Source organism: Pseudomonas sp. JAI115 (assembly GCF_014200835.1).
GTDB classification, from domain to species: Bacteria; Pseudomonadota; Gammaproteobacteria; order Pseudomonadales; family Pseudomonadaceae; genus Aquipseudomonas; species Aquipseudomonas putida_A.
On record NZ_JACHCY010000003.1, the window covers coordinates 57672 to 115342 of the forward strand.

Consider the following 57671-nt stretch of genomic DNA (forward strand, 5'->3'; position numbering starts at 1 on the left):
CTGTCAGAACATAGAGTTGGCGCCACGTTTTAAAGCGGTTTGCACAATGTAAACCCCTTATTTTTCAGCATTTTTTATAGAGGCACGGGATTACATGGAAATCGGTCTGCGCGAGTGGCTGATCGTCATCGGCATCATTGTGATAGCCGGTATTCTTTTCGATGGCTGGCGCCGTATGCGCGGCGGCAAGGGAAAACTGAAATTCCGTCTTGACCGAAGTCTGTCCAACCTGCCGGACGAGGACACCAGTGCTGAGCTGTTGGGCCCGGCCCGCGTGCTAGATACGCATAAAGAGCCGCAACTGGACGAACACGATCTGCCGTCGGTGAGCATGCCGGCCCGCGAAGCACGCGAGCCTCGCGAATCCGGTTCGAAACGTGGCAAGCGCGGCAGCAATGGTCCGGCCCAGGGCGACCTGAACCTCGATCTGGATCTGGACGGCGGCCCGAGCTTCAGCAGCCGTGATGATGACTTCGTCGACGACAGCAAGCCTGCGCCAGCCGTGGCCGACAAGGATCAGCCGCAAGCCGAAGAAGTCCTGGTGATCAGCGTGATCTGCCGCGACGCCGCCGGCTTCAAAGGCCCGGCCCTGCTGCAGAACATTCTGGAAAGCGGTCTGCGTTTTGGCGAGATGGATATTTTCCACCGTCACGAAAGCATGGCCGGCAACGGTGAAGTGCTGTTCTCCATGGCCAACGCGGTCAAGCCGGGCATTTTCGATCTGGACGACATCGACCATTTCAGCACCCCGGCGGTGAGCTTCTTCCTCGGCCTGCCAGGCCCGCGTCATCCGAAGCAGGCCTTCGACGTGATGGTGGCGGCAGCACGCAAGCTGTCGCAGGAACTGAACGGCGAGCTGAAAGACGACCAGCGCAGTGTGTTGACCGCACAGACTATCGAGCACTACCGTCAGCGCATCGTCGAATTCGAACGCCGCGCCCTGACCCAGAAGCGCTAAGGCCAAGATCAAAAGATCGCAGCCTTCGGCAGCTCCTACAGAGGAACGCGATCCCTGTAGGAGCTGTCGAGTGCAACGAGGCTGCGATCTTTGAATGATGAAACTGGAGCAGCCTCGGCTGCTCTTTTGCTTTATGAGAGAACACCCATGACCGCCGCCAAAAACCGCATTCTAGAGCTGCGCGCTGAACTCGATCAGCACAACTACCGTTATCACGTTCTCGACGAGCCGAGCATTCCGGACGCCGAGTACGACCGGTTGTTCCACGAGCTCAAGGCGCTGGAAGCGGCCAATCCGGAATTGATCACCAGTGACTCGCCTACCCAGCGTGTCGGCAGTGTGGCGCTGACCGCGTTCACCCAGGTGCGTCACGAAGTACCGATGCTCAGCCTCGGCAACGCCTTCGAAGAAAACGACATGCGCGAGTTCGACCGTCGGGTGACCGAGGGTCTGGATCTGCCGGCCGGCGATCTGTTCGGTGGCGGTGCGGCGGTGGAATACAGCTGCGAGCCGAAACTCGATGGCCTGGCGGTCAGCCTGCTGTATCAGGACGGCGTGCTGGTGCGCGGCGCCACCCGTGGCGACGGCACCACCGGTGAAGACATCAGCGTCAACGTGCGCACCGTGCGCAACATCCCGTTGAAGCTGCACGGCTCAGGCTGGCCGGCGACCCTCGAAGTGCGCGGGGAAGTGTTCATGTCCAAGGCCGGTTTCGAGCGCCTCAACGCCTCGCAACTGGAAGTCGGCGGCAAGACCTTCGCCAACCCGCGCAACGCCGCTGCCGGCAGCCTGCGTCAGCTGGATTCGAAGATCACCGCCAACCGCCCGCTGGAATTCTGCTGCTACGGTATCGGTCAGGTCTCCCACGATATCTCCGACACCCACATCGGCAACCTCAAGCAATTGCAGAAGTGGGGCATGCCGATCAGCCACGAGCTGAAACTGGCCAAAGGCATCGGCGAGTGCCTGGATTACTACCGCGACATCGGTGAGCGACGTCACGCGCTGGCCTACGAAATCGACGGCGTGGTGTTCAAGGTCAACAGCATCGCCGATCAGCGTGAGCTGGGCTTCCGTGCCCGCGAACCGCGCTGGGCGATCGCGCACAAATTCCCCGCCATGGAAGAACTCACCGAACTGCTCGACGTGGAATTCCAGGTTGGCCGTACCGGCGCCGTCACTCCGGTGGCACGACTGAAACCGGTCAAGGTCGCCGGCGTCACCGTCGCCAACGCGACCCTGCACAACATGGATGAAGTGGCGCGCCTGGGCCTGATGATCGGCGACACGGTGATCATCCGTCGCGCCGGTGACGTGATCCCGCAGGTGGTGCAAGTGGTCACTGAGCGCCGTCCCGAGAGTGCTCGTCCTGTAGCGATTCCAGAGAATTGTCCGGTCTGCGGCTCCCATGTCGAGCGCACGCAACTGGTCAAGCGCAGCAAAGGCAAGGAAACCATCAGTGAAGGTGCGGTGTACCGCTGCGTCGGCCGTCTGGCCTGCGGTGCGCAACTGAAGCAGGCGATCATTCATTTCGTCTCGCGCCGGGCGATGGACATCGAGGGCCTTGGCGACAAGAGCGTCGAGCAACTGGTCGATGAAGGTCTGGTCAGCTCGCCGGCCGATCTGTACGCGCTGAAGTTCGACGACATTGTCGATCTGGAGGGCTTTGCCGAGGTCTCCAGCAACAAGCTGCTGGCGGCGATTGAAGACAGCAAGCAACCGGGACTGGCGCGGTTCATTTATGCGCTGGGCATTCCCGATGTCGGCGAGGAGACGGCCAAGGTGTTGGCGCGCTCGCTCGGTTCGCTGGAGCGCGTGCAGCAGGCGTTGCCGCAAGTGCTGACCTACCTGCCGGACATCGGCCTGGAAGTGGCCCACGAGATTCACAGCTTCTTCGAGGATGCACACAACCAGCAGGTGATCACCGAGTTGTTGGGGCATGGCCTGCAGATTCAGGATCAGGGTGAACTCGGCGCCGAATTTGCCGCCAGCACCACCCTCGGTGGTCTGCTCGACAAGCTGCACATTCCCTTTGTCGGCCCGGGCGGCGCGCAGAAACTGGCGGACAGGTTCGGTTCGCTGGAGGCGGTGATGAATGCCGACTGGCTGGACATGCGTCAGGCGCTGCCGGAGAAGCAGGCCAATTCGGTGCGCGAGTTTTTTGCTGTGCCCGAGCATCGGCAGATCGCCGAGGCCGCCGAGAAACAGCTGCGGGATTTCGGCATGCACTGGCTGAGCGAGAAGAAAGTCGTTGAGGGCCTGCCGCTGTCCGGCGAAACCTGGGTGCTTACCGGCAAGGTCGAGTTGATGAGCCGCGATGTGGCCAAAGAACACCTGGAAAGCCTCGGCGCCAAGGTTGCTGGCTCGGTCTCGGCGAAAACGCATTGTGTGGTCGCAGGGCCGGGGGCCGGATCGAAACTGACCAAGGCCAATGAGCTGGGGGTGAAGGTGATGGATGAAGAGGCGTTTATCGCTTTCCTCAAAACCCACGGTATCTCGGCCTGATACCGTTTAGTTCGGCAGTCTGCTTTTGTGGCGAGGGAGCTTGCTCCCGCTCGGCGACGAAGTCGTCGTAAAACCACCATCCTCGGTATTTCAGGATAAATGAGGCGCATGGTTTTGGGGCTGCTTCGCAACCCAGCGGGAGCAAGCTCCCTCGCCACATCAACAGTGTCACTCAGCAGCTGCGCTGTATTCGGGAACATTGTTGACTGCAGGATGATCTAGTCTTGGCAAGCCCCAGGGAGAGATCGCCATGTACCGCTTTTTCGAGCAGCTCAGTTCTCGCATCGTCGCGCCGTTCATGGGCGAATCTTCACGCAACAGCAAAATCTGGCCGTGCCGCTGCGGCCAGTCGCTGTTCTTTCGCAACAGTCAGTGTCTGGCTTGCAGCGCCATGTTGGGCTATCAGCCTGAAGAAAGTCGCCTGACCTCGTTGCAACCCGGGCCACAGGACGGCAGCTGGACACTCGATGCCGATCCCGACGCCGGGCTGTTTCGTCGCTGCGCCAACCTCGACACGCCCGCCGCGTGCAACTGGCTGCTGCCGGATAACGGCCACGACAGCCTGTGCATCGCCTGCAGCCTCAACCGCACCATCCCCGACCTCTCAGTGCCGGAAAACCCCGAACGCTGGCGCAAAGTCGAAATCGCCAAGCGCCGGCTGGTGGCGCAACTGATCACCCTCGGCCTGCCGGTCATCCCGAAAACCGTGGATGAGGCCACCGGTCTGGCCTTCGACTTCATCGGCGTCGACCTCGAAGGCAACGCGCCAATGACCGGCCACGCCAACGGTCTGATCACCCTCGATATCAAAGAAGCCGACGACGCCCATCGCGAGCAGGTGCGGGCGGCAATGCATGAACCCTATCGCACGCTGCTCGGGCATTTCCGGCATGAGGTCGGGCATTATTATTGGGATCGTCTGATCGCCAATGGGCCGTGGCTTGAACCTTTCCGCACCCTGTTCGGCGACGAGCGCGCCAGTTACGCCGAAGCGCTCGACCGTCACTACCAGCAAGGCGCACCGCTGGACTGGCCGCAACACTACGTCAGCGCCTACGCGACCATGCACCCATGGGAAGATTGGGCCGAAACCTGGGCGCATTACCTGCACATGATGGATGCGGTGGATACCGCGCTGGGTTTCGGCATGAGCGCGCGGGAAATGGACTTCGACTACCAGCCGTTCCCGTCCAGCACGCTGTACGACCCGGAGCACCCCGGCGGCGCGGCGTTCCTGTCGTTCGTCAATGCGTGGATCGAACTGGCGGGCATGCTCAACGAGCTGTCACGCAGCATGGGGCAGCCGGATTTCTACCCGTTCGTGCTGCCGGCGGCGGCGATTGCCAAGTTGCACTTCATCCATCTGGTGATCCAGCAGGCGGGCGGCAAGGCGGACGAGGTGTTGCAGGCGCAATAGCAAGTGCTTGAAGCCCTTCATATTTTTAATCTGAAACCAACGGTTGTAACTTCGCTTCAGATAGGTACAATGGCGCGGCTCGCCGACAGGTGAGTGTCGTTATGGTGACCCCATCGGTCCCCCCGCAACGATTACCCGTGAACCTGGTCAGAGCCGGAAGGCAGCAGCCACAGCGGGAACATTGTGTGCCGGGGTGTGGCTGGTGGGGTTACCACCTTAACGAACGAAGAACGCTTCAACAGAACTGCATGGGTTTCGCCCACTGCGGTTTTTTTATGCCCGCGATTTGGGCTTTCACGCCAGCCCCTGTGGGAGCGAGCCTGCTCGCGAAGGCTGCCCCCGATGCCTGTTCAGTCACCAAGGTTGAACAGTGGCATACTCCACCGTCTTGCTGCGCGCGTCGTTGACAAGTTCGCGCCCTGGCTACGAGGTTGTATGCACCCGGAACATCACGATTTATCCACTGCCGTGTACTTGCCCGTGACGGATGAGACCTGCGCCAGCCTGTTGCAGCCCGATGGCGCAAAAACCCTCGGCGAGTTGACGGATGCGCAGATGGCCGCCGTGCTGGTCATCCAGAATCTGGCTCAGGCCACCGAAAAGGATCTCACCGCCGCAGCGGCGGAGAAGGTGCTGGCGCGCCTGATCGCCTGGGCGGTCGATGGCGGGGCAGGGCTGCTGTCCGAGGCGCAACGGCTGTTCGACCCGCGCCAGTTGTACTTCGGCCTGAACGCCATCAGGGGGTTGAACCTGCGATTGCTGTTGGCCGAAGAGGTGGCGGCGCAGGATTACCTGCTGCCCGATGGCAAGTGGGATGACGAGTTCAAGACGCGCCACCACGCGATCAACAATCCGTTCAGCCAGCAGATGATCAGCCCCGCGCACCGCGAGCGCTGGCTCAGCGCCGCGCAGGACAAACTGGTCAGAACCTTCCGCGCCAACCTCGATGAAGACCTGCACGTGCAAGGCTATGCCGGGATCGGCAAAAGCCACTTGGTCGGTGCCTTGACCGAGTGCCTGGACCCCGGGAAAACCCTGTTGCTGGCACGCACCCCGGAAAAACTCGCGACCCTGTGCCAGCGCATGGGCGTTGCCAGTGAACGCAAGCCAGGCATCACCTTTGAGGCGTTCGCGCGCGGGCTGATTTATGGGCGCAAGCCACAGCCGGCAAGCGCCGCCGGCCGAGTCGCGAGTAAACAGAGTCTGGCGCAGGAGCTGAACATCCTCGGCTTTCGCGAGCATGACGCGCAACGCACCCTGAACGTCTGCCTGGAAACCCTCGAGCGCTATTGCCACTCCCGGGACTACAGCCTGTCGGCGCATCATCTGCCGTATTTCAAACTGTCCTTGTCCGGCCTTGAGTCCAAAGTGTTGCTGGAGTATTCGAGCCGCGTCTGGACTTACCTTGAGGCCAACCCGGCGTGGGGCCGGCAGAGCGGCTTTGAAGCCTTGTTGCTGATCAAGCGTGCAAGCCTTGCGGGCTGCGTGGTGCCGCCGCGTTATACCCACGTGCTGATCGACGAGAGTCAGGATATTCCCGCTTCGCTGCTGCAGATAATCGAGCGTGGCCGACAGGTGCTGATCACGCTGGGCGATGAGTACCAGCACGCCGAGCGCGATCTGGTGAAGAGAAAGCGTGAGGTGCGCCAGAGCGATATCACCTACTCGGTACGCTCGGGTCGTAACGTCGAGCGTCTGGTCAATCCGCTGATTTCCCGGCACTCGGAAAAGAGCAAGGTGCCGTTCGAAGGCGCGCGTGAGGCGGACGTCGGCATCGAGTTTTATCCACAGGGCTTTGTCCCGCCGGAAGGTTGCGTGGTGCTGACGGCGTCCCCTTGGGACACCATGAAGTGGGCCATGCAGCTGCACGATGCCAATTGCCTGTTCAGCTTTGCCGACATGAAAGCCCAGCGCGACCTCGAGCACTTCATGATCACCGCCATCGAACTGTTCAGGGTCGACTTCTACAGTGCCGAACACAGCGAGAAGGGCCCGCATCGCTATTTCAGCGATCTGCCCAAGTGGCAGCAGGTGCGCGATGCCAACCAGTTCGACGAGGCGTTTCTGTGGGTCGAGGCCGAACTGGAGAAGGGCTTCAAGGTCGCTGACCTGACCCGGCTCAATCGGATGATCGGCAGCCCCGGCAAAAGCTGCCTGCTGATGCTGGCGCAAGAGGCGGGCGGCATGGAGTTCGACCGCGTTCTGCTGACGCCCGAGCTGCTGACCAACGTGCAGTTCAAGGACGCCTACGCGTTCGATCAGCGGATCTGCGCCGTGTACATCGCCATCTCCCGCGCCCGGCAGCAGCTTTATCTGCCGTACGACGTGGTCGAGTGGATCGAATTTCACGACTACCAGAAATTCCGTGAGTCGCACGGCTACTGAATAATTCTCTGTCGGAAATGTCCCCTGTGGGAGCGGGCTTGCTCGCGAAGGCGGTGTGCCAGTTAACGAATCAGGTGACTGACACAACGCCTTCGCGAGCAAGCCCGCTCCCACAATGGGTTATGGGGTGGCTTCAGCGGACCCGGTATACAACCGGATGATGTCATCAATCTCCCCCGACATTTTCATCCGCAACAACGTGCGCAGGATCCGCTGCACTGGCACCTGAGGGTCATTCCTCACGTAGCAGCCGACATGCTGCTCCTGCAGCACCGCGACGCCGTGCAGTTGCTGCCCGGGCAGCAGGCGCTGATTGAACCAGTCCAGTGTCCATTGATTGCTCACCGCATAGCGGTAGCGGCCGGCCAGGAGTTTTTCCAGCACTTGTTCCTGATTACGCGCGTCCTCGCGTTGCAGGCGATCGGCGTCGAACAGCGGTTGCAGGGTCGGATAGGTATAGCCGAGCACGGTGCCGATCGATTGGCGGGGTAGGTCGGCAGGGTCGACGCGGGGCGGCTGAGCATCGCGGCTGATCAGCAAATCGCGCTGGAACAGCAGCGGAAGGCTCCAGATATAGTCCCCGGACTGATTCGGCAGCCACGATTGTGCGGCATAGCAGCGCACGTCGACTTCGCCGTGCTCCATGGCGTTCTGCACCCGGGCGCGCGGCAGGACGTGGAATTCGGCCGGCACGCCGACCTGCGTCGCAAGGCTGAGCATGATGTCGTGGAGGATGCCCTGGGTCGGGCGGCCGTGGTCGATCTGCACCATCGGCATCGCCCAGCTGTCGGCCACGACGAAGCGCAGCGGCGGTTCGGCCGCGCTCACGCTCAGACTGATCCCCAACAAAGCTCCCAAGGCCCAACGCATAAATGCTCCGATGAGTCCCGATCACGAGCGAAATTTCCCCGCCAACAGCAGCTTAGCCAGATTAGACGAGCACACCGGATGCAATTTTGCCCTTGCTCCGCTAGCATTAGCCGCTTCAGCTTCCTTCGTTGCGACGGTTTTCGATGAGTTATCAGGTTCTTGCACGTAAATGGCGTCCGCGCTCGTTCCGCGAAATGGTCGGCCAGACCCATGTGCTCAAGGCTCTGATCAATGCCTTGGACAGCCAGCGGCTGCACCACGCGTACCTGTTCACCGGTACCCGCGGGGTCGGTAAGACCACCATTGCGCGGATCATTGCCAAATGCCTGAACTGTGAAACAGGTATCACTTCCAGCCCTTGCGGCGAGTGTTCGGTGTGCCGCGAGATCGATGAAGGGCGCTTCGTCGACCTGATCGAGATCGACGCCGCGAGCCGGACCAAGGTCGAAGACACCCGCGAGCTGCTCGACAACGTGCAGTACGCGCCGAGCCGCGGGCGCTTCAAGGTCTACCTGATCGACGAAGTGCACATGCTCTCCAGCCATTCCTTCAATGCGCTGCTGAAAACCCTCGAAGAGCCGCCGCCGTACGTCAAGTTCATCCTGGCGACCACCGACCCGCAGAAACTTCCGGCAACGATTTTGTCGCGTTGCCTGCAGTTCTCGCTGAAGAACATGACGCCCGAGCGTGTGGTCGAGCATCTGACCCACGTGCTCGGCGCCGAAAACGTGCCGTTCGAAGACGACGCGCTGTGGTTGCTGGGCCGCGCCGCCGATGGTTCGATGCGTGACGCCATGAGCCTGACCGACCAGGCCATCGCCTTCGGTGAAGGCAAGGTATTGGCCGCCGATGTGCGAGCGATGCTCGGCACGCTGGATCACGGCCAGGTCTTCGACGTGCTGCATGCATTGATCGAAGGCGACGCCAAGGCGTTGCTCGAAGCCGTGCGCCACCTGGCCGAGCAAGGCCCGGACTGGAACGGCGTGCTCTCGGAAATTCTCAACGTGCTGCACCGCGTCGCCATCGCCCAGGCCTTGCCTGAAGGTGTCGACAACGGTCATGGCGACCGTGACCGCGTATTGGCATTGGCTCAGGCGCTGCCGGCCGAAGACGTGCAGTTCTATTACCAGATGGGCCTGATCGGTCGCCGCGACTTGCCGCTGGCGCCGGATCCCCGTGGTGGCTTTGAAATGGTCCTGCTGCGGATGCTGGCCTTCCGGCCGGCGGATACGGCGGACGCCCCGAGGCAACCGCTAAAGCCAGTGGGGATCAGCCAGGCCACAGTTGATTCCGCAAATTCAGTGGCTGCCGCGCCCAAGCCTGCGCCGGTAGTCGCTGCGGCTGTTGCGCCTGCACCGGTGGTTGCGCCAGCGCCGGCTCCAGCGCCTGTGGTGGTGGCTGCGCCGGCGCCCGCGCCAGAAGCAGAACCTGAACCGGTCGTCGCCGAAGCGCTGGTCGACCTGCCGTGGAACGATCCGGTCGAACCCGAGCCGGAACCCGAGCCAGTGCAGCAACCAGCCGTCGAGCCGGTACTGGAAACCGCCAGCGAGCAGCCCGAGTTGCCGCCGATGCCGCTGCCGACCCCGGACAGCGTGGTGCCGGATGCACCGGAGTGGGCCGCTGCGCCGATTCCCGAGCCGTCGGTTGCCGACGTCGATGCCGCCACTCCAGGCATGGACCTCGACGACGAGCCGCCGCTGGACGAAGACTACATCGAGCCGGACATGGATTCGGCCTACAGCTACCTCGACGATCTGGCCAGCGAACACACCGCCGAGCCAGCCCCGGAACCCGAGCCGGAGCCAGCCGCCGCGCCGGCCACCGGTCTGGCGTTGCAATGGCTGGAGCTGTTCCCGCAATTGCCGATCTCCGGCATGACCGGCAGCATCGCCGCCAATTGCACGCTGATCGCGGTTGATGGCGACCATTGGCTGATGCACCTGGACCCGGCGCATAGCGCGCTGTTCAACGCCACGCAGCAGCGGCGCCTGAACGATGCGTTGAACCAGTTCCACGGTCGCACGCTGACCCTGACCATCGAACTGATCAAGCCCGAGCAGGAAACCCCGGCGCAGGCCGCGTCCCGTCGCCGGGCCAACCGTCAGCGCGAGGCGGAGGAATCGATCCACGGTGATCCGTTCATCCAGCAGATGGTCCAGCAGTTCGGTGCGGTCGTGCGACACGATACTATTGAACCTGTCGACGCCTTGGTCGCCCAAGGCTAATAACTGAGGGCGTTCGGCGTTAAGTGCCGGGCGCTGTTTTGATCCAAGTACTTTTGAGGTGATTCCCATGATGAAAGGTGGCATGGCCGGCCTGATGAAGCAGGCACAGCAGATGCAGGAAAAAATGGCCAAGATGCAGGAAGAACTGGCCAACGCCGAAGTCACCGGCAAGGCCGGTGGCGATATGGTCACCGTGGTAATGACCGGTCGTCACGACGTGAAAAGTGTCAGCATCGACCCATGCCTGGTTGAAGGCCTGAGCGAAGACGACAAGGAAATGCTCGAAGCCGTGGTCGCCGCCGCCGTCAACGACGCCGTGCGCAAGATCGAAGCCAACAGCCAGGAAAAAATGGGCAGCATGACCGCCGGCATGAACCTGCCAGCAGGTATGAAACTGCCATTCTGATTCGCCTTTGCGGGTTGGATGAGCTACACAAAATGCCAGGCATCGCGCCTGGCATTTTTGTTTCTGGCTCCTGGAGGTGCGGTGTCTTTGATGCCGCCTTCGCGAGCAGGCTCGCTCCCACATTTGGAATGCATTTCCCTGTGGGAGCGAGCCTGCTCGCGAATGAACTCACCTCGGTACAACTGAATAAACATCGAACGCCCCAATGCCACAAAGGTCTGCTCCCTATACCCCCGAATTCATCATTCACAGGAGACGCTGACATGTCCGACCCTCTGACCCTTAATCAACGCTTTGTCCTCGCCTCGCGCCCTGTCGGTGCGCCGACTCCGGAAAACTTCCGTCTGGAGCGCGAAGCGTTGCCGGATCTCGAAGACGGCCAGGTGCTGCTGAAAACCCTGTACCTGTCGCTGGACCCGTACATGCGCGGGCGCATGAGCGATGCACCGTCCTACGCCGCGCCGGTACAAATCGGCGAAGTGATGACCGGTGGCGCTGTCAGCCGTGTCGAGAATTCCCGTCATCCGAAATTCCACCAGGGCGATCTGGTGGTCGGCCTCACTGGCTGGCAGAGCCACAGCATCTGCGACGGCCGTAACATCATGCCGATTCCGTCCGGTCTGCCGAGCCCGTCGATGGCGCTCGGCGTGTTGGGCATGCCGGGGATGACCGCGTACATGGGGCTGATCGACATCGGTCAGCCGAAAGAAGGCGAGACCCTGGTGGTGGCTGCAGCGTCCGGTGCGGTCGGTTCAGTGGTCGGTCAGGTGGCGAAGATCAAGGGCCTGCGCGCCGTGGGTGTGGCCGGTGGAGCCGACAAATGCAAATACGTGGTCGAGGAACTGGGGTTTGATGCCTGCATCGATCACAAGGCGCCGGACTTTGCCGAACAACTGGCCAAGGCCTGCCCGAACGGCATCGACATCTATTACGAAAACGTTGGCGGGCATGTGTTCGATGCCGTGGTGCCGCTGCTCAATCCCAAGGCGCGAATCCCGCTGTGCGGGCTGATTGCCGGTTACAACGCCACGGAAGTGCCGCAAGGCCCGGATCGTCTGCCAATGCTGCAGCGTACGTTGCTGACCAAGCGCGTGCGGATGCAGGGCTTCATCGTGTTTGATGACTACGGCGACCGTCAGCCGGAATTCATCAGCCACATGGTGCCGTGGGTGCGCGACGGCAAGGTCAAATTCCGTGAAGACGTCGTGGAAGGCCTGGAGCAGGCGCCCGAGGCGTTTATCGGTCTGTTGGAGGGGCGCAACTTCGGCAAACTGGTGGTGAAGGTCGCCCAGGACTGAGCATTTGACGCTGGCCAGAGGCGCAGGTATAAACCGCGTCTCGTTGTTTTGTCGGACTTTTTACCCATGAGCTTCAGCCCTTTGATTCGCCAACTGATCGACGCCCTGCGCACTTTGCCGGGCGTGGGTCAGAAAACCGCCCAGCGCATGGCGTTGCAGTTGCTCGAGCGTGATCGCAGCGGCGGCACGCGCCTGGCCCAGGCCCTGAGCCAGGCCATGGAAGGGGTGGGTCACTGCCGTCAGTGCCGCACGCTGACCGAAGACGATCTGTGCCCGCAATGCGCCGACACGCGCCGCGACGACACGCTGCTGTGCGTGGTGGAAGGGCCGATGGACGTGTATGCGGTGGAGCAGACCGGTTTCCGTGGGCGTTACTTCGTGCTCAAAGGCCACCTGTCGCCGCTCGACGGTCTGGGGCCGGAAGCTATCGGTATTCCGCAGTTGATGGCGCGCATTGAAGAGGCGGGCACGTTTACCGAAGTCATCCTCGCCACCAACCCGACGGTGGAAGGTGAAGCTACTGCGCATTACATCGCTCAACTTCTGGCCAACAAAGGCCTGATCGCCTCGCGGATTGCCCATGGCGTGCCGCTGGGTGGGGAGCTGGAGTTGGTGGATGGCGGGACACTGGCGCATTCGTTTGCCGGGCGTAAGCCGATTTCCCTCTGACAGGTGTGTTGCCTGAACTGGCCCCATCGCTGGCAAGCCAGCTCCCACAGTGACTTCGGTCGTTCACAAATGTTGTGCACACCAAAAAAACCTGTGGGAGCTGGCTTGCCAGCGATGGGCGCACCTCGGTGTGACTGATACACACAAACATATTGAAAACCAAGCAAGCGCTCGGTTAACGTCGGCCAACCCTTCGATGGAGTTCGCCGATGCCTGCTTTCCAGGATTACTTCGACCCCAGCCACCAAATGGTCCGCGACAGCGTCAGACGTTTCGTCGAGCGCGAGATCCTGCCGGACATCGATGCGTGGGAAGAAGCCGAAAGCTTTCCCCGTGAGCTGTACCTGAAGGCCGGGGCAGCGGGGATTCTCGGTATCGGTTATCCCGAAGCGCTGGGCGGCAGCCACGAAGGTGATGTGTTCGCCAAGGTCGCCGCCAGCGAAGAACTGATGCGCTGCGGCTCCGGTGGTCTGGTCGCGGGCCTCGGTTCGCTGGATATCGGTCTGCCACCGATCGTCAAATGGGCCCGGCCCGAGGTGCGCGAGCGCGTCGTGCCGCAAGTGCTCAGCGGCGAGAAGATCTGCGCGTTGGCGATTACCGAACCCGGCGGCGGTTCCGACGTCGCCAACCTGCAAACCCGCGCCGTGCGTGACGGCGAATTCTACCGGGTCAGCGGCAGCAAAACCTTTATCACCAGCGGCGTGCGTGCCGATTTCTACACCGTCGCGGTGCGCACCGGAGCGCCGGGTTTCGGCGGCATCAGCCTGCTGTTGATCGAGAAGGGCACCCCAGGCTTCACCGTAGGCCGCCAGCTGAAGAAAATGGGCTGGTGGGCCTCGGACACCGCTGAGCTGTTCTTCGACGATTGCAGGGTGCCCGTGGGCAATCTGATCGGCGCCGAGAACATGGGCTTCGCCTGCATCATGGGCAATTTCCAGAGTGAACGGCTGGCGCTGGCGCTGATGGCCAACATGACCTCGCAGCTCGCGCTCGAAGAGGCGCTGAAGTGGGCGCGCGAGCGTGAGGCGTTTGGTAAACCGATCGGCAAGTTCCAGGTGATCAAGCATCGGCTGGCCGAAATGGCCACCGCACTGGAAGTATCGCGCGAGTTCACCTACCGCCAGGCGGCGAAGATGGCGGCGGGGCAGAGCGTGATCAAGGAGATTTCCATGGCCAAGAACGTTGCCACGGACACCTCGGATCGAATCACCAGCGAAGCGGTGCAGATTCTTGGCGGCCTGGGTTACATGCGCGAGAGTCTGGTGGAGCGGCTGTATCGGGATAACCGCATTCTGTCGATTGGCGGCGGGACGCGGGAGGTGATGAACGAGATCATCAGCAAGCAGATGGGACTTTAGGTTTGCGGCGAGGCTGCCGGCCCCTTCGCGAGCAAGCCCGCTCCCACAGGAGAATGCATTCCAAATGTGGGAGCGAGCCTGCTCGCGAAAGCGGTCTGACAGGCGCTACTTACTTATCAGTCAGGGCAAACTGCGTCAGGCAGAAGGTAGGGATGCCCATATCTTCCAGACGCTGCGAACCCCCCAGCTCCGGCAGATCGATAATCGCCGCCGCCTCATGCACCCGCGCGCCCATGCGGCGGATCAGGTTGGCGGCTGCGATCAGCGTGCCACCGGTGGCAATCAGGTCATCGAACATCACCACCGAATCGCCTTCGCACAGGCTGTCGGCGTGGACTTCGAGGAACGCTTCGCCGTACTCGGTCGCGTAACCTTCGGCCAGCACGTCCGCCGGCAGTTTTCCCTGCTTGCGGAACAGCACCAGCGGCTTGTTCAGTTGGTAGGCCAGGACCGAACCGATCAGGAAACCGCGCGCATCCATCGCGCCGATGTGGGTGAAGTCGGCTTCCACATAACGGTGGGCGAAGCTGTCCATCACCAGGCGCAGGGCCTTGGGCGACTGGAACAGCGGGGTGATGTCGCGAAAGATCACGCCCGGTTTCGGGAAGTCGATCACGGGGCGGATCAGGGATTTGATGTCGAAGGAGTCGAAGACCATCGTCGAGGTGTCCTGGCAGGGCTGCAAACGGCGCAGTATACCCGCGGCTGAAACGCTTCGCTCAACCGCGGATCGAGATCAGCCTTCGAGCGAGCCGCCGGCCAGGGCGCAGAGCTGGATCGGGTCGAGGATGTGGATCTCTTTGCCCTCGGCGGCGATCAGTTCGTTCTGCTGGAAGCGGGTGAACACCCGTGACACGGTTTCCACCGCCAGGCCCAGGTAATTGCCGATCTCATTGCGCGACATGCTCAGGCGGAACTGGTTGGCCGAGAACCCGCGAGCACGGAAGCGGGCCGACAGATTGACCAGGAACGTGGCGATGCGCTCGTCGGCGGTTTTTTTCGACAACAGCAGCATCATTTGCTGGTCGTCACGGATTTCGCGGCTCATCACCCGCATCAACTGACGGCGCAGTTGCGGCAGTTGCAGGGCCAGTTCATCAAGGCGTTCGAAAGGAATTTCACAGACCGAGGTGGTCTCCAGCGCCTGGGCCGACACCGGGTGTTTCTCGGTGTCCATGCCGGACAGGCCGACCAGCTCGCTCGGCAGGTGGAAACCGGTCAGTTGTTCTTCGCCGCTGTCGCTCAGGCTGAAGGTCTTCAGGGCGCCGGAGCGTACTGCATAAACGGAATCGAAGGTGTCGCCCTGACGGAACAGGAACTCACCCTTTTTCAACGGGCGGCCACGTTTAACGATTTCGTCCAGCGCATCCATGTCTTCCAGATTCAGAGAAAGTGGCAGGCAGAGAGGAGCCAGGCTGCAATCCTTGCAATGGGCCTGGTTGTGAGCGCGCAGTTTGACTGGCTCGGACATTTCTTAAATCCTTGTGGGAAAACACACATAAGCCGTAAGGGTAACCCACGGGAGGACATTCAGGCCAGTCTGTGGCGAGTTTGTCCCGCGGGCGTAAAGCCGCAGGGCAAGTGGCCGATAAACAGGTATCAACACGCATGCAAGGAACCGCTCGATGGCCGCCATTGACACGCTGAACCCCGGTAACAGTGGCGTTGCGTCTGTGCCGAGCACCGCCAGGACAGACACCGACAGCGAGCAGAATGCCGCCTCTGCGCCGTTGGCAACCCCGACCTTGGTCGAGGGCGTCAAAGTGTCGCTGTCCGGCGCCTCCATCGAAAAATCCTTCAGCGTCGGTGGGGAGAACAGCGACATTGAAGACAGCGGCTTGCCCGAGAACGTCCAGCAGTTGCTGAAGATGATCCGCAAACTGCAAAAAGAGATCGCCGAGAAGAAAGCCCGGATGGCGGCGGTCATGTCCGACAGAACACTGACCAACGAAGCCAAGGTCAATATGCTCGCCGCGCTGCGCGGTGCCATCGCCGCCCTGAATACCGGGCTGATCAGCGCCAATCTGGCCCTGTCCAAAGTCATGGATCAGTCCGGCCTCACCTCCGAGCAGAACCTCAAACTCGGCTCACTGCTGACGAAAAACTAGATCACCCGCGAGAAGCGCTGGCGGTTCTGCTGTTCCAGATACGCGTCGAACACCATGCACACCGAACGCACCAGCAGGCGCCCGGCCGGCAACACTTCGATCCGCTCGCGTTCCAGATTGATCAGCCCATCGTTGGCCATGCCTTGCAGTTGCGGCCACAGCGCACCGAAGTAACCCTGAAAATCGATGTTGAACGCCTGCTCGATTTCGGCGAATTCCAGGCTGAAATTGCAGATCAGTTGCTGGATCACCGCGCGGCGCAGGCGATCGTCGGCATTGCACACCAGGCCACGGCTGGTTGCCAGTTGCGCGGCGGCGAGGGTGTTCTGGTACTGGTTCAGATCGCTGTTGTTCTGGCAGTAGAGATCGCCGATCTGGCTGATCGCCGACACCCCAAGACCAATCAGGTCGCAATGACCGTGGGTGGTGTAGCCCTGAAAGTTGCGCTGCAGGGTCTGCTCTTCCTGGGCAATCGCCAGCTCATCGTCGGGCAGGGCGAAGTGATCCATGCCGATGTAACGGTAGCCGGCGGCAGTCAGTTGTTCGATGGTGCGCTGAAGCATTTCGAGTTTCTGCGCAGGGCTCGGCAGCTCGTGGCTGTTGATCCGCCGCTGCGGCATGAAGCGCTCCGGCAGGTGTGCATAGTTGAACACCGAGAGTCGATCCGGTTGCAGGCTGATGACTTCCTCGACGGTGCGCGCAAAGTTCTCCGGGGTCTGCTTCGGCAGGCCGTAGATCAGGTCGATGTTGATCGAGCGAAATTGCAGGGTGCGCGCGGCGTCGATCACCGCGCGGGTTTCTTCCAGGCTTTGCAGGCGATTGACCGCCCGTTGCACCGCCGGATCGAGGTCTTGCAGGCCGATGCTGACCCGGTTGAAGCCGAGTTCGCGCAACAGACCCATGGTCGACCAGTCGGCCTCGCGCGGGTCGATCTCGATGCCGTAGTCGCCGGAATCGTCATCCAGCAGATTGAAGTGTTTGCGCAGGTGTGCCATCAACTGGCGCAGTTCGTCGTGGCTGAGAAAGGTCGGGGTGCCGCCGCCGAAGTGCAGTTGCTCGACTTTCTGCGCCGGTTCCAAGTGGCAGGCGATCAACTGGATTTCCTGCTCCAGCCGTTGCAGATACGGCTGCGCTCGCCCGCGATCCTTGGTGATGACCTTGTTGCAGGCGCAGTAGTAGCAAATGTTCGCGCAGAACGGCACGTGCACATACAGCGACAAGGGGCGCAACGCCTTGCGGCTGTCGCGCAGGGCGTGGAACAGGTCGAAGGTGCCGACCTGGCTGTTGAATTGCACGGCCGTCGGATACGAGGTGTAGCGCGGCCCCGCCAGGTCGTAGCGGCGGATCAGATCAGTGTCCCAACGAATGGCGTCGAGCATGCGGGCATTCCCCCGGATAGGCTGGCAGTGTGGCGAGTCTAGGGGAGGGCGCGGCGGGGCATCTTGATTTGTATCAACGGGGAGGATTCGTATAAGTCACGCGGCCCCATCGCGAGCAGGCTCGCTCCCACAGGAGATTTGTGGCGTACACAAAACCTGTGGGAGCGAGCCTGCTCGCGAAGGCCGCGCCGCCGGTCAGTGGCCCATCAGCCAGTGCTGGTGCGGCCCCGGCAGGGTCCAGATGCCGAACAGGATCACCAGCAGACCGCCGGCCATGCGCACGCTGCGTTTGCGCAGCAGCGCCGTGACCCGCTCGGCGGCGAGGCCGGTGGCCAGCAACACCGGCCAGGTACCGAGCCCGAAGGCGAGCATCAGCAACGCGCTGTCGAGTGCATTGCCTTGGCTGGCCGACCACAGCAATGTGCTGTAAACCAGCCCGCACGGCAGCCAGCCCCATAGCGCGCCGAGCAATAACGCACGGGGCAGTGTCGACACCGGCAGCAAGCGATTGGCCACCGGCTGAATGTAACGCCACAAACCACGACCCAGGCTTTCGATGCGGGTCAGGCCGCTCCACCAGCCGGCCAGATACAGGCCCATGGCGATCAGCAGCAAGCCGGCGAGAATTCGCATGACCATCGCCGCCGGGCTGTTCGCCACCGCCCAACCGGCAAGGCCGATCAGCAAACCGGCGGTCGCGTAACTGAGTATCCGTCCGAGGTTGTACGCCATCAGCAGACGAAAGCGCCGACTGCGCTGTTCCTTGGGAATCGCCAGGGTCAGCGCGCCCATCAGGCCGCCGCACATGCCCAGGCAATGCCCGCCACCGAGCAGGCCGAGGATCAGCGCGGAAACCAGCAGCGGCGCCAGCTCAAGCATGGGGTGGCGCCTTGTCCTGCGGTTTGTCGGCTTTGGCTTCGTCCACGGCGGCGGTGTGGTTCGGGTCCTGATCATCGAACAGGATGCTGTGGGCCGGACCATCGAGGTCGTCGTACTGCCCGCTGTCCACCGCCCAGAAGAAGATATACACGGCGATGGCCACGATCAGCAGGGCGGCCGGGATCATCACGTAAAGAGCTGGCATCGGTACTCCTGGCCCGCGCGCTCAGGCCGGCAACGGGCGGGTTTCTGAACGGGTGCCGGCGACCGGCGCGCTCGGCAGGCGAGTCAGGCGCAGGGCGTTGAGCACCACGGTCAACGAACTGATCGACATGCCGACCGCAGCCCACACCGGGGTGATCCAGCCGAGGGCGGCGAACGGCAACATGAGGCCATTGTACAGCGCCGCCCACAGCAGGTTCTCGATGATTACCCGACGGGTTCTGCGCGCTAAGGTAAAGGCTTGCACCAGCGCGTCGAGGCGGTTGGACAGCAGCACCGCGTCGGCGCTGGTTTTCGCCAGATCGGTGGCCGACCCCATGGCCACGCTGATGTCGGCAGCAGCCAGCACCGGCACGTCGTTCACACCATCGCCGAGCATCAAGACCTTGCGTCCTTCTTGATGAAGCTGTTGCAGCACCTGCAATTTGTCGTCCGGACGCAGACCGCCTCGGGCCTCGTCGATACCCAGTTCGGCGGCGACGCTGGCGACCATCGGCGAGCTGTCGCCGGACAACAGCAGCGTGCGCCAGCCACGGGCCTTGCAGGCGGCGAGCAGGGCGGGCGCATCGTCGCGCAGGCGGTCGTCGAGAACGAACCACGCCAGCGCTGCCGAGTCATCGCCGAGCAGCAGCCACTGACCCGGTTCATCCGGCATCGCCGGCAGCGGCGAACCGCTGAGGGCGCAGACAAATTCTGCCTGACCGATGCGCAAACGCTGTGTGCCAACCAGCCCTTCGAGGCCGAGTCCCGGCGTGCTGTGCACTTCTTCAGCCGCCAGTGGCGCACGACCGAAGGCGCGGGCAATCGGGTGTTCCGAACGATTTTCCAATGCGGCGGCAAGGCTCAGGCACTGGTCGCTGTTCAGCGTGCCCAGTGGACGGATCGAACGCAAAACCAGCCGCCCCTCGGTGAGGGTGCCGGTCTTGTCGAAGATCACCGTGTCGATCTGGTTCAGGCCTTCCAGCACATGGCCGCGCGTCAGCAACAGACCGAGTTTGTGCAGGGTGCCAGTGGCGGCGGTCAACGCCGTCGGGGTTGCCAGCGACAGCGCGCAAGGGCAGGTCGCGACCAGCATCGCCAGCACGATCCAGAACGCCCGCGACGAGTCCAGCTGCCACCACAACAGGCCGATCGCTGCGGCCGCAATCAGCGACAACAGCAGGAACCATTGCGCGGCGCGGTCGGCGATTTCTGCCAGTCGCGGCTTCTCGGCCTGGGCGCGATCGAGCAGGCGGACAATGGCCGACAGGCGCGTGTCCTGACCCAGTGCCAGTACCTCGACGGTGAGTGCGCCTTCGACATTCAGCGTGCCAGCGGTGACCGCATCGCCCAGCGTGCGCGGTTGCGGCAGGTATTCGCCGGTCAGCAGCGATTCGTCGATGCTCGACTGGCCATCGAGGATCTTGCCGTCCGCCGGCAGGATCGAACCCGGTTGCACCAGCACCCGGTCACCCAGGCGCAATTCGCTGAGCAGGATGCGTTCGCTCTGGCCGTCGGCGTCGAGGCGCAGGCACGAGGCCGGCAACAGGTTCACAAGCTGCGCGGTGGCCGCGGCGGTGCGCTCGCGGGCGCGGCGTTCCAGATAGCGCCCGGCGAGCAGGAACAGCGCGAACATCCCGACCGCATCGAAATACAGCTCACCGACGCCGGTGATCGAGGTCCAGATCCCGGCAATGTAGGCGCCGCCGATCGCCAGTGACACCGAGACGTCCATGGTCAGGTGGCGGGTGCGCAGATCGCGCATGGCGCCCTTGAAGAACGGCGCGCAGCTGTAGAACACGATCGGTGTGGTCAGGAACAGCGCAACCCAGCGCAGGATCGTATGCAGCTCGGGGCTGAGGTCGATATTTAATTCCGGCCAGGTCGCCATGGTTGCCATCATTGCCTGAAACCACAGCAGCCCGGCGACACCGAGCTGACGCAACGCGAGACGGTTTTCGCTGGCCAGTTGCTCGCTGGCGCGGTCGGCCTGATAGGGGTGGGCGGCGTAACCGATGTGGCGCAGCTCGGCGAGGATCTGGCTCAGCGGCAATTGCCCGTCGGCCCATTGCACATGCAAGCGATGGTTGGACAGGTTCAGCCGCGCTTCGGCCACTGCCGGCAGGCTGCGCAGGTGTTTCTCGATCAGCCAGCCGCAGGCGGCGCAACTGATGCCTTCCATCAACAGGGTGGTTTCGGCGAGTTCGCCCGCGTGACGGACGAAGGGTTGTTGCACGTCGGCGCGGTCGTACAGCGCCAGTTCATCGGTCAATTGCACCGGCAGTGCTTCGGGGTTGGCCGAGGCTTCGCTGCGATGTTGGTAATAGCTTTCCAGACCACCGGCGACGATGGCTTCGGCCACGGCCTGACAGCCGGGGCAGCAGAACTCGCGGGACTCCCCGAGCACGACGGCGGTGAAGCGGCTGCCCGACGGGACGGGCAGAGAGCAGTGGTAGCAGGGGAGTGGGGTGGTCATGGCATCGTTGAGGGGGTAAGCCCTTGCATTGGGGTTGTCCGCTTGCCCTCACCCCAGCGCTCTCCCGGAGGGAGAGGGAGCCGATTGATGGAGGCCGGAAAAGAGGTGCATCCACGGATATCGTCACTGCCATACACAAGGCATGCGAGCGGCCGAAATCAGTCCCCTCTCCCTCCGGATGAGGGGCTTCTGCAGTTTATTTATCCAGGTCTTCGGCGCCCTGCAGCGGTTCGTCACCGAGCAGCAGATCCTTGTCGTGGCTGACCTGTTCCTCTTCGAACATGCGCCACACGTGGTCGTCCTGCGTGCCCAGCAATTCGACAAAACGCCGGCCTTCGACCTTGTCGCCCAACTGGCCGATGTAACGGCCGGTTTCGGTTTCGCTGCGGGTCAGGACGATCTTGCGATCCTTCTCCGGCTGGGTCGGCGAAATCAGGTTCAGTTCCAGGGTTTTCGGCTGGCTGTCGCCGCTCAGGCGCAGGTCAACTTCGCCGGTCAGGTCATCCAGATGCACGCTGGCGCGCATCTTCAGCTCCTGCGCCAGCAGCTCGCGATCCAGTGAGCGGTTGATGCCTTTGCCGGCCTCGTAGTAGTTGTCGTTGACCAGGTTGTCCGGGTTGTTCACCGCAATGGTCACCATCGACAGGGTCAAGGTCACCGAACAGGCCAGAATCCCGATGATGATCCATGGCCAAAGGTGCTTGTACCAAGGGCTGGCGGCGTTTGCTGCGGGCATGTTCAGTTCTCTCAACGGGTTTGTGGGCCGATGAATCGGCTCTTGGCTTCAACGTGGACGCTATCATCGTCGGCATCCTTGAGGATGAATTTCACCTCGTTGGTGCTCGACGGCAATTGTTCCGGTGCGCTCGACAACTCCACCGGCATGCTGAAGATTTCGCCGGCCGGCACCTTGATCTCGCGTTTGCCTTGCAGGCGCAGATCCGGCAGGCCGGCGGCTTCCAGCACGTAGGTGTGGTCGCGCTGATCCTTGTTCATTATCTTCAGGCTGTAGACGTTTTCGATCCGGCCCTCGGCGTTCTCGCGGTACAGCACGCGGTCCTTGCTGACGTCGAAACCGACCAGCGAGCGCATGAAGAACGCGGTCACCAGCAGGCTGATCATCGCCAGCAGCACCACCGCATAGCCAATCAGGCGTGGCCGCAGTTTATGGGTTTTCTGGCCGGACAGGTTGTGTTCGGTGGTGTAGCTGATGAGGCCGCGCGGGTAGTCCATCTTGTCCATGATCGCGTCGCAGGCGTCGATACACGCGGCGCAACCGATGCACTCGATCTGCAGGCCGTCACGGATGTCGATACCCGTCGGGCATACCTGAACACACATGGTGCAATCGATGCAGTCGCCCAGACCCATGGCCTTGTAGTCGACACCTTTCTTGCGCGGGCCACGGCTTTCGCCGCGACGCGGGTCGTAGGAAACAATCAGGGTGTCCTTGTCGAACATCACGCTCTGGAAACGTGCGTAGGGGCACATGTAGATGCACACCTGCTCGCGCAGCCAGCCGGCGTTGCCGTAGGTGGCGAGGGTGAAGAAACCGACCCAGAAATACGACCAGCCATCGGCCTGACCGGTGAAGAATTCGAACACCAGTTCGCGGATTGGCGAGAAGTAGCCGACGAAGGTCATGCCGGTGACGAAGCCGATCAGCAGCCACAATGAATGCTTGGCGAGCTTGCGCAGGAACTTGTTGCCGCTCATCGGCGCTTTATCGAGCTTGATCCGCTGGTTGCGGTCGCCTTCGGTGACTTTCTCGCACCACATGAAAATCCACGTCCATACGCTTTGCGGACAGGTATAGCCGCACCAGACGCGGCCAGCGTAAACGGTGATGAAGAACAGGCCGAACGCCGCGATGATCAGCAGCCCCGACAGCAGGATGAAGTCCTGCGGCCAGAAGGTCGCACCAAAGATGAAGAACTTGCGTTCCGGCAGGTTCCACCACACCGCCTGATGCCCGCCCCAGTTCAGCCACACCGTACCGAAATACAACAGGAACAGCGCGGCGCCGCCGATCATCCGCAGATTGCGGAACAGGCCGGTGAAAGCACGGGTGTAGATTTTTTCTCGAGAGGCGTAAAGATCGACGCTGTTGTTCGCGTTTTTGCTCGGTGGTGTGACGTCGTGTACCGGAATCTGGTTGCTCATCATTGCATCCCACGGCAGTGGACAAATGCCTCGGTCGATACGTGCCGACCGCGGTCAGAAAGGGGTGTGGCAGTGGCGCAATGATACGCCTGTCGCTCTAACTCAAGGGTGCGACCTTTGGTCGCGTTGGGGAAAAAGCATTATTGGTGTAGCGAATGCAGCAAAGCCTGATGCAGATCAATTGACTTGTTGAGTATGGACGGTTTTGGAGTGGCGGCTAATTCAATGTTCCCACGGGTTGATCAGGGCGACGCCGCTCGAGCGGAAATCACCGACATTGCGCGTGACCACTGTGAGTCCATGCACCAGGGCCGTGGCAGCTATCAATGCATCGCTTTCATTGGCCTGGTCGGGTACATGCAGGCTGGCACAACGCAGTGCCACCGCGGCATCAACCGGCAGGATTCGGGCTTCGAATGCCGGAATGACGTGACGCGTCAGCCAACTGCGCAACAGCTTTCCTTGAGCAGGATCACGCCGTTCCATTCGCAGTACTCCGGTTTCCAGTTCTTTCAAAGTAATGGCGGAAATGTACAGGCGCGGGGCGATGACGCCTTTGGCCCAACTGACCACATTGGCATTGGCCTGCGGCTTGCGAAGTTCGGAAATCACATTGGTGTCGAGTAAATACATCAGGACAGATCCACGGGACGATGAATGATGACTGCGCGCTCGGTTTCGAAATCGATGTCGGCAGCCTCCGGCATGACCAACAAATCGACAATGCTCGTGTTTGCGCCGCTCAGTTTCTGATATTCCTCAATGCTCAACAGGACATGAGAGGCCTTGCCACGGTCGGTGATGATCACTGGACCCAGACGCGCAGCCTTTTTGGCGCTGCTGGTGTCCTGATTGAATTCACGGCTGGAGATGGTGGTGATTGCCATCATGGTTGACCTCTCGCAATACAGATGTAGCAACGTTACTACTTAGCCTTGGGGGCGGCAATCGAGGAAGACAGGACTCAGCCGTCCGTTGGTCGGTCCGTGGCAGGCATCAGTCGAGCCAGCCTCGCACAAGGCGCAGACCGGCTCGGATTGATTCAGACGTGGCGTCAAGACTCAGGGAAGTCTGCCGCCGCCCAGGCTCTCGAGACTGCCGGTATTTCTGTGGGGCTTTGTGGTGCTTCTGGAGTCGGGTTGCAAAGGATTACCCAGTGTCACGGCAATCGATTCCACGGGGTGGTTCGATGGATCGATTGCCTCATCGTTGTCCGTGAGTTTCTGATCAACCGGGAGAGGGTTTTTGCTGTCATTCAACATAGCGGCTTCATCCTTGAAGTGGCTCCGATGAGGGTCAACGGGCTGTGGACGACCCTACAGAGCATAGCGAATCGAGTCCATCAGGCATGTGTCTCAAAGTATTAATTTCGAAGGCGATTTTAATATTCCAGAAATATCATTAGTTAATTAATGGGTTTTGTTTTCTTGTTTTTTTCGAATAGCTTAGTGGCTGTTCTGCAGCGTGCTAGTTGCATGTTCATGTTTTGAAATTTAACGGAATAATGGAGTGTTATGAAAATCAAGGAAGTTAAAAAGCTTTTCGCTTGTCTGTGTCTGGTGTCCCTGACTTCTCTCGCCAGTGCCAACGAAGGTATGCCGCAGCACATGGTATTTGCATCAGACCCGCAATACCCGTGGACAGAAAAGTCGGACAGTGGCGAGGATGAATCGAGCGCGGATTTCGAAAAACGCGCGAAATGGCTGGTGGAAACCCAGTTCGCGAGCATTGCCCAGTTCCGCACCGAGATGGGCGGGCAGGCTGCGGTGCCATTGATGATCAACGGTGACATGACCGCGTTTGGCCACGGCTGGCAGCGCTCTTTCATCGGTTCGATGCTGAAGAAACACTTTGGCGATCACGTGCTCTACGGATTGGGCAATCACGACTACCAGAACAACGTGAATGACTGTTTCAGTGAAAGTTGCGCAGCGGGCAGTATTGTTGATTACCGTGATCATCATGTCGGTAAAGTCGATGAATTTGATCTGGAAGTCACCGGCAGCTTTGTGAATAAACACTATCTGGGTAGTCTGGCTTATTCAAAGAATGTGGGTGAAGTGCATCTGGTGCAGTTGAACAATGAACCCACTTATGCGGTGAAGATTTCTCACGCGTTGAATCCGACCACATTCGATATCACGGCGTCGCTGGACTGGCTGGAAAATGATTTGCGAATAGCGCGAGCGCAGGGCTACGCGATCATTATCAACATGCACAAGCCCTATGAGTGGAAAGGCAGTTGGGATCAAGAGAAGCGCTTTCGCGAAATGATTGAAAAGTATCAGGTGACGGCGATGTTCGCCGGCCACTTCCACGACGAGGGTGGTAGCCAGACCTATATGGGGAGCGTGCCGATGTTTCTCAGCGGTTCAGCTTCTCAGCAGACGTACCTGACCGCCACTTTTTCCAAGGATCGCAAGCAATTGGAGGTGAGTCTGGTCGAGGACAATCAGTGGCGCAAACGTACGCCGGTGGCCACCGTGCCGGTGAAGTCGATCTGGGCCAGTAACCCATAAAAAATCCCCCGCCAGAGCACTGGCGGGGGATTCTTCATTACATCAAGCCCTGGCCTTATTGCGCCTCGGCCTCCGGCGCTTTTTCACCGTGGGACAGGCTGTACACGTACGCTGCCAGCAGGTGCACCTTGTCATTGCCTTGCAGTTGTTCCTGCGCCGGCATCTGGCCCTGACGGCCGTAACGGATGGTCTGCTGCAGTTGCGCGAAGCTCGAACCGTAGATGAACGCGGCCGGGTGGGTCAGGTCAGGCGCGCCCATCGCCGGGGTGCCTTTGCCTTCCGGACCGTGGCAGGCCACGCAGTTGGCGGCGAACAGTTTCTGGCCGTTGGCCGGGTCAGCCTTGGTGCCTTCCGGCAGTTTGCGGCCATCGAGCTGGGTCACCACGAAGGCTGCGACATCGGCTACGCCTTGTTCGCCAATGACTTCGGCCCAGGCCGGCATCACCGCGTGTCGACCGCCCATGATGGTGGTCTTGATGGTTTCCGGCTCGCCGCCCCAGCGCCAGTCGGCGTCGGTCAGGTTCGGGAAGCCATAGGCGCCCTTGGCGTCGGAACCGTGGCATACCGAACAGTTGGAGGCGAACAGACGGCCGCCCATCTTCAGTGCTTGCGGATCCTTGGCCACTTCCTCGATCGGCATCGCCGCGAACTTGGCGAAGATCGGACCGAACTTGGCGTCCGAGCGGGCCATTTCCTTTTCCCACTCATGCACGCCGGTCCAGCCGGTCTGGCCGTTGGCGAACGCGGTCTGCTTGTCGTTATCGAGGTAGTTGTAGCCCGGCAGCAGGCCTTTCCAGTTGCCCAGGCCCGGGTACAGCACCAGATAACCCAGGGCGAACACGATGGTGCCCACGAACAGCATGAACCACCATTTCGGCAGTGGGTTGTCGTACTCCTCGATCCCGTCGAAGGAGTGGCCGACCGTTTCGTCCGTCTGTTCGCTGCGCTGGCCCTTGCGGGTCGACAGCAGCAGCCAGGTCAGGGCGAAGATCGTACCGAGACTGAGGACTGTGACGTACAGACTCCAGAATGTAGTCATTCTTTGTTACTCCTAGAAGCTTGCTCGACGTGCTTGATGGCTTCGGGATCATCCGCAAAAGGCAGCAAGGTTGCGTCTTCAAACTCCGACTTGCGCTTGGGGCTGAATACCCACAACGCCAAACCGATGAAGGCCACCATCACGACGACGGTGCCCAGGCCGCGAATCATCCCGATATCCATGAAGAATCACCGTTTGCTTTTGATGATGGTGCCCAGGCCCTGAAGGTAGGCCACCAGCGCGTCCATTTCGGTTTTGCCCTTCACGGCATCTTTTGCACCGGCGATGTCTTCGTCGGTGTAAGGGACGCCGAGCGTGCGCAACACTTCCATTTTCTTGGCCGTGTCTTTGCCGTCGAGCTTGTTTTCCACGAGGAACGGGTAAGCCGGCATTTTCGACTCAGGTACCACGTTGCGCGGGTTGTACAGGTGCGCACGCTGCCAGTCATCGGAGTAACGACCGCCCACGCGAGCCAGATCCGGGCCGGTCCGTTTGGAACCCCACAGGAACGGGTGGTCCCAGACGCTTTCACCGGCGACCGAGTAGTGGCCGTAGCGTTCGGTTTCAGCGCGGAACGGACGGATCATCTGCGAGTGGCAGCCGACACAACCGTTGGCGATATAGACGTCGCGGCCTTCCAGTTCCAGTGCCGAACGCGGCTTCATGCCTTCGACCGGCTTGTTGGTGACGTCCTGGAAGAACAGCGGAACGATCTGGGTCAGGCCGCCAATGCTGACGGCGATGACCATGAAGAAGGCCAGCAGGCCAATGTTCTTCTCGACAGCTTCATGCTTCATCAGTGAGCTCCAACAACAGCGATCTGGGCGGCGGCTTCGGCTTCAGCCGCGTTCGAGGCGCGCACGGTGCGCCAGACGTTGTAAGCCATCAGGAACATGCCGCTGGCGAAGAAAGCACCGCCCAGGGCACGGACGATGTAGCCCGGGTGGCTGGCCTGCAGCGCTTCGACGAACGAGTAGGTGAGGGTGCCGTCATCGTTGATTGCACGCCACATCAGACCCTGAGTGATGCCGTTGACCCACATCGAGGCGATGTACAGCACGGTACCGATGGTTGCGAGCCAGAAGTGCGCGTTGATCAGGCCGACGCTGTGCATCTGCGCACGACCGAACAGTTTCGGGATCATGTGGTAGATCGCGCCGATCGAAATCATTGCCACCCAACCCAAAGCGCCGGCGTGGACGTGGCCGATGGTCCAGTCGGTGTAGTGCGAGAGCGAGTTGACGGTCTTGATCGCCATCATCGGACCTTCGAAGGTCGACATGCCGTAGAACGCCAGCGACACCACGAGGAAGCGCAGGATCGGGTCGGTGCGCAGCTTATGCCAGGCGCCCGAGAGGGTCATCATGCCGTTGATCATGCCGCCCCAGCTTGGCGCCAGCAGGATGATCGACATCGCCATGCCCAGCGACTGTGCCCAGTCCGGCAATGCGGTGTAGTGCAGGTGGTGCGGGCCGGCCCAGATGTACAAGGTGATCAGCGCCCAGAAGTGCACGATCGACAGGCGATAGGAGTAGATCGGACGTTCGGCCTGCTTCGGCACGAAGTAGTACATCATTCCGAGGAAGCCGGTGGTCAGGAAGAAGCCCACGGCGTTGTGGCCGTACCACCACTGGATCATCGCGTCGGTCGCGCCCGAGTAGGCGGAGTAGGACTTGAAGAAACTCACCGGCAGGGAGGCGTGGTTGACGATGTGCAGCATCGCGGTCACGACGATGAACGCGCCGTAGAACCAGTTACCGACATAGATGTGTTTGGTCTTGCGCTTGGTGATGGTGCCGAAGAACACCAGCCCGTAGGAGACCCAGACAATGGCCAGCAGAATGGCGAGCGGCCATTCCAGTTCGGCGTATTCCTTGGTGGTGGTGTAGCCCAGCGGCAAGGTAATGATGGCGCCGACGATGACCGCCTGCCAGCCCCAGAAGGTGAAGGCGGCAAGGCTGTCGGAGATCAGTCGCGTCTGGCAGGTTCGCTGCACGACATAGTAGGAAGTGGCAAACAGTGCACAACCACCGAAGGCGAAAATCACCAGGTTTGTGTGCAACGGGCGCAGGCGTCCAAAGCTCGTCCACGGCAGACCGAAGTTCAACTCCGGCCAGACCAGTTGCGAGGCGATGAAGACACCGAGCCCCATGCCAAGGATCCCCCAGACCACCGTCATGATGGCGAACTGGCGGACTACCTTATAGTTATAAGCAGTCGGACTGATTGCTGTGCTCATTCTAAGGTTCCACGGTTTGGGTGTTTTATTAGGATTAAAATCGGCCGCAAGTATGCAGAGAGCAGGGGGTCATTGCAACGCGCCATGACCTGGGTCAATGCTTTCCAACGCTGATTCTGCGGCCTTTCCATACGCCGCGTAAGGTCAAAATTGGCCTCGGACAAAATGTCGCAGCGGACGAAAAAAGCGAGGGGATCAGGTCGCTTGTAATGGGGTGTGTTCAAACGCTCAGTTCGGGTGACGGACGGTAAATGGCACGACAGCCGGTATCTACCGGCGTTTGCGGCCACATCAGTCAGCCGGTTCGCAGAACACAGCAGTCAGCGTTGACCTGGAACCAGCACAAGCCAGTCCGCATCGAGCAAGCGTAGACCCGAATCCGGGGAACCGAAAGGAGAGGGTGTGACGGGGTGCGACAATGCGTCGCAAAGGGGCGGGATGCTGCCGCACCGAGAATGGTGCGGCAGAGGTGTGTTCAATGATTACTATTTGTTGTCTTCAGTAATCAGTTTTTCTGTATTCAATCCATGGCTCAGGCTGTACACATAAGCGGCGAGCAATTGCACTTTATCATTGCCCAAGAGTTCGTTCTGTGCCGGCATGTGACCCTGGCGACCGTGGCGGATGGTCTGCTCAAGCTGCGTCAGACTCGTGCCATAAATAAATCCGGCCGGGTGCGTCAGATTCGGCGCACCCATGGCTTCAGTGCCGTGGCCGGTTGCCCCATGACAGGCTACGCAGGTGGTGCTGAACGCTTGCTGTCCGGCTTGCAGGTCAGCCTTGCTGTCGGCAGGCAGCGGCAGGCCGGCGAGTTCGTGACGCACATACGCCGCGACGTTCTTCACCCCGGCTTCGCCCAGCACTTCGCCCCAGGCCGGCATCGCCGCCATGCGGCCACCCATGATGGTGGTCTTGATGGTTTCGGCGTCGCCGCCCCAGCGCCAGTCCTTGTCGGCCAGGTTAGGGAAGCCGAAAGCGCCCTTGGCGTCGGAACCGTGGCACACCGAGCAGTTGGAGGCGAACAGTCGGCCACCCATTTTCAGCGCCTGCGGATCCTTCGCTACTTCCTCCACCGGCATGGCGGCGAATTTGGCGAAGATCGGCCCGAATTTGGCGTCGGCCTTGTTCATTTCCTTTTCCCATTCGTGCACGCCGGTCCAGCCGTCTTCGTAGCCGGGCAGGATGCCTTTCCAGTTGCCGAGGCCCGGATACAGGATCAGATAGCCCACGGAAAACACCAGCGTGCCGGCGAACAGCATGAACCACCACTGCGGCAGCGGGTTGTCGTACTCCTCGATGCCGTCGAAGCTGTGGCCCATGGTCTGGTCGACGCTGCCCTTGGTCTCGCCCCGGCGGGTGCCGATCAGCAGCCAGGTCAGGCCGATCAGGCTGCCGATGGTCAGTACGCAGATCCACGTACTCCAGAAGGTGGTCATGGCCGGGTACTCCTTGTTTCAGGTGCTTGGGTAATGTCGGGTTGCGGCTCGTCGGCGAACGGCAGCAGGCGCGCTTCGGCGAACTCCGGCGTGCGCTTGCGGTTGAACACCCAGATCGTCAGGCCGACGAAGGCGACGAACACCACGACGGTGCCGAGGCCGCGAATCAGGCCTGCACTCATTTCAATGATCATCGTGCTCACCTCTTGCTCTTGATCGCAGTGCCGAGCACTTGCAGGTAGGAGACGAGGGCGTCCATTTCGGTCTTGCCCTTGAGGCTGGCGACCGCGCCGCTGATGTCGTCGTCGGTGTACGGCACGCCGAGGGTGCGCATGGTCTTGAGCTTGGTTTCGGTGTGGCTGCTGTCGACCGCTTGCGTCACCAGCCACGGGTAGGCCGGCATTTTCGACTCCGGTACCACGTTGCGCGGGTTGTACAGGTGCGCGCGGTGCCAGTCGTCCGAGTAACGCGCGCCGACCCGGGCCAGGTCTGGCCCGGTACGCTTGGAACCCCAGAGGAACGGGTGATCCCAGACGCTTTCACCGGCCACCGAGTAGTGCCCGTAGCGTTCGGTTTCGGCGCGGAACGGCCGGATCATCTGCGAGTGGCAACCGACGCAGCCTTCGCGGATATAGATGTCGCGGCCTTCCAGTTGCAGCGCGGTGTAGGGCTTCATGCCCTCCACCGGTTTGTTGGTGACGTCCTGGAAGAACAGCGGGACGATCTGGGTCAGGCCGCCGATGCTCACGGCGAACACCATCAGCAGCATCAGCAGGCCGACGTTCTTTTCAATCGTTTCGTGTTTCATGGCGGACTCCTCAGGCCATCTGCGCGGCAGCAACGACGTCAGCAGGCTGCGAGGCCCGCACGGTGCGCCAGGTGTTGTAAGCCATCAGGAACATGCCGCTGAGGAAGATCGCCCCACCCACCAGACGCACGATGAAGCCTGGGTGGCTGGCCACCAGGGTTTCGACGAAGGAGTAGGTCAGCGTGCCGTCCTCGTTGACTGCGCGCCACATCAGGCCCTGGGCGATGCCGTTGACCCACATCGAGGCGATGTACAGCACGGTGCCGATGGTCGCGAGCCAGAAGTGCGCGTTGATCAGGCCGATGCTGTGCATCTGCTCTTTGCCGAAGACTTTCGGGATCATGTGGTACAGCGCGCCGATCGAGATCATCGCCACCCAGCCGAGTGCGCCGGCGTGCACGTGGCCGATGGTCCAGTCGGTGTAGTGGGAGAGGGCGTTGACCGTCTTGATCGCCATCATCGGACCTTCGAAGGTCGACATGCCGTAGAACGCCAGCGACACCACGAGGAAGCGCAGGATCGGGTCGCTGCGCAACTTATGCCAGGCGCCCGAGAGGGTCATCATGCCGTTGATCATGCCGCCCCAGCTCGGTGCCAGCAGAATCAGCGACATCACCATGCCCAGCGACTGCGCCCAGTCCGGCAGCGCGGTGTAGTGCAGGTGATGCGGGCCGGCCCAGATGTACAGGGTGATCAGCGCCCAGAAGTGCACGATCGACAGGCGATACGAATACACCGGACGTTCGGCCTGTTTCGGCACGAAGTAGTACATCATCCCGAGGAAACCGGCGGTGAGGAAAAAGCCTACGGCGTTGTGGCCGTACCACCATTGCACCATTGCGTCGGTCGCACCGGCGTACACCGAGTAGGACTTGGTAAAACTCACCGGCAACTCAAGGTTGTTGACGATGTGCAGAATCGCCACGGTGATGATGAACGCGCCGAAGAACCAGTTGCCGACGTAGATGTGCTTGGTCTTGCGCTGCATGATCGTGCCGAAGAACACGATGGCGTAGGCGACCCAGACGATGGTGATCAGAATGTCGATCGGCCATTCCAGCTCGGCGTATTCCTTGGAACTGGTGTAACCCAGCGGCAGGCTGATCGCCGCCAGCAGGATCACCAGTTGCCAGCCCCAGAAGCAGAACGCGGCGATTTTCGGCGCGAACAATTGCGTCTGGCAGGTACGCTGCACCGAGTAGAACGAACTGGCGAACAGCGCACAGCCACCGAAGGCGAAGATCACCGCGTTGGTGTGCAGCGGGCGCAGACGGCCGAAACTGGTCCAGGGCAAATTGAAGTTGAGTTCCGGCCAGACCAATTGAGCCGCGAGAAAAACCCCGAGCCCCATGCCGACGATGCCCCACACCACCGTCATAATGGCGAATTGGCGGACCACCTTGTAGTTGTAGGCGGTACTGATAGAAGTGTTCATGGTTCCCCATCCACGGTTCAGCCGAAGTGAGCGCGCGCAGAAAACGCCGCGAATCCTTCGCCTGGAGTTATAGGCAGACTAAAAGCGAGGCAAGCATGGACAAACAGCACAAGGCCAGTATTGACGGGGATCAATGGGCGCAGTGCGTGCGGGATCATGGGTGGTTGTGGGACGCCGCTGTCGGCGAGGCTTCGGCGACGCTCATCCTCGCCCATGGTGCCGGGGCGCCGATGGACAGTGAGTGGATGACGGATATGGCTGGGCGCCTTGCTGCATTGGGCGTGAACGTGTTGCGGTTCGAGTTTCCGTATATGGCGCAGCGGCGGGTGGATGGCAGTAAACGCCCGCCTAATCCGGCGCCGAAACTGCTTCAGTGCTGGCGCGAAGTGTTCGCTGAAGTGCGACGTCATGTCGCTGGGACTTTGGCCATCGGTGGTAAGTCCATGGGCGGGCGGATGGCCAGTCTTTTGGCTGACGAGTTGGGCGCCGATGCGCTTGTCTGTCTTGGATATCCGTTTTATGCGGTTGGGAAATCTGAGAAACCGCGGGTTGAGCATTTGGCTTCTTTGCGGACTCGGACGTTGATTGTTCAGGGGGAGCGGGATGCTCTCGGAAATCGGGACGCTGTCGAGGCTTATGATCTATCGCCGAGTATTGAGGTGTTTTGGTTGGCCTCTGGGGATCATGATTTGAAGCCGTTGAAGGTTTCCGGGTTTACGCATTCGGACCATTTGGCTTCGGCGGTGGAGAAGGTTGCCGGGTTTCTTCGTTGAGGTTTGGTTGGGGGGTATATCCGTTGCTGCGGTAACGGCGACTTAGGGTTTCGCCCTTACGGCGACTCACTTTTTTTACAAGCGCCTAAAAAAAGTAAGCAAAAAAACGCTTGCTCCTACGTTCGGCCCACTCGCTGGGGCTCGGGGTTCCTTCGCTCCGGGATCCATCCGGGCGCAGCGCCTACGGTTTGCTTCGCTGCACCTCCTCTCGCTGTGTTTGGCTTCGCCAAACGGTCGCTGCGCTCCCACCCCCGGATGAATCCCTCCGCTCAGCCTTCCGATGTCGCCTGTGGATCAAGATCAAAAGCGGTACTCGAGCTAACGCTCATCGTGTTGAGTGGTGAGGAGCAAGAGCGGTGCGCGTTCTGCTCTTGCTTTTGTGTGGGAACCCGCCTGCTGGCGATGGCGGCCTGACAGCCGACCAGTTCCTTGCTGATGCACCCGGCCCCACTGTGGGAGCGGGCTTGCTCGCGAAGGCGGCCTGACAGCCGACTATTCTCTTACTGACTGCACGCAATCCCTGTGGGAGCGAGCCTGCTCGCGAAGGCGGCCTGACAGCCGACTATTCTCTTACTGACTGCACGCAATCCCTGTGGGAGCGGGCTTGCTCGCGAAGGCGGCCTGACAGCCGACTATTCTCTTACTGACTGCACGCAATCCCTGTGGGAGCGGGCTTGCTCGTGAAGGCGGCCTGGCAGCCGACAAATTCCTTACTGAAGTACCCGGCCCTACTGTGGGAGCGAGCCTGCTCGCGAAAGCTGTCTTCCGCGCGCCATCCATTTCAAACAGGCAATAAAACCCCGGAGGCTTTCGCTAACCAGTTTTTCACGATCAAAGATCGCAGCCTGCGGCAGCTCCTACAAGAAGTCATTCTTTCAAATTACATTGAAGGGGTACTCTTCCGGAGTTGCTGCGAGCACCCCTGTCAGAGTTAGCCAGCATCCGACGGTCTCAGTCTCGTCATGGTGAAAGTCCCCTTGGGATTCAGGCGATAGCGATGACTTTTGAACACGGCCTCGAATGATCCCGTAGCGATATCCGTTTCAGCATCATATTTAACGCTGAGGATCGCCGAGTCGGCGTCCACCGAAGCCATTCCGATAAATCCCGGCGGCGCAGGGATCCAATGGCTGTGAACAAATGTCAGCCCGTTGTCGAAGTTATAGACGCCTGTGAGTGACTCATCGGATTGGTAGGGCAGAGTCATGGAGAATGAAAAATAGCTTTCATCGTCGAAATTTCCTGTTCCTCCACTGATGGACCAATACCGCTCGCCCAAGAACTCGTCCTGATAGAAAGATCTGAATTTCGCTGTTTTCCGTTTACCGCCCAATCTCCATTGAAACCTGTCATCACTGACGAGCGGTTTTTTCGGGAGAAACATAACGTGCGTGGTCATTGTTAAACCTGCCTTTTAGATTGAGAGGAGGTGTTACAACCGACTGCAATTACGGTTTTTCTTGATATGCGCTTGAACAGGTGTGCGTCTACTGTCAGATCTGACAGCTAGGCAACCAGACTTATATGTGCTGGTCAGCTAATAACGTTGCCGAGACTGCGTGAATATCCATTGCCGCGGTAACGGCCACTTAAGGTTTCGCCCTTACGACGACTCACTTTTTTGACAAATACCTCAAAAGTAAGCAAAAAAACGCTTGTTCCAACGTTCGGCCCGCTCGCTGGAGCTCGGGGTTCCTTCGCTCCGGGATCGATCCGGGGGGGCAGCGCCTACGGTTTGCTTCGCTGCACCTCCTCTCGATCGCCGAGGCTTGCGAATCGTTGTCGTTGGCCAAAGTCATGGCTGGCAATATCGCCAACTCAATCGGTGGCCCGGAGGGCAATCCGCTGCTGGCGCTGCAACAGCTGATCATGTTGAACGAGCTGTTGGTTAATCGATTGCTGGACAAACTGCGGTTGCCTCAATAATTCCGCTGGCCGTTATGGCCTCTTCGCGAGCAAGCTCGCTCCCACATTGGTTCTGCGTACACAGGACTAAATGTGGGAGCGAGCTTGCTCGCGAATGCGGTCTGCCAAGCACCATCACTTTCAGACTGGCAATAAAAAGCCCGGACGCTTTCGCTGTCCGGGCTTCCAGGTCAAAAGATCGCAGCCTTCGGCAGCTCCTACGGGTGATCGGTGAGCTGCCGCAGGCTGCGAACTTTTGATTTACCTTGTGGTGGATAGCCTGCCAGAGATCACATATTTATCGAATACTTTCTGCCCATCACGCGCGGCGTGCCGAACATCCAGGAATGTCAGTTCATCACGAACTTTCGGTTTGTGGGGTTTTCGCGTGGGGTATGGATTCATGCTGGCCGATCTGCGTGATTGAGTAGCGACCGGCAAACGATAGAACTTGGCTGCACCAAGCACCAGTCGGCGCATTCTGGCGCAGTTGTAGGCAGTGTCTGCGTTGCTTGAGTGAGATCGTCGTTGGTAGAGAAGGCCTCTTCGCGAGCAGGCTCGCTCCCACATTTGGAATGCATTTCCCTGTGGGAGTGAGCCTGCTCGCGAATGCGGTCTGCCAAGCACCATCATTTTCAGACTGGCAATAAAAAGCCCGGACGCTTTCGCTGCCCGGGCTTCCAGGTCAAAAGATCGCAGCCTGCGGCAGCTCCTACAGGTGATCGGTGTAGGAGCTGCCGAAAGCTGCGATCTTTTGCTTTTAGCGGTTAAACCGCTCCACCAACGAATACTGAGTATTCGCTGTCTTGGTCAGCTCTTCACTCAGCAACGCCGAGTTATGCGCCTGTTCCGAGGTCTGGTCCGCCAGTTCCGAAATGTTGCTGATGTTGCGGCTGATTTCTTCAGCCACGGCACTTTGCTCTTCCGTCGCTGCAGCGATCTGGGTGGTCATGTCGGTGATGTTGGCCACCGCTTCGCTGATGCCGACCAGTGCCTGATCCGCTTCCAGCACTCGTGCCACACCTTCTTCCGCCTGGCGATGGCCGGCTTCCATGGTTTGCACGGCGCTGCTCGCAGTCTGCTGCAGCTTGGCGATCAGGGCATGGATCTGGCCGGTGGATTCGCTGGTGCGTTGCGCCAGTTGGCGGACTTCGTCAGCAACCACGGCAAAACCACGGCCCATCTCGCCAGCACGGGCGGCTTCGATGGCGGCGTTGAGGGCGAGCAGGTTGGTCTGGTCGGCGATGCCTTTGATCACGTCGACCACGCCGCCGATTTCGTCGCTGTCCTTGGCCAGTTGGGTGACGGTCAGGCCGGTTTCGCCGACCACCACCGACAGGCGCTGGATGGCTTCGCGGGTTTCCCCGGCGATGTCACGGCCACGACCGGTCAGGCGATTGGCTTCCTGGGTGGCGTCAGCGGTGCGCTGTACGTGGCTCGCCACTTCCTGGGTGGTCGCAGCCATCTGGTTGACGGCGGTGGCGACCTGTTCGGTTTCCACGCGCTGACGTTCCAGACCGCTGGAGCTGTTGTGCGCCAGGGCGTCGGACTGTTTGGCCTGATCGGTCAGGTGCTCGGCGGTGTCCTGTAGACGGGTCAGGCAGGTTTTCAGGCGCGCTTCCTGGCTGAGGATCGACATTTCCAGACGCGCTTGCGCGCCACGGCTGTCGGTGTACATCTGCGCGATCAGTGGGTCGGAGGTGGTCTGTTCGGCCAGGCGCAGCAGGCGCTTGAGTCCGCGTTGCTGCCATTGCAGGCCCATCAGGCCCAGTGGTACCGACAAACCGGCCGCGAGGGCAAAGCCCCAGTGCGAGTTCAGCGTCGCGCCGATCACGAAGCTCAGCTGGCTGACCAGAATGAATGGCAGCCAGTCCTGTAGCACCGGCAGCCATTTGTCGCTGGAAGGGATCGCCGACTTGCCCTGGTTGATGCGTTGGTAGAGCGCTTCGGCACGGCGGATCTGTTCGGCGGTGGGTTTGATCCGCACCGACTCGTAACCGACCACCTGATTGCCGTCGAACACCGGTGTCACGTAGGCGTTCACCCAGTAGTGGTCACCGGATTTGCAGCGGTTCTTGACAATGCCCATCCATGGCAAGCCTTGTTTCAGTGTGCCCCACATGTGCGAAAACACCGCAGCCGGGACGTCGGGGTGACGAACCAGGTTGTGCGGCGCACGGATCAGCTCTTCACGCGAAAACCCGCTGATTTCGACGAAAGCGTCGTTGCAGTAGGTGATCACGCCTTTGGCGTCGGTTGTGGAAATCAACCGCTGCTGAGCCGGGAAAGTCCGTTCGCGTTGTGTAATGGGCTGGTTATTACGCATGGTTTTTCAATCCGCAAGGCTTTGAAAGGTTGTCGGCGCTGTCAGGAAATTATTGAAGTTTTTTTTCAGATATAAGTACGGCGTCGCAAATCCGCTCTTGCTTCAACTGGCCAGCATCGGATAGGTGAACAGCGCAAAATGCAGCAAGTTCAGCCCGAAGTGCGTGGCGATCGCCGCAGCAAGGCCACCGAAACGGTAGGCCAGACCATAGCCGACACCCGCCAGACCCGCCAGCAACACCCAGTGCCATCCCGCGCCCAGATGCGCCAGGGCAAAGATCAGCGACGCCAGCAGCAGAGCGAGGTTGTCGCCGTGCGGCAGGTGCTTGAAAAGTCGGCTCAAACCGCCCTGTATATAGCCGCGAAACAGCGCTTCCTCGACCAGCGTCACCAACAGCAAATTGTTCAGCAGCCACAGCCACGCCTGATCGGGCCACTTCGGCGCCCAAGCAATCATGCCGAACAACAGTGCGCCGCCCAGTGCCAGGACGGCGCTCAACGTCAGGGCGAGGACGCTGGCGTACACCGTCGGACGCAGCGAGCGTGCCGCGACAATCCACGGGCAGGCGAGCAACAGCCAGAAGCCGATCAAGGGTTTGTCCAGATTCAGGTACATCGCAAACGGCACGGCGTCGTCGGTGAAACGCAGCGGGGCGATGGCCCGGCCGTTGGCGAATCCCGGCAACCAGTGCAGCGCCAGCGACAGGGCGAGGAAGATGAACACGGCATGCCCCAACAGGCGCGCCACCGGCACCTGCTGTTGGCGCACGGCGAAACCGGTCACCAGCAATAGTCCCACGGAGATCAGCGCGAGCCAGCCGAGTTGGCCAACGCTCAACGCCAATCCATAACCGAGGCTGAGAAGTGCCAGATAGAGCCATGGCAACGCCTTCATCGAAAGTCCTTATGCAGAATTTTGTGGAAGGGCTTTCTACACGGGTGAGGGCGTGGGGACAAGTAAAGCTGTGGCGGGATGCGGGGACAGGTTCCCAACCTGAGGCTATCCACAAAACCCATTGTGGGAGCGGGCTTGCTCGCGAATGCGGTGTGTCAGGCGATAAAAATCTCGACGGATACACCGTATTCGCGAGCAAGCCCGCTCCCACAGTAGATCTGTGTGTGGCTGAGGAATTAGCGCAGATCGAGTTTCGCCGCCGCGCGCTCGGTGATTTCCGTGCGCAGTTTCAACGAAGGCGCTGCACGGTGCCGAGCCTCATCGACGACAGCACTCGGCGCCGTCTGCGGGCTGCCCGATTCAAACGGCGGTGCCGGCGCATATTCCAGTTGCAGCTGAATCAACTGCGCCGCCTCAACCCCCACCAGTTCGGCGGCCAGCACCAGCGCAAAGTCGATGCCGGCGGTAATGCCGCCACCGGTAAACAGATTGCCGTCGCGTACCACCCGGTCCTGCACCGCAATCGCGCCGAGTTTCGGCAGCAGTTCGTGATAGGCCCAGTGGGTGGTCGCGCGTTTGCCTTTCAACAGTCCCGCCGCGCCCAGCACCAGCGAACCGGTGCATACCGACGTCACATATCGGGCCTGTGCCGCCTGGCGTTTGATGAACCCCAGCGTTTGCTCATCTTCCATCAGCGGCCCGACCCCGGCGCCGCCGGGAATGCAGATCACATCCAGATCCGGGCAGTCCTCGAAGGTGGTGGTCGGTTTCAACAGCAGGCCGGTGCTCGCAGTGATCGGCACCAGATCTTTCCAGATCAGATGCACCTGCACGCCCGGCAGCGAGGCCAGTACGTCATAGGGACCGGTCAGGTCGAGTTGCTGCACCTGCGGAAACAACAGAAAACCGATTTGCAACGTCATGGGGTTTTTCTCCATTTGAAGGGTGGACGGCTTCACTGTAGGCGCGTAGGTTCTGGCGTATACGCCAATAACCCCACGAATTACGCCAAATGCCCAAAGCCATTCACGTACTCGCGTTCGCCAACATGCAGATCCTCGACGTCACCGGCCCTCTGCAAGTATTCGCCTCGGCCAACGACATCGCCCGCCAACGCGGCTTGCCGGTGCCGTATGCGCCGTCGGTGATTGCTCGCGAGGGCGGGGCGGTGATGTCCTCGGCGGGGCTGGCAGTACTGGCCGAACCGTTGCCGCAGCAGGCCAGCGATACCTTGATCATCGCCGGTGGCTGGGGCATTTATCCGGCGGCGGAGGATTTGGCGCTGGTGGATTGGGTACGCGAGCATGCGGCGAAATGCCGACGCGTGGCCTCGGTCTGCACCGGCGCTTTCCTGTTGGCGGCCAGCGGCTGGCTCGACGGACGTCGCGTGGTCACCCATTGGACCCGCTGCGAACAACTGGCCCAGCAGCACCCGAAGCTGCAGGTCGAAGCCAATCCGATCTTCATCAACGACGGCCCGGTCTGGACCTCGGCCGGCGTTACCGCCGGCATCGATCTGGCGTTGGCGATGGTCGAGGAAGATCTGGGCCGCGACATCGCCCTCGACGTCGCCCGCCATCTGGTGGTGTTCCTCAAACGCCCGGGTGGGCAATCGCAATTCAGCGTAACCCTGGCCCTGCAGAATCAGGGCAATCGCTTTGATGAACTGCACGCCTGGATCGCCGAAAACCTCACCTGCGACCTCGGCGTCCCGACCCTGGCCGAACAGGCCGGCATGAGCGAACGCAGCTTCGTCCGCCACTACCGCGCCGACACCGGCCAGACCCCGGCCCGCGCCATCGAACTGATCCGCGTCGAAACCGCCCGGCGCCTGCTCAGCGACACCGGGCTGCCGGTGAAACGGATTGCGGCCAACTGCGGGTTTGGCAGTGAAGAAACGTTGCGCCGCAGTTTTCTGCGCGCGATCGGGGTGACGCCGCAGGCGTATCGGGAGCGGTTTTCGGTCAGTGCCGTAGCAGATCCAGTAATGCCTTGAGGGTTTGCTGCGGTGCTTCTTCAGGAATGTTGTGCCCGATACCGGGCAGGACGCGCCTTTCGTACGGGCCGGTGAAGTGCGCAATGTCGTCATCTATTTCCGGCGCCGGGCCGACCCCGTCATCGGCACCGCACAGAGAAATAGTCGGCACGCTGATCGGCGGTTGTTTGATCAATGCGTCTTCCATCCATTGCAGCGCAGGATCGCCTGCGGCGTACATGAAGCGATGGCGGTAAGAATGAATCACCACGTCAACGAAGTCCGGGTTGTCGAAGGCCGCAGCGCTCAGCGGATAACGTTCGGCGTTGCGTGCCCAGGTCGGTGACCACAATTTCCACAGCAGCTCACAGAACGCCCGCCGATTTTGCGTCAGGCCCGCGACGCCGCGTGGCGTGTGGAAATAGTACTGGTACCAATAACGGTGCTCGGTCTCGGGATCCAGTGGTCGGGTCGAATTGGCGATGTCCTGCACGTTATAGCCATCCCCCGTCACCAACCCGCGCACCCGCTCGGGAAACAGCGCCGCAACGATGCACGCTGCCCGACCGCCCCAGTCGTAACCGCAAAGCGTGGCCTGTTCGATACCCAATGCATCCATCAACTCCAGCAAGTCCTGAGCGAGGGCTGCTTGCTGGCCGGAGCGCAGTGTTTCGGGGTGGTTGAAGCGAGTCGGCCCGTAACCGCGCAGGTACGGGACGATCACCCGATAACCGTGGGCGGCGAGGACCGGGGCGATTTCGTCGTACGCCCGAGGCGAGTAGGGGAAACCATGCAGCAATATGACCGCTTCGCCGCTGGACGGGCCGTGCTGTTCAAAGGCTACGGTCAAGTTCGGTGTCAATACGCATTGAATGTCAGACACGGCAGACTCCACAGCAATTGGGCGTCAGGCAACACTAGACCATTCCTTTGTGGCGAGGGAGCTTGCTCCCGCAGGCCTGCGCAGCAGGTCCATTGAAGTATGGGGTCGCTTCGCAACCCGCCGGGAGCAAGCTCCCTCGCCACAGGTGAAGCGTCACTTGCCGGGGTTGCTTCTCCTTAAGCCTCAGCTTCCGCCACCTGATTGAAATACTTCGTCCGATCCGGGGTAAACGTTACCCGCATCTTCGTCCGCGAGCAGGTCAGCGAGCGCTCTTCACCTAGGTCAATATCCAGGTCCTCGCCACGCAACCCTTGCCACTGCGCCAAGTATTTCAGCGAGCCGTATTTCTCGTTTTTCTTCAGACTGCGGCTCACGCCACCTTTCCAGCCGAGCACCGGCAGTTCGCCGGCGAGGCACTGATGGGCGAGGTCGGGGAAGCGGGTGGCGCGCTGGCGGCCGATTTCCCAGCACTTGATCAGGCCTTTGTCGGCGGCTTCCCAGAGTTGGCTGCGGGTGAGGCCGGTGCGCAGGGGCGTGGCGATGGGGCGGTGGACGTGCTGGGTCATTCTGGTTCCTTGAATTCGGGTTTTATTGGACAGCTCCGCTGTGCCCGTTGCGGTGGATGGTAGGGGGGGATGTAACAGCTGGCAACAGGGTATTTCAGGGTGTAAGTGCAGGTTGCGGGGGAGGGATTTGCCTGGGTGTTCTTTAGAAGAAGCAGGAACAAACTACCCAAACTGTGGTGAGGGGATTTATCCCCGATCGGCTGCGCAGCAGGCGCAAAGCCAAGCAACGCGGTGCTGTTGACGAAATGCACCGGAAAAATCAGGACTGCTGCGCAGCCGATCGGGGATAAATCCCCTCACCACAGGAGATCTGATTCTGTTTACTTCTGTGTAGGGGTTAGCCCGGCGAAGCGCGCTGATGCGGCATATTTCCTACAGACACTGGCGAAATTACGGCTGCCAAACACTCTTCTCCCCGCTCAACCGCCGATCAAGAAAACTCGCCGCACTGATCAGCGCCAGATGCGTCAGCGCTTGCGGGGTGTTGCCCAGATGGCGGCCTTTGCTGTCGAACTCTTCGGCGTACAGGCCCAGCGGGTTCGCATAACGCAGCAATTGCTCGAACTCCAGATGGGCCTTTTCCACCTGACCGGCCCGGGCCAGGCATTCGACGTACCAGAACGAGCAGGCGGCAAACGCGCCTTCGGTGCCGGTCAGACCGTCGATGTTGGCGTCGTCGTTGCGATAGCGATAAACCATGCCGTCGCGCACCAGATGCTTTTCGATCGCTTCAAGGGTCGACAGCCAGCGCGGGTCCTTGGCGCTGACGAAGCGCACCAGCGGCATCAGCAGCATCGAACCGTCGAGCGCGGTACCGCCCTTGTACTGGACGAAATGCCCGCGCTCCTCATCCCAGAAGTTGTCCCAGATGTCGGCGTAGATCGCCTGCCGGGTCTGATCCCACTGGACGAACGGCGCCGGCAGCGAGCGTTTCGAGGCCAGGCGGATGGCCCGGTCAAGCGCCACCCAACACATCAGTCGCGAGTGCAGGAAGTGATGTTGCTCACCGCGCATTTCCCAAATGCCTACATCCGTGGTCTGCCAGGTCTCACACACCTGATCGACCACTTCGCGCACGTGTTTCCAGCCTTGGTGGGAAATCGCGTCGCCGTACTTGTTGACCAGGTACACCGCGTCCATCAGTTCGCCAAAGATATCGAGCTGAATCTGATCGTACGCGCCATTGCCGATGCGCACCGGTTGCGCGCCACCATGACCGGAGAGGTGAGAGAGTTCGGTTTCCGGCAGCTCCTGGCGACCGTCGATCGCATAGAGGATGTTGAGTTTGGTCGAATTTCCCTGACAATCGCTGACCCGACCACGCAGCCAGCCCATGTAGGCATTGGCCTCATCGACAAAACCTAGGCGCATGAACGCGTAGACGGTGAACGAGGCGTCGCGGATCCAGGTGTAGCGATAATCCCAGTTGCGCTCGCCGCCGGGAGTTTCCGGCAGGCCGAAGGTGGCGGCGGCGAGGATTGCGCCGTGCTTGCGCGAGGTCAGCAGCTTCAACGCGAGGGCCGAACGATTGACCATCTCCCGCCAACGCCCGCGGTAGTTGGACTGGCCGATCCAGTCGCGCCAGAACTTCAACGTGCGCTCCAGGCACATTTTCGCGCCGTCATCCTTGAAACGCGGATCGTCGGCGCCACCGAGGACGAATTCGGCGTGCTGATCCTGTTTCAAACTGAACGCGGCAACGGCCGATTCGCCATCGATCTGCAACGCTTGATCCGCCACCAGCCGCAGCGATGGCTGACCCTCGGCGCTGAAAATCACCGATTGTTGATCCATTTGCGCCCGGGTGTTGGCACGCGCGTAGTCATGCCGCACCGCGCAGCGCATGTGAAACGTCGCTTCCCCGCTGACCACCCGTACCCGGCGCATCAGCAGCGGCAGGTCATCGACGCTGTCGCCGATCGGCAGCAGATCGGTGATTTCCACTACGGCCTGTTCGCTGAGCCAGCGCGTCTGCAAAACGTTGGTGTCGGGCAGGTAGATCTGCTCGCGCCGGGCATCGGGCAAGTCCGGGGCGAGCTGGAAAATCCCTGCCTCGGGCGTGTCGAGCAGCGAACAGAAGATCGACGGGCTGTCGAATTCCGGCCAGCAGAAAAAATCCACGCTGCCCTTGTCGTTGACCAGTGCGGCACTGCGCAGGTCGCCGATGATGCCGTGGGCGTCGATCGGGCTTTGTCGTTCAGGATGATGCTCAGCCATTGCCATGAAACTCCGGATAAAGACTCATGCCGCCGTCGATGAACAGGGTGGTGCCGACGATGTAGTCGGCGGCGTCGGAAGCGAGAAACACCACCGCGTTGGCGATGTCCTCGACATCGCCGATGCGCCCGTAGGGGATAAGCTCCAGCAGCTTTTCACCGGCCGCGCCTTCAGTGGCTTCCTGATTGATTGCCGTGCGAATCGCCCCCGGCGCGATGCCGTTGATACGGATGCGCTGCTGGCTGACTTCCTGGGCGAGGGTCTGCATCAACTGATCGACGCCGCCCTTGGACGCCGCATAGTTGACGTGCCCGGCCCACGGAATGCGTTGATGTACCGAACTCATGTGAATGATCTTGCCGGCCGCGCGGGACACGCCTTCACGCACACCCTGGCGATTGAAAATCCGCAGCGCGGCGCGAGCGCAGAGGAACTGGCCGGTGAGGTTGACGCCGATCACCGTGTTCCAGTCTTCGAGGGTCATGTCGACCGCAGCGGCATCCTTTTGCAGGCCGGAGTTGGCCACCAGGATATCCAGCGAGCCAAAGGCCTCAAGGGTCTCGGCGAACAGCCGTTCAACCTCGTCTTCCTTCGACACATCGGCGCCGATGGCCAGTGCCTGACCGCCGTCGGCGATGATTTGCTGCGCCAGCACCTCGGCAGGTTCGGCCTGACGGTTGTAATTGATCACGACGGCTGCGCCGGCAGCGGCCAGCGCTTTGGCGGCAGCGTGGCCGATGCCGGAGCTGGCGCCGGTGACCAGTGCTACTTGGCGGGCGAGGGATATTTGCATGCAGGGTCGCGCCTTGAGTGAGGGCCTATTTAGCTGACTGGTCGCAAGCCATGAGAGTTCATTCGACGGTGCGGTGTTGTGGTGAATATGCCGGCCTCTTCGCGAGCAGGCTCGCTCCCACGGTTAGAATGCGCTGGCCCCGTGGGAGTGGGCTTGCTCGCGAAGGGGCCTTCACATTCCACCAACAATTGTGCGCTTCCACGCTTATCAACCTTTATGGCAACTTGGCGGCCCCTGATGAGGCTGTACCCATGGCAAACCCCTACCGCGAATTATTCACCGCCCCCGGCGCCCGTGCTTTTGTTCTGGCCGGGATGATCGCGCGCATGCCGATTTCCATGACCGGCATTGGCGTGATCACCATGCTCTCGCAACTCAAGGGCGGTTACGCGCTGGCCGGTGCGGTGGCGGCGACGTTTGCCCTGGCCACGGCGTTTTGTGCGCCGCAGGTCTCGCGGCTGGTGGATCGTTTCGGCCAGGGCAAAGTGCTGCCGCTGTCGGCATTGATCGGTGGCGGGGCGCTGTTGATGTTGCTGCTGTGCACGCGTCTGCAGGCGCCGACCTGGACGCTGTTCATCTTCGCCGCGCTGGCCGGTTGCATGCCGAGCATGTCGGCGATGGTGCGCGCACGCTGGACCGAGATCTATCGCGGCCAGCCGCAATTGCAGACTGCCTATGCGCTGGAATCGGTGCTCGATGAAGTCTGTTTCATCGTCGGCCCGCCGCTGTCGGTGGGTTTGTGCGTAGTGGCGTTTCCCGAGGCCGGGCCGTTGGCCGCGCTGTTGGCGTTGGCGATCGGGGTGACGGCGTTTGTCGCCCAGCGCAGCACCGAGCCGGCGGTACACCCGCAGGAATCACAGCATCAGGGTTCGATCATTCGCTCGACCGACGTGCAATGGCTGCTGGCATTGATGCTTGCCATGGGCGTCATCGTCGGTGTGGTCGATGTGGTCAGCGTCGCCTTCGCCCAGCAGCAGGGTCAACCGGCGGCGGCGAGCATCGTGTTGTCGGTGTACGCCATCGGTTCGTGTCTGGCCGGTATCGCGTTTGGCGCGATGCGCTCGAAACTTCCGTTGCCGCGGCTGTTTCTCTACGGTGGGGTGGCGACGGCGGTGACCACGCTGCCGCTGTTGCTGGCGAGCAATATTTTCGGTTTGTCGCTGGCGGTGTTTGTCGCGGGATTGTTCTTCTCGCCGACACTGATCGTGGCGATGGCGCTGATCGAGCGCATCGTGCCGCCGGCCAAACTGACTGAAGGCCTGACCTGGCTGGTGACGGGCTTGAGCATCGGCGTGGCGATTGGCGCCGCCGGCTCGGGCGCTCTGGTGGATGCTTTCGGTGCACGCAGCGGATTCTGGCTGGCGATTATGGCGGGGGCGGTGGTGTTGGCGTCGGCGTTTCAGAGTTATCGGCACCTGAAATAACCCGGCATTGATGAGCTGTTGTGGTGAGGGGATTTATCCCCGATGGGCCGCGAAGCAGCCCCAAATCCAGCCAGCTCTTTCCTTCAGAAGAAGCGTGCCGGGTGAGTTTGCGACTGCTGCGCAGTCGATCGGGGATAAATCCCCTCGCCACAGAGTTATCCACACAGACAGCGGATGGGTTACCAACCCCGTCCCGAATTCACCCAGAAATTCACTGACAGCGACGTCGACACCGATTCCACCTGATGGAACCAGCCCTCCGGTAAAAACAGCAGATCCCCGGCCTCCAGCGTCACGCGCAGGAACGTCACATCGCGTGCTGCGGGAAAGCGCTCGTAGTCCGGCGCGTCGGGGTTGAAGTCGCAGCCATCCAGGCCACCCTTTGGCGCTGTCGACCAGGTGCCCAGCGCCTCGCGGTGATGCGGGGCGGCGAGAGTAAACTGCTTCTGGCCCCAGACCTGCGCGAACAGGTTGTCGGTGTCGTCACGGTGCAGCGGCGTCAGCGTGCCTTTGGGGCCGATCCAGATGCGTGGCGGGATGAACAGCGAGGCATCGAAGTAGGGCGGGTACTTGATCTGCTGTAGCAATTGCGCCGGCAGGATGTTGTTGCCCATGTAGGCCGGTGGTTCGCCGTCAGCCCGTTTGACTGCCGGTTGGTCCAGCGAGGCAATGAACTCGGCCATCGACGTCGAGCGGAAATCACGTTCGGTGGAAAAGGTTTTCTTCACGTAATCGCCGTGGCGGGTGATGCCCTGCAGTTCGGCGAAATGCACCAGTGATTCCTCGCGACTGAGCTTGAACAGCGGCCAGTCCTGCAGGGCATTGCTGATCACCACCGGGATGCCGTTGGGCAAGTATCTGCTTTTGAATTCGCTGACCGACAATTCATCGCGCGCATGGCGCTCGATGCGGGTCTGCACCGGCAGCCCGGCGGTGAGTTGTTCACTGAAGCGTGGCGGGGTCGGGTAGCGCTTGTTCATGTCGACCTTTTGCGCCACGGCGCCACCGTGCATCGCATGCTCGATGATCTGCGGCAGCAGCGTCGCCAGGCCCATGTTACCGCCGATTTTCAGGCGTCCGCTGGCGAACAGTTCTTCGACATTGACTCGGCCGCCCATGATCCCGAGAAAATCACTCTCGGCGACTTCAATGGTCACGTCGGGGCTGGGGTGGCGTCCGGGCGCGGTGCGACTGCTGGCCTTGACCTCGGACCAGTAGGCCTGCTGCGGGCCAAACACGAATTGGAAAACGCCTTCGATGCCGACGGCACTGGCATTGGCGAACAACTTGCCCAGGATGCTCTGCAGGTCCACGGTGAATCCTCATTATTGGTTTTGGCCTGAACAGTTAACGAGCGCCTGTTGGCGCAATTTACCGGCGCGCGACTAATTTGCCGGGGGCGTAATCCGTTTCTCTCTACAGACAAATTTTTCGAGGAAAAGCCGGGTGAACAAGCTGACCCTGCTGTGCCTGCCGTACTCCGGCGCCAGCGCCATGGTCTATAGCCGCTGGCGGCCAAAACTGCCGCAATGGCTGCAACTGCAACCGGTGGAACTGCCGGGGCGCGGTGCACGTTTCGACGAGCCGCTGCACACGGATATGCGGGCGCTGGCGATGCAACTGGCCAAGGAATTGCGGCCGAATCTCAAAGCGCCGTATGCGTTGTTCGGCCATAGCCTGGGCGCGCTGCTGGCCTGCGAAATCGCTCACGCGCTGCGCGCATTGGGCTGTCCGGAACCGGCGGCGCTGTTTGCCTCGGGCACGGCGGCGCCGACGATGCGCGCCGATTACGATCGCGGTTTTGCCGAGCCGAAAACCGACGCCGAGCTGATCGATCAATTGCGCACGCTCAACGGCACCAGCGAAGAAGTGCTGGCCAATGCCGAACTGATGAGCCTGACCCTGCCGATCCTGCGCGCCGATTTTCTGCTCTGCGGCAAATTCGAGCCGTTGTCGCGGCCCTTGCTCAACTGCCCGGTGCATGTACTGGGCGGCAAGGCGGATCGCGCGACCACCGAACAACTGATCGGCTGGAGCAAGGAAACCCGTGGCAGCTTTTCAGTGGACATGCTCGCCGGCGGGCACTTTTTCATTCATGAGCATGAAGCCAAAGTGCTCAAGGTGATCAAGGATCAGCTGGAGGGCCATCATCGTCGGCACAGCCTGATGGCCGTCGTGTAAACCGATTCTGCGGATTCATCCGAGACCCTGTGGGAGCGAGCCTGCTCGCGATAGCGATAGATCAGTCACTGCAACATTGACTGACAGGTCGCTATCGCGAGCAGGCTCGCTCCCACAGGGTTTTGTCTGTCTGACAGTTGTTCTCATCCGCTAATTTTTCCGGTCTGCATTCGTTTTATAGGGACGACGTGCCTTTGTGCTTCCTGCCTACTGATCCGGATGCTGAGAAATGAATGCTGAAGACTCCTTGAAACTTGCTCGCCGGTTTATCGGGTTGCCCCTGGAAAAGCGCCAGATGTTCCTCGCGGCCCTGCACAAGGAGGGCGTGGATTTCGCGCGGTTCCCGATACCCGCCGGCATCGCAGCCGAGGATCGTCAGGCGCTGTCTTACGCGCAGCGACGCATGTGGTTCCTGTGGCAACTCGACCCGCAGAGCGGCGCCTACAACCTGCCCGGTGCGGTGCGACTCAATGGTCGACTGAACCAGTCGGCGCTGGAGCAAGCTTTCGCCAGTCTGGTGGAGCGCCACGAAACCCTGCGCACGGTGTTCCAGCGCCAGGCCGATGACAGTCTCCTGCAAGTGCCGGCCACCGCGCCGCTGCTGATTACCCGGGAAGACTTCAGCGCACTGCCGGCCAGTGAGCGCGAGCAGGCGGTGATCCGTGCCGCCGAACAGCAGTCGGTGTTGCCATTTGATCTGGCGGTCGGCCCCTTGCTGCGGGTGACCTTGCTCAAGCTTGCCGAGCAGGAACACGTGCTGCTGCTGACCCTGCACCACATCGTCTCCGATGGCTGGTCGATGAACGTGTTGATCGACGAATTCATCCGTTGCTACGACGCGTTCGACGCCGGTCAGACGCCGCAATTGCCGCCATTGCCGATTCAGTACAGCGACTATGCGCTGTGGCAACGCCGCTGGCTGGAAGCCGGTGAGCAGGCGCGCCAGCTCGACTATTGGCAGGCACAACTGGGCGACGAACACCCGGTGCTGGAGTTGCCACTGGATCATTCGCGCCCGGCGATGCCGAGCTATCGCGGCACTCGTTACGAGTTTGCGGTCGACGGCCAACTCGCCGAGCAACTGCGCAGCACTGCGCAACAGCATCAAGTCACTTTATTCATGTTCCTGCTCGGCGCCTTCAATGCGCTGCTGCACCGTTACACCGGGCAGACCGACCTGCGGGTCGGCGTGCCGATCGCCAACCGTAATCGCGGCGAGATCGAAGGCCTGATCGGCTTCTTCGTCAACACCCAGGTGCTGCGCACGCAGCTGCACGGACAGACTCGGGTCGATGAACTGCTGCGGGCGGTCAAGGAAACCGCGCTCGGTGCCCAGGCGCATCAGGATCTGCCGTTCGAGCAACTGGTCGAAGCGCTGAAGCTGGAACGCAGCCTCAGCCACACGCCGCTGTTCCAGGTGATGTACAACCATCAGCCGCACGTGGCCGATATCGCCACCATCAGCACCGCATCCGGCCTGCAACTCGACAGCCTCGACTGGCAGAGCCGCACCACTCAGTTCGACCTGACGCTGGACACCTGGGAGAAGGGCGGCAAGCTGCACGCCGCGCTGACCTACGCCAGCGACCTGTTCGATGCACCGACCATCGAACGCATGGCGCGGCACTGGCTGCGCCTGCTGACGGCGATGGTCGCTGATCCGTCGCAGCGCATCGGTGAGTTGCCGCTGCTGGAGGCTGACGAGCAGCGCATGCTGGTGCACGACTGGAACAACGTCCATGCGCAGTACCCGAGCAACACGCCGATTCACCAGTTGATCGAAGCGCAGGTCGCGCGTACGCCGCAGGCACCGGCACTGCTGTTCGGCGAACAGACCCTGAGTTACACCGAACTGGATGCCCGAGCTAATCGCCTGGCGCATCTGCTGCGCGAACAGGGCGTGCAAGCGGACAGTCTGGTTGGCGTGTGCGCTCTGCGTTCGGTGGAAATGGTCGTCGCGCTGCTGGCGATTCTCAAGGCCGGCGGCGCCTACGTGCCGCTGGATCCGGAGTATCCGCAGGAGCGTCTGGCCTACATGATCGAGGACAGCGGCATCACCTTGCTGTTGACGCAACAGGCGCTGCTGGCAGCGCTGCCGACTGATGGAGTGAAACTCATCACCCTGGATCAGCCGGGGCTGCTCGACCGTTACAGCGACAGCCGTCCCAACGTCAGCGTCGATCCGCTGAACCTGGCGTACGTGATTTACACCTCGGGTTCCACCGGTAAACCGAAGGGCGCCGGCAACAGCCACGCGGCGCTGGTCAACCGTTTGTACTGGATGCAGGAAGCCTATGCGCTGGACGCCAGTGATTCGGTGCTGCAGAAAACCCCGTTCAGTTTCGACGTGTCGGTGTGGGAGTTCTTCTGGCCGCTGCTGACCGGCGCACGGCTGGTGGTGGCCGCGCCGGGCGCGCACCGTGATCCGCTGCAACTGATCGATAGCATCAACCGCCACGGCATCAGCACGCTGCACTTTGTGCCGTCGATGTTGCAGGCGTTCATTCACGAGGCCGGCGTGGAAAGCTGCAGCGGACTCAAGCGGATTGTCTGCAGCGGTGAAGCGTTGCCGCTGGATGCGCAGCTGCAAGTCTTCGCCAAACTGCCGAACGCGAGCCTTTACAACCTGTATGGCCCGACCGAAGCGGCCATCGACGTCACTCACTGGACCTGTGTCGATGAAGGCGCGGACAGCGTGCCGATCGGCCGGCCGATCGCCAACCTGCGCACCCATGTCCTCGATGCCGAATTGCTGCCGGTGCCGAGCGGTGTCGCCGGTGAGTTGTATCTGGGCGGCGCCGGGCTGGCGCGCAGTTATCACCAGCGCCCGGCGCTGACGGCCGAACGTTTTGTGCCGTGCCCGTTCCATGACGGCGCACGCCTGTACCGCACCGGCGACCGTGTGCGGCAGCGTGCCGACGGCGTGATCGAATACCTCGGGCGTCTCGACCATCAGGTCAAGTTGCGCGGCTTGCGCATTGAGTTGGGTGAAATCGAGACCCGCCTGATGCAGCACTCGCTGGTGCGTGAGGCGGTGGTGCTGGTGCAGGGCGGCAAGCATCTGGTGGCTTATCTGGTGCTGGAAAACCCGCAGGCAGACGAACAGTGGCAGCAAGACGTCAAGGCGTGGCTGCTCGGCAGCCTGCCGGAATTCATGGTGCCGACCTACCTGATCACCCTCGACAAATTGCCGGTCACCGCCAACGGCAAACTCGACCGCAAGGCCTTGCCGCAACCGGATGCCGCACCGCAACAGGCGTTCGTGGCGCCACAGGACGCCATGCAAAAAGCCCTCGCGGCGATCTGGGAAGCTGTGCTCGGCCTCGAACGCGTCGGCCTCGAAGACAACTTCTTCGAGCTGGGCGGCGATTCGATCATCTCGATTCAAGTGGTCAGCCGTGCGCGGCAGGCCGGGATCCGTATCAGCCCGCGTGACCTGTTCCAGTACCAGACCGTGCGCAGTCTGGCGCTGGTCGCGAGCCACGATCATCTGTCCTCGGTGGATCAGGGGCCGGTGACCGGCGACGCCGTGCTCGGGCCGATCCAGCAGGATTTCTTCAGCCGCGCGATGCCGGTGCGCGAGCACTGGAACCAGTCGTTGCTGCTGACCCCGCGTGAGGCATTGAACGCACAATGGCTCGATGCGGCGCTGACGTACCTGATCAATCACCACGACGTCTTGCGCCTGCGTTTTGTCGAAAGCACCGAAGGCTGGCAGCAAAGCCACGGCCCGCTGCTGAGCAGCGCTGAACTGTGGCAACGCGATGCCAAATCTGCCGAACAGTTGCAGGCGCTGTGCAACGAAGCCCAGCGCAGCCTCGACCTGCAAAGCGGCCCGTTGCTGCGCGCGTTGCTGGTGACGATGGCTGACGGCTCGCAACGACTGGCGCTGATCATTCATCACCTCGCAGTCGATGGCGTTTCCTGGCGGGTGCTGCTGGAAGATCTGCAGCAGGCTTACGAGCAACTGGCGGCGGGTGGCGGCATTCAGTTGCCGGCGAAGACCAGCGCGTTCCAGAGCTGGACGGCGCGTCTGGCGCAGGAAGCGTCGCGCTTCGATGAGCAATTGGGTTATTGGAAAGCCCAGCATCAGGGTGCCAAGGATCTGCCGTGCGACCGCCCGGATGGCAGCCTGCACAACCTGCATGGCGAGAAAATCGAATGGCGTCTCGACGCCGAGCGCACCCGCCAGTTGCTGCAACAGGCGCCCGCCGCCTATCGCACCCAGGTCAACGATCTGTTGCTCACCGCACTGGCGCGCACCATCAGCCGCTGGAGCCAGCAGCCGGGCACGCTGATCGAACTGGAAGGCCACGGTCGCGAAGACCTGTTTGATGACGTCGACCTGACCCGCACCGTGGGTTGGTTCACCAGTCTGTTCGCGGTCAACCTGACCGCCAGCGCTGATCTCGACGGCTCGATCAAGGCGATCAAGGAGCAACTGCGCGCGGTGCCGGACAAAGGTCTGGGTTACGGCGTGCTACGCCATCTGGCCGCACCGTCGGTGCGCGCCGAACTGGCCGCGCTGCCGCAACCGCGCATCACCTTCAACTACCTCGGCCAGTTCGACCGTCAGTTCGACGAGGCGGCGTTGTTCGTGCCGGCTGTTGAAACCAGCGGCGTGGCGCAGGATCCATCAGCGCCTCTGGGCAACTGGCTGACCGTCGAAGGTCAGGTGTATGGCGGTGAACTGTCGATGAGCTGGGGCTTCAGCCGCGAGATGTTCGACAGCGCCACGGTGCAGCACCTGGTCGATCAATACGCCAGCGAATTGCAGGCGCTGATCGAACACTGCTGCAGCCTGCAAACCGCGCAAGCGACGCCGTCGGACTTCCCGCTGGCTCGGGTGACCCAGGCGCAACTGGATGCGCTGCCGGTGCCGGCCGGTCAGCTCGATGATGTCTATCCGCTGTCGCCGATGCAGCAGGGTTTGCTGTTCCACACCCTCTACGAGCAAGCGGCGGGGGAATACATCAACCAGTTGCGCGTGGATGTGCAAGGCCTTGACCCTGAGCGTTTCCGCGCCGCATGGCAGGCTACCGTCGATGCGCAGGACATTCTGCGCAGCGGTTTCGTCTGGCAGGGCGAACTGGCGCAACCGCTACAGATCGTCCATAAGCAGGTGCAGTTGCCATTCAGCATCCTCGACTGGCGCCAGCGCGTCGATCAGCCGGCAGCCCTCGCGGCGCTCGCCGATGCCGAGCGTCAGCAAGGATTCGATCTGAGCCATGCACCGTTGCTGCGTCTGGTGCTGGTGCAGACCGCTGCCGAGCAATGGCACCTGATCTACACCCATCACCACATTCTGATGGACGGCTGGAGCAACTCGCAGTTGCTCGGCGAAGTCTTGCAGCGCTACAGCGGTCGCACCCCGGCCCATGGCGGCGGACGGTATCGCGATTACATCGCCTGGCTGCAGCGTCAGGACGCGCAGCTGAGCCAGGACTTCTGGAGCGGTCAATTGGCCGCGCTGCAAGAGCCGACCCGACTGGCCCGCGCCGCTACCGGCGGCGAAGGCGACAGCGGCCACGGTGACCATTACCTGACGCTGGACGTGCCGCGCACTCAGGCGCTGGAAGCGTTTGCCCGGCAGCAGAAATTCACCGTCAACACTCTCGTGCAAGCTGCGTGGCTGCTGTTGCTGCAGCGCTACACCGGTCACGAGGCGGTGGCGTTCGGTGCGACCGTGGCCGGGCGTCCGGCGGATTTGCCGGGCATCGAGCAGCAAGTCGGCCTGTTCATCAACACCCTGCCGGTGATCGGCGCGCCGCGTCCGGACCAAAGCGTTGGCCAATGGCTGCAAGCGGTGCAGGCGCAAAACCTCAGCCTGCGCGACTTCGAACACACGCCGCTGGCGGACATCCAGCGCTGGGCCGGGCAGGGCGGGGAAGCGCTGTTCGACAACATTCTGGTGTTCGAAAACTACCCGGTCGCCCAGGCGCTGAGCCAGGCCGGGCAAGGCCTGACATTCGGTGATGTCGGCAACCTGGAGCAGACCCACTACGCCCTGAGCGTGGCGGTCACCCTCGGTCAGCAACTGGCGCTGCACTACAGCTTCGACCGCAGCCAGTTTGCCAGTGAGGTTATCGAAGGCATCAGTGCCCATCTGCTGCAATTGCTTGAGCAGTTTGCCGTGTCGGCCGAGCGCAACCTCGGCGAAATCGCTCTGGCCAGTGCTGACGAGCATGCCCGCCAGCAAGCCGAAAACCAGCCGCAGCCATACCCGCTGGACATCGCGGTGCATCAGCGCATTGCTGCGCTGGCGGCCGAGCGTCCGCAGCGCACTGCAGTGATTTTCAACGGTCAGCACTTCAGTTATGGCGAGATCGAGCAGCGTGCCAATCAACTGGCTCACGCGCTGATTGCCCGTGGTGTCGGCGCCGAGACCCGGGTCGGCGTGGCCCTGCCACGCAGCGAGGCGGTGATCGTCGCGCTGCTGGCGGTGCTCAAGGCCGGCGGTGCGTATGTGCCGCTGGACACCAGTTATCCGCGTGAACGCCTGGCCTATCTGATTGAGGATTCGGGGCTGGCGCTGCTGATCAGCGATTCGTCGGTATCGGCGCAATTGCCGGTCGGCGAGTCGGTGCCGTTGCTGGAACTGGATCGTCTCGACCTGCGCGAATTGCCGATCACGGCGCCTCAGGTAGCAGTCGATCCGCATAACCTCGCGTACGTGATCTACACCTCCGGTTCCACCGGCAATCCGAAAGGCGTCAGCGTTGCTCACGGCCCATTGGCGATGCATTGCCAGGCCATTGGTCAGCGCTACGAAATGCGCGACAGCGACTGCGAATTCCACTTCATGTCGTTCGCCTTCGACGGCGCCCACGAGCGCTGGCTGACCAGCCTGACCCACGGTGCTTCGCTGCTGATTCGCGACGACACGCTGTGGACGCCGGAGCAGACCTACAACGCGATGATCGAACACGGCGTGAGCGTGGTCGCGTTCCCGCCGGTGTACCTGCAACAACTGGCCGAACACGCCGAGCGTGTCGGCAACCCGCCGAAAGTGCGGATCTATTGCTTCGGCGGCGATGCGGTGCCAAACGCCAGTTTCGAGCGGGTCAAACGCGCCCTCGATCCGGACTACATCATCAACGGCTACGGCCCGACCGAAACCGTGGTCACGCCGTTGATCTGGAAGGCTGGCCGTGAAGAACCGTGCGGCGCCGCTTACGCACCAATCGGCAGCCGGATCGGCGACCGCAGCGCCTATGTGCTCGACGCCGATCTGAACCTGCTGCCACAAGGCATGGCCGGTGAGCTGTACCTCGGTGGTACCGGGTTGGCGCGGGGTTATCTGAACCGTCCGGGGCTGACCGCCGAGCGTTTTGTCGCCGACCCGTTCAGCACCCGTGGCGGCTTGCTCTATCGCACCGGTGACCTGGTGCGCCAGCGCGTCGACGGCACGTTCGACTATCTGGATCGCATCGACAATCAGGTGAAGATTCGCGGTTTCCGTATCGAACTGGGCGAAGTCGAAGCGGCGCTGCAAGCCCTCGACGGCGTGCGTGAAGCGGTGGTCGTGGCGCAGGAAGGCAGCGCCGGCAGTGGCAAGCGTCTGGTGGCTTACGTGGTCGGCGATTCAGCGAGTGCCGAGTTCACCGACGACCTGCGCGCGCAGCTCAAGGCCAGCCTGCCGGCGCACATGGTGCCGGCGTATGTCCTGCGTCTTGAGCGCATGCCGCTGACGCCGAATGGCAAGCTCGATCGCAAGAACCTGCCAAAACCGGACGTCAGCCAACTGCAGCAAACCTATGTCGCCCCCCAGAGCGCGCTGGAGCAGCAACTGGCGGCCATCTGGCAGGACGTACTCAAACTTGAGCAAGTCGGTGTCAGCGACAACTTCTTCGAACTGGGCGGCGATTCGATCATCTCGATTCAAGTGGTCAGCCGGGCACGGCAGGCCGGGATTCGCTTCAGCCCCAAAGACCTGTTCCAGCACCAGACCATTCAGGCCCTCGCTACAGTCGCGCAGACTGGCGAGGCGGTGCAGCCCATCGATCAGCATGCGCAAACCGGCGAAACCGCGCTGCTGCCGATTCATCAGACATTCTTCGCCGAAGCGATTCCCGACCGTCACCACTGGAACCAGTCGGTGATGCTCAAGCCGACTCAGGCACTGGACGCTCAGGTACTGGAGCAAGCGCTGGATGCGTTGGTGGTGCAGCACGACAGTTTGCGTCTGGACTTTGTCGAGCAGGCCGCTGGCTGGTCGGCGCACTACCGCGACGTCGCCACGCAAGCGGGGGAAACCATTCTCTGGCAAGTCGAGGTCGCTGATCTCGCCGCCCTTGAGGTACTGGGTGACAAAGCCCAGCGCAGCTTGCAACTGAGCGGCGGTTCGCTGATCCGCGCGGTGCTGGCGAACCTGGCTGATGGCAGTCAGCGCCTGCTGCTGATCGTCCATCACCTGGTGGTCGATGGCGTGTCGTGGCGGATTCTGTTTGAAGACCTGCAAAACGCTTATCGCCAGCTCCTCGCAGGTAAGCCCGTGCAATTGCCGGCGAAAACCAGTGCGCTCAAAGCCTGGGCAGCGGCGTTGCAGGACTACGCCCAAACCCCTGCGTTGCAGGCCGAGCTGGGCTTCTGGCAGCAGCAGTTGCAGGGCGCTTCGGCGGCCTTGCCTTACGACCGGCCGCAGGGTGGTCAGCAACACGATCAGGCGCTGACCCTGCGCAGCAAACTCGATCAGACCCTGACCCGTCAGCTGTTGCAGGAAGCTCCGGCGGCCTATCGCACCCAGGTCAACGATCTGTTGCTGACCGCGCTGGCGCGGGTGCTGGTGCGCTGGACCGGGGACGACAATGCGTTGGTATTGCTTGAGGGCCATGGTCGCGAAGACCTGTTCGAACACATCGATCTGACCCGCACCGTGGGCTGGTTCACCAGCGTATTCCCGGCACGCCTGGCACCGGCCGCCGAACTCGGCGCGTCGCTCAAGCAGATCAAGGAACAGCT

Annotated in this window: 45 protein-coding genes and 1 other RNA gene (1 of these 46 only partly in view); 18 read left to right on the plus strand and 28 right to left on the minus strand. The window is 61.4% G+C overall.

Going from position 1 to position 57671, the window contains the following annotated elements; translation table 11 throughout:
* Positions 1-94: 94 nt before the first annotated feature.
* The 5 genes from zipA to HDC30_RS08465 all read left to right on the plus strand — a co-directional run bounded on the left by zipA (position 95) and on the right by HDC30_RS08465 (position 7265).
* Positions 95-958 carry a cell division protein ZipA gene (zipA, locus tag HDC30_RS08445; RefSeq protein WP_027613270.1) on the plus strand — a complete coding sequence of 288 codons (864 nt, stop codon included), beginning with the start codon at positions 95-97 and terminating at the stop codon, positions 956-958.
* A 147-nt stretch (positions 959-1105) separates the two neighbouring features.
* Positions 1106-3463 (plus strand): NAD-dependent DNA ligase LigA, encoded by a 2358-nt coding sequence (gene ligA / locus HDC30_RS08450; RefSeq protein ID WP_183782236.1) that lies wholly within the window; start codon positions 1106-1108, stop codon positions 3461-3463.
* 250 nt (positions 3464-3713) lie between these two features.
* Positions 3714-4880, plus strand: a complete 1167-nt coding sequence (locus HDC30_RS08455; RefSeq protein WP_183782239.1) for a putative zinc-binding metallopeptidase — start codon at positions 3714-3716, stop codon at positions 4878-4880.
* 111 nt (positions 4881-4991) lie between these two features.
* Positions 4992-5088, plus strand: an RNA gene (ffs, locus tag HDC30_RS08460) — signal recognition particle sRNA small type.
* A 227-nt stretch (positions 5089-5315) separates the two neighbouring features.
* Entirely contained in the window at positions 5316-7265 is a 1950-nt protein-coding gene (locus tag HDC30_RS08465) for a hypothetical protein (RefSeq protein WP_183782242.1), read from the plus strand.
* Between the two features lie 120 nt (positions 7266-7385).
* On the opposite strand, the gene HDC30_RS08470 is transcribed toward HDC30_RS08465, so the two are convergent.
* A complete protein-coding gene (locus HDC30_RS08470) occupies positions 7386-8135 on the minus strand; it encodes an ABC transporter substrate-binding protein (protein WP_027613266.1) in 750 nt (249 codons plus the stop codon).
* A gap of 143 nt (positions 8136-8278) precedes the next feature.
* On the opposite strand from HDC30_RS08470, the gene dnaX reads away from it, so the two are divergent.
* The 5 genes from dnaX (at position 8279) to HDC30_RS08495 (ending at position 14091) form a co-directional block, all read left to right on the plus strand.
* Entirely contained in the window at positions 8279-10360 is a 2082-nt protein-coding gene (gene dnaX, locus HDC30_RS08475; RefSeq protein WP_183782245.1) for a DNA polymerase III subunit gamma/tau, read from the plus strand.
* A 67-nt stretch (positions 10361-10427) separates the two neighbouring features.
* On the plus strand, positions 10428-10766 hold the full coding sequence (locus tag HDC30_RS08480) for a YbaB/EbfC family nucleoid-associated protein (RefSeq protein WP_183782248.1): 339 nt from the start codon (positions 10428-10430) through the stop codon (positions 10764-10766).
* A gap of 263 nt (positions 10767-11029) precedes the next feature.
* On the plus strand, positions 11030-12064 hold the full coding sequence (locus HDC30_RS08485; protein ID WP_183782251.1) for an NADP-dependent oxidoreductase: 1035 nt from the start codon (positions 11030-11032) through the stop codon (positions 12062-12064).
* Between the two features lie 66 nt (positions 12065-12130).
* Positions 12131-12733 (plus strand): recombination mediator RecR, encoded by a 603-nt coding sequence (gene recR / locus HDC30_RS08490; RefSeq protein ID WP_007965550.1) that lies wholly within the window; start codon positions 12131-12133, stop codon positions 12731-12733.
* A 209-nt stretch (positions 12734-12942) separates the two neighbouring features.
* Positions 12943-14091 (plus strand): acyl-CoA dehydrogenase family protein, encoded by a 1149-nt coding sequence (locus HDC30_RS08495; protein ID WP_183782254.1) that lies wholly within the window; start codon positions 12943-12945, stop codon positions 14089-14091.
* Between the two features lie 109 nt (positions 14092-14200).
* On the opposite strand, the gene HDC30_RS08500 is transcribed toward HDC30_RS08495, so the two are convergent.
* Together HDC30_RS08500 and fnr are read right to left on the minus strand one after the other, a co-directional pair.
* Positions 14201-14749 (minus strand): adenine phosphoribosyltransferase, encoded by a 549-nt coding sequence (locus HDC30_RS08500; RefSeq protein ID WP_003223345.1) that lies wholly within the window; start codon positions 14747-14749, stop codon positions 14201-14203.
* A 78-nt stretch (positions 14750-14827) separates the two neighbouring features.
* Positions 14828-15562 carry a fumarate/nitrate reduction transcriptional regulator Fnr gene (fnr, locus tag HDC30_RS08505; protein ID WP_003223347.1) on the minus strand — a complete coding sequence of 245 codons (735 nt, stop codon included), beginning with the start codon at positions 15560-15562 and terminating at the stop codon, positions 14828-14830.
* A gap of 154 nt (positions 15563-15716) precedes the next feature.
* On the opposite strand from fnr, the gene HDC30_RS08510 reads away from it, so the two are divergent.
* Positions 15717-16199, plus strand: coding sequence for a hypothetical protein (locus tag HDC30_RS08510; RefSeq protein WP_150369779.1), 483 nt, complete (start codon positions 15717-15719; stop codon positions 16197-16199).
* Here HDC30_RS08510 and hemN read toward each other — a convergent pair.
* The 8 genes from hemN to HDC30_RS08550 form a co-directional block, all read right to left on the minus strand.
* Positions 16196-17578, minus strand: a complete 1383-nt coding sequence (gene hemN / locus HDC30_RS08515; RefSeq protein WP_003223350.1) for an oxygen-independent coproporphyrinogen III oxidase — start codon at positions 17576-17578, stop codon at positions 16196-16198. The two genes, HDC30_RS08510 and hemN, sit on opposite strands and share 4 nt — an antisense overlap.
* 195 nt (positions 17579-17773) lie before the next feature.
* Complete coding sequence (locus HDC30_RS08520) at positions 17774-18457, minus strand: sulfite exporter TauE/SafE family protein (protein WP_183782257.1); 684 nt, start codon at positions 18455-18457, stop codon at positions 17774-17776.
* Positions 18450-18662, minus strand: coding sequence for a cbb3-type cytochrome oxidase assembly protein CcoS (ccoS, locus tag HDC30_RS08525; protein WP_007965536.1), 213 nt, complete (start codon positions 18660-18662; stop codon positions 18450-18452). Before ccoS ends, HDC30_RS08520 begins: the two co-directional genes overlap by 8 nt.
* 21 nt (positions 18663-18683) lie before the next feature.
* The gene (locus HDC30_RS08530; RefSeq protein ID WP_183782260.1) at positions 18684-21134 is read right to left on the minus strand and encodes a heavy metal translocating P-type ATPase; all 2451 of its coding nucleotides are present in this window, start codon (positions 21132-21134) and stop codon (positions 18684-18686) included.
* Positions 21135-21330: 196 nt separating this feature from the next.
* Entirely contained in the window at positions 21331-21870 is a 540-nt protein-coding gene (locus HDC30_RS08535) for a FixH family protein (RefSeq protein ID WP_096797655.1), read from the minus strand.
* Between the two features lie 11 nt (positions 21871-21881).
* Positions 21882-23297, minus strand: coding sequence for a cytochrome c oxidase accessory protein CcoG (ccoG, locus tag HDC30_RS08540; RefSeq protein WP_027613255.1), 1416 nt, complete (start codon positions 23295-23297; stop codon positions 21882-21884).
* A 222-nt stretch (positions 23298-23519) separates the two neighbouring features.
* Entirely contained in the window at positions 23520-23930 is a 411-nt protein-coding gene (locus HDC30_RS08545) for a type II toxin-antitoxin system VapC family toxin (RefSeq protein WP_183782263.1), read from the minus strand.
* On the minus strand, positions 23930-24184 hold the full coding sequence (locus HDC30_RS08550) for a type II toxin-antitoxin system Phd/YefM family antitoxin (RefSeq protein WP_047599120.1): 255 nt from the start codon (positions 24182-24184) through the stop codon (positions 23930-23932). The genes HDC30_RS08545 and HDC30_RS08550 overlap by 1 nt, the downstream gene beginning before the upstream one ends.
* A 627-nt stretch (positions 24185-24811) precedes the next feature.
* Here HDC30_RS08550 and HDC30_RS08555 point away from each other — a divergent pair.
* Entirely contained in the window at positions 24812-25816 is a 1005-nt protein-coding gene (locus HDC30_RS08555) for a metallophosphoesterase (protein WP_103368397.1), read from the plus strand.
* Between the two features lie 55 nt (positions 25817-25871).
* Here the strand turns inward: HDC30_RS08555 and ccoP (HDC30_RS08560) are convergent, their stop codons facing one another.
* From ccoP (HDC30_RS08560) to ccoN (HDC30_RS08595), 8 genes are all read right to left on the minus strand, one after another.
* Positions 25872-26855: a cytochrome-c oxidase, cbb3-type subunit III gene (gene ccoP / locus HDC30_RS08560; RefSeq protein ID WP_183782266.1), complete on the minus strand. Its 984-nt coding sequence runs from the start codon at positions 26853-26855 to the stop codon at positions 25872-25874.
* On the minus strand, positions 26852-27037 hold the full coding sequence (locus tag HDC30_RS08565) for a CcoQ/FixQ family Cbb3-type cytochrome c oxidase assembly chaperone (RefSeq protein WP_003175465.1): 186 nt from the start codon (positions 27035-27037) through the stop codon (positions 26852-26854). Before HDC30_RS08565 ends, ccoP (HDC30_RS08560) begins: the two co-directional genes overlap by 4 nt.
* A gap of 6 nt (positions 27038-27043) precedes the next feature.
* Complete coding sequence (gene ccoO / locus HDC30_RS08570) at positions 27044-27652, minus strand: cytochrome-c oxidase, cbb3-type subunit II (protein WP_024164411.1); 609 nt, start codon at positions 27650-27652, stop codon at positions 27044-27046.
* The gene (gene ccoN / locus HDC30_RS08575) at positions 27652-29094 is read right to left on the minus strand and encodes a cytochrome-c oxidase, cbb3-type subunit I (RefSeq protein ID WP_007969186.1); all 1443 of its coding nucleotides are present in this window, start codon (positions 29092-29094) and stop codon (positions 27652-27654) included. Before ccoN (HDC30_RS08575) ends, ccoO (HDC30_RS08570) begins: the two co-directional genes overlap by 1 nt.
* Before the next feature lie 485 nt (positions 29095-29579).
* Positions 29580-30530: a cytochrome-c oxidase, cbb3-type subunit III gene (gene ccoP, locus HDC30_RS08580; RefSeq protein ID WP_183782269.1), complete on the minus strand. Its 951-nt coding sequence runs from the start codon at positions 30528-30530 to the stop codon at positions 29580-29582.
* Positions 30527-30724: a cbb3-type cytochrome c oxidase subunit 3 gene (locus tag HDC30_RS08585; protein WP_027613249.1), complete on the minus strand. Its 198-nt coding sequence runs from the start codon at positions 30722-30724 to the stop codon at positions 30527-30529. Before HDC30_RS08585 ends, ccoP (HDC30_RS08580) begins: the two co-directional genes overlap by 4 nt.
* Before the next feature lie 5 nt (positions 30725-30729).
* Positions 30730-31338, minus strand: coding sequence for a cytochrome-c oxidase, cbb3-type subunit II (gene ccoO / locus HDC30_RS08590; RefSeq protein ID WP_003223389.1), 609 nt, complete (start codon positions 31336-31338; stop codon positions 30730-30732).
* 10 nt (positions 31339-31348) lie between these two features.
* Complete coding sequence (gene ccoN / locus HDC30_RS08595) at positions 31349-32773, minus strand: cytochrome-c oxidase, cbb3-type subunit I (RefSeq protein WP_041067879.1); 1425 nt, start codon at positions 32771-32773, stop codon at positions 31349-31351.
* Between the two features lie 95 nt (positions 32774-32868).
* On the opposite strand from ccoN (HDC30_RS08595), the gene HDC30_RS08600 reads away from it, so the two are divergent.
* Complete coding sequence (locus HDC30_RS08600) at positions 32869-33546, plus strand: alpha/beta family hydrolase (protein WP_183782272.1); 678 nt, start codon at positions 32869-32871, stop codon at positions 33544-33546.
* A gap of 931 nt (positions 33547-34477) precedes the next feature.
* Here HDC30_RS08600 and HDC30_RS08605 read toward each other — a convergent pair.
* Complete coding sequence (locus HDC30_RS08605; RefSeq protein WP_098967989.1) at positions 34478-34945, minus strand: hypothetical protein; 468 nt, start codon at positions 34943-34945, stop codon at positions 34478-34480.
* Between the two features lie 359 nt (positions 34946-35304).
* On the opposite strand from HDC30_RS08605, the gene HDC30_RS29125 reads away from it, so the two are divergent.
* The gene (locus HDC30_RS29125) at positions 35305-35472 is read left to right on the plus strand and encodes a DUF6124 family protein (protein ID WP_373558118.1); all 168 of its coding nucleotides are present in this window, start codon (positions 35305-35307) and stop codon (positions 35470-35472) included.
* A gap of 739 nt (positions 35473-36211) precedes the next feature.
* Here the strand turns inward: HDC30_RS29125 and HDC30_RS08610 are convergent.
* The 3 genes from HDC30_RS08610 to inhA form a co-directional block, all read right to left on the minus strand.
* On the minus strand, positions 36212-37777 hold the full coding sequence (locus HDC30_RS08610; protein ID WP_003223402.1) for a PAS domain-containing methyl-accepting chemotaxis protein: 1566 nt from the start codon (positions 37775-37777) through the stop codon (positions 36212-36214).
* 102 nt (positions 37778-37879) lie between these two features.
* On the minus strand, positions 37880-38671 hold the full coding sequence (locus HDC30_RS08615) for a CPBP family intramembrane glutamic endopeptidase (protein WP_183782275.1): 792 nt from the start codon (positions 38669-38671) through the stop codon (positions 37880-37882).
* A 236-nt stretch (positions 38672-38907) separates the two neighbouring features.
* Entirely contained in the window at positions 38908-39594 is a 687-nt protein-coding gene (gene inhA / locus HDC30_RS08620; RefSeq protein WP_183782278.1) for an isonitrile hydratase, read from the minus strand.
* 89 nt (positions 39595-39683) lie between these two features.
* On the opposite strand from inhA, the gene HDC30_RS08625 reads away from it, so the two are divergent.
* The gene (locus tag HDC30_RS08625) at positions 39684-40667 is read left to right on the plus strand and encodes a GlxA family transcriptional regulator (RefSeq protein WP_183782281.1); all 984 of its coding nucleotides are present in this window, start codon (positions 39684-39686) and stop codon (positions 40665-40667) included.
* Here HDC30_RS08625 and HDC30_RS08630 read toward each other — a convergent pair.
* The 4 genes from HDC30_RS08630 to HDC30_RS08645 form a co-directional block, all read right to left on the minus strand.
* Positions 40636-41529 (minus strand): alpha/beta fold hydrolase, encoded by an 894-nt coding sequence (locus HDC30_RS08630; RefSeq protein WP_183782284.1) that lies wholly within the window; start codon positions 41527-41529, stop codon positions 40636-40638. The genes HDC30_RS08625 and HDC30_RS08630 overlap by 32 nt on opposite strands.
* 176 nt (positions 41530-41705) lie before the next feature.
* On the minus strand, positions 41706-42095 hold the full coding sequence (locus HDC30_RS08635) for a hypothetical protein (RefSeq protein WP_183782288.1): 390 nt from the start codon (positions 42093-42095) through the stop codon (positions 41706-41708).
* 390 nt (positions 42096-42485) lie between these two features.
* Positions 42486-44312 carry a glycoside hydrolase family 15 protein gene (locus HDC30_RS08640; protein ID WP_183782292.1) on the minus strand — a complete coding sequence of 609 codons (1827 nt, stop codon included), beginning with the start codon at positions 44310-44312 and terminating at the stop codon, positions 42486-42488.
* Positions 44305-45105 carry a glucose 1-dehydrogenase gene (locus HDC30_RS08645; protein WP_183782295.1) on the minus strand — a complete coding sequence of 267 codons (801 nt, stop codon included), beginning with the start codon at positions 45103-45105 and terminating at the stop codon, positions 44305-44307. Before HDC30_RS08645 ends, HDC30_RS08640 begins: the two co-directional genes overlap by 8 nt.
* Before the next feature lie 251 nt (positions 45106-45356).
* Between HDC30_RS08645 and HDC30_RS08650 the strand changes: the two genes are divergently transcribed.
* Positions 45357-46529 (plus strand): MFS transporter, encoded by a 1173-nt coding sequence (locus tag HDC30_RS08650; protein ID WP_097087672.1) that lies wholly within the window; start codon positions 45357-45359, stop codon positions 46527-46529.
* A gap of 179 nt (positions 46530-46708) precedes the next feature.
* Here HDC30_RS08650 and HDC30_RS08655 read toward each other — a convergent pair whose 3' ends face one another.
* Positions 46709-47842: a cupin-like domain-containing protein gene (locus HDC30_RS08655; protein ID WP_183782298.1), complete on the minus strand. Its 1134-nt coding sequence runs from the start codon at positions 47840-47842 to the stop codon at positions 46709-46711.
* A gap of 133 nt (positions 47843-47975) precedes the next feature.
* Between HDC30_RS08655 and HDC30_RS08660 the strand changes: the two genes are divergently transcribed.
* A complete protein-coding gene (locus tag HDC30_RS08660; RefSeq protein WP_183782301.1) occupies positions 47976-48710 on the plus strand; it encodes a thioesterase II family protein in 735 nt (244 codons plus the stop codon).
* 229 nt (positions 48711-48939) lie between these two features.
* On the plus strand, positions 48940-57671 hold the 5' portion of the coding sequence (locus HDC30_RS08665; protein WP_183782305.1) for a non-ribosomal peptide synthetase. Its footprint extends 3589 nt past the window's final position; 8732 of the gene's 12321 nt are visible here — the first part of the coding sequence; its start codon is at positions 48940-48942; its stop codon lies beyond the right edge, outside the window.

What these genes read in the sequence shown, in the direction of transcription:
- HDC30_RS08585 (WP_027613249.1), bottom strand. Translation starts at nt 30,724, where the DNA reads ATGATCATTGAAATGAGTGCAGGCCTGATTCGCGGCCTCGGCACCGTC.
- inhA (WP_183782278.1), bottom strand. Translation starts at nt 39,594, where the DNA reads ATGACGTTGCAAATCGGTTTTCTGTTGTTTCCGCAGGTGCAGCAACTC.
- HDC30_RS08550 (WP_047599120.1), bottom strand. Translation starts at nt 24,184, where the DNA reads ATGGCAATCACCACCATCTCCAGCCGTGAATTCAATCAGGACACCAGC.
- ccoG (WP_027613255.1), bottom strand. Translation starts at nt 23,297, where the DNA reads ATGAGCAACCAGATTCCGGTACACGACGTCACACCACCGAGCAAAAAC.
- HDC30_RS08520 (WP_183782257.1), bottom strand. Translation starts at nt 18,457, where the DNA reads ATGCTTGAGCTGGCGCCGCTGCTGGTTTCCGCGCTGATCCTCGGCCTG.
- HDC30_RS08470 (WP_027613266.1), bottom strand. Translation starts at nt 8,135, where the DNA reads ATGCGTTGGGCCTTGGGAGCTTTGTTGGGGATCAGTCTGAGCGTGAGC.
- HDC30_RS08565 (WP_003175465.1), bottom strand. Translation starts at nt 27,037, where the DNA reads ATGGATATCGGGATGATTCGCGGCCTGGGCACCGTCGTCGTGATGGTG.
- HDC30_RS08605 (WP_098967989.1), bottom strand. Translation starts at nt 34,945, where the DNA reads ATGACCACGCACGTTATGTTTCTCCCGAAAAAACCGCTCGTCAGTGAT.
- ccoO (WP_024164411.1), bottom strand. Translation starts at nt 27,652, where the DNA reads ATGAAGCATGAAGCTGTCGAGAAGAACATTGGCCTGCTGGCCTTCTTC.
- zipA (WP_027613270.1), top strand. Translation starts at nt 95, where the DNA reads ATGGAAATCGGTCTGCGCGAGTGGCTGATCGTCATCGGCATCATTGTG.
- HDC30_RS08645 (WP_183782295.1), bottom strand. Translation starts at nt 45,105, where the DNA reads ATGCAAATATCCCTCGCCCGCCAAGTAGCACTGGTCACCGGCGCCAGC.
- HDC30_RS08495 (WP_183782254.1), top strand. Translation starts at nt 12,943, where the DNA reads ATGCCTGCTTTCCAGGATTACTTCGACCCCAGCCACCAAATGGTCCGC.
- HDC30_RS08610 (WP_003223402.1), bottom strand. Translation starts at nt 37,777, where the DNA reads ATGCGTAATAACCAGCCCATTACACAACGCGAACGGACTTTCCCGGCT.
- ccoN (WP_007969186.1), bottom strand. Translation starts at nt 29,094, where the DNA reads ATGAGCACAGCAATCAGTCCGACTGCTTATAACTATAAGGTAGTCCGC.
- dnaX (WP_183782245.1), top strand. Translation starts at nt 8,279, where the DNA reads ATGAGTTATCAGGTTCTTGCACGTAAATGGCGTCCGCGCTCGTTCCGC.
- fnr (WP_003223347.1), bottom strand. Translation starts at nt 15,562, where the DNA reads ATGTCCGAGCCAGTCAAACTGCGCGCTCACAACCAGGCCCATTGCAAG.
- HDC30_RS08530 (WP_183782260.1), bottom strand. Translation starts at nt 21,134, where the DNA reads ATGACCACCCCACTCCCCTGCTACCACTGCTCTCTGCCCGTCCCGTCG.
- HDC30_RS08485 (WP_183782251.1), top strand. Translation starts at nt 11,030, where the DNA reads ATGTCCGACCCTCTGACCCTTAATCAACGCTTTGTCCTCGCCTCGCGC.
- HDC30_RS08465 (WP_183782242.1), top strand. Translation starts at nt 5,316, where the DNA reads ATGCACCCGGAACATCACGATTTATCCACTGCCGTGTACTTGCCCGTG.
- HDC30_RS08500 (WP_003223345.1), bottom strand. Translation starts at nt 14,749, where the DNA reads ATGGTCTTCGACTCCTTCGACATCAAATCCCTGATCCGCCCCGTGATC.
- HDC30_RS08510 (WP_150369779.1), top strand. Translation starts at nt 15,717, where the DNA reads ATGGCCGCCATTGACACGCTGAACCCCGGTAACAGTGGCGTTGCGTCT.
- HDC30_RS08455 (WP_183782239.1), top strand. Translation starts at nt 3,714, where the DNA reads ATGTACCGCTTTTTCGAGCAGCTCAGTTCTCGCATCGTCGCGCCGTTC.
- HDC30_RS08555 (WP_103368397.1), top strand. Translation starts at nt 24,812, where the DNA reads ATGAAAATCAAGGAAGTTAAAAAGCTTTTCGCTTGTCTGTGTCTGGTG.
- HDC30_RS08635 (WP_183782288.1), bottom strand. Translation starts at nt 42,095, where the DNA reads ATGACCCAGCACGTCCACCGCCCCATCGCCACGCCCCTGCGCACCGGC.
- HDC30_RS08650 (WP_097087672.1), top strand. Translation starts at nt 45,357, where the DNA reads ATGGCAAACCCCTACCGCGAATTATTCACCGCCCCCGGCGCCCGTGCT.
- HDC30_RS08600 (WP_183782272.1), top strand. Translation starts at nt 32,869, where the DNA reads ATGGACAAACAGCACAAGGCCAGTATTGACGGGGATCAATGGGCGCAG.
- HDC30_RS08615 (WP_183782275.1), bottom strand. Translation starts at nt 38,671, where the DNA reads ATGAAGGCGTTGCCATGGCTCTATCTGGCACTTCTCAGCCTCGGTTAT.
- HDC30_RS08545 (WP_183782263.1), bottom strand. Translation starts at nt 23,930, where the DNA reads ATGTATTTACTCGACACCAATGTGATTTCCGAACTTCGCAAGCCGCAG.
- ccoP (WP_183782269.1), bottom strand. Translation starts at nt 30,530, where the DNA reads ATGACCACCTTCTGGAGTACGTGGATCTGCGTACTGACCATCGGCAGC.
- HDC30_RS08535 (WP_096797655.1), bottom strand. Translation starts at nt 21,870, where the DNA reads ATGCCCGCAGCAAACGCCGCCAGCCCTTGGTACAAGCACCTTTGGCCA.
- HDC30_RS08625 (WP_183782281.1), top strand. Translation starts at nt 39,684, where the DNA reads ATGCCCAAAGCCATTCACGTACTCGCGTTCGCCAACATGCAGATCCTC.
- ccoP (WP_183782266.1), bottom strand. Translation starts at nt 26,855, where the DNA reads ATGACTACATTCTGGAGTCTGTACGTCACAGTCCTCAGTCTCGGTACG.
- ccoS (WP_007965536.1), bottom strand. Translation starts at nt 18,662, where the DNA reads ATGCCAGCTCTTTACGTGATGATCCCGGCCGCCCTGCTGATCGTGGCC.
- ccoO (WP_003223389.1), bottom strand. Translation starts at nt 31,338, where the DNA reads ATGAAACACGAAACGATTGAAAAGAACGTCGGCCTGCTGATGCTGCTG.
- ccoN (WP_041067879.1), bottom strand. Translation starts at nt 32,773, where the DNA reads ATGAACACTTCTATCAGTACCGCCTACAACTACAAGGTGGTCCGCCAA.
- recR (WP_007965550.1), top strand. Translation starts at nt 12,131, where the DNA reads ATGAGCTTCAGCCCTTTGATTCGCCAACTGATCGACGCCCTGCGCACT.
- ligA (WP_183782236.1), top strand. Translation starts at nt 1,106, where the DNA reads ATGACCGCCGCCAAAAACCGCATTCTAGAGCTGCGCGCTGAACTCGAT.
- hemN (WP_003223350.1), bottom strand. Translation starts at nt 17,578, where the DNA reads ATGCTCGACGCCATTCGTTGGGACACTGATCTGATCCGCCGCTACGAC.
- HDC30_RS08640 (WP_183782292.1), bottom strand. Translation starts at nt 44,312, where the DNA reads ATGGCTGAGCATCATCCTGAACGACAAAGCCCGATCGACGCCCACGGC.
- HDC30_RS08480 (WP_183782248.1), top strand. Translation starts at nt 10,428, where the DNA reads ATGATGAAAGGTGGCATGGCCGGCCTGATGAAGCAGGCACAGCAGATG.